Source organism: Rhizobium sp. CC1099 (genome assembly GCF_029714385.1).
Classification (GTDB): domain Bacteria; phylum Pseudomonadota; class Alphaproteobacteria; order Rhizobiales; family Rhizobiaceae; genus Rhizobium.
On the sequence record NZ_CP121641.1, the window covers coordinates 3,278,880 to 3,335,805 of the forward strand.

53 protein-coding genes (2 of these 53 only partly in view) are annotated in these 56,926 nt (G+C 60.2%); 21 read left to right on the forward strand and 32 right to left on the reverse strand.

Annotation, left to right across the window (positions count from 1 at the left end; translation table 11 throughout):
• From QA644_RS16455 to QA644_RS16470, 4 genes are all read left to right on the forward strand, one after another.
• A protein-coding gene (locus QA644_RS16455; RefSeq protein ID WP_283069573.1) for a tetratricopeptide repeat protein crosses the window boundary here: on the forward strand, window positions 1-786 show its 3' portion. The gene continues 84 nt to the left of window position 1, outside the view; the window shows 786 of its 870 coding nt (coding positions 85-870); the start codon falls outside the window, past its left edge; the stop codon is at window positions 784-786.
• A gap of 27 nt (window positions 787-813) precedes the next feature.
• Complete coding sequence (locus QA644_RS16460) at window positions 814-1,878, forward strand: FAD-binding oxidoreductase (protein ID WP_283069575.1); 1,065 nt, start codon at window positions 814-816, stop codon at window positions 1,876-1,878.
• 218 nt (window positions 1,879-2,096) lie between these two features.
• Window positions 2,097-3,755: a sensor histidine kinase gene (locus tag QA644_RS16465; RefSeq protein WP_074070434.1), complete on the forward strand. Its 1,659-nt coding sequence runs from the start codon at window positions 2,097-2,099 to the stop codon at window positions 3,753-3,755.
• Window positions 3,756-3,816: 61 nt separating this feature from the next.
• Window positions 3,817-4,299, forward strand: coding sequence for a DUF992 domain-containing protein (locus tag QA644_RS16470; protein ID WP_074069691.1), 483 nt, complete (start codon window positions 3,817-3,819; stop codon window positions 4,297-4,299).
• A gap of 99 nt (window positions 4,300-4,398) precedes the next feature.
• On the opposite strand, the gene QA644_RS16475 is transcribed toward QA644_RS16470, so the two are convergent.
• The 6 genes from QA644_RS16475 to QA644_RS16500 all read right to left on the reverse strand — a co-directional run bounded on the left by QA644_RS16475 (window position 4,399) and on the right by QA644_RS16500 (window position 10,991).
• Complete coding sequence (locus QA644_RS16475) at window positions 4,399-5,793, reverse strand: NAD(P)(+) transhydrogenase (Re/Si-specific) subunit beta (protein WP_283069578.1); 1,395 nt, start codon at window positions 5,791-5,793, stop codon at window positions 4,399-4,401.
• Window positions 5,794-5,803: 10 nt separating this feature from the next.
• Window positions 5,804-6,202: a proton-translocating transhydrogenase family protein gene (locus QA644_RS16480; protein WP_022715897.1), complete on the reverse strand. Its 399-nt coding sequence runs from the start codon at window positions 6,200-6,202 to the stop codon at window positions 5,804-5,806.
• A complete protein-coding gene (locus QA644_RS16485; RefSeq protein WP_074069693.1) occupies window positions 6,192-7,349 on the reverse strand; it encodes a Re/Si-specific NAD(P)(+) transhydrogenase subunit alpha in 1,158 nt (385 codons plus the stop codon). The genes QA644_RS16480 and QA644_RS16485 overlap by 11 nt, the downstream gene beginning before the upstream one ends.
• A 99-nt stretch (window positions 7,350-7,448) precedes the next feature.
• The gene (locus QA644_RS16490; RefSeq protein WP_283069582.1) at window positions 7,449-7,673 is read right to left on the reverse strand and encodes an aa3-type cytochrome c oxidase subunit IV; all 225 of its coding nucleotides are present in this window, start codon (window positions 7,671-7,673) and stop codon (window positions 7,449-7,451) included.
• A 118-nt stretch (window positions 7,674-7,791) separates the two neighbouring features.
• Window positions 7,792-8,544: a hypothetical protein gene (locus QA644_RS16495; RefSeq protein WP_239596906.1), complete on the reverse strand. Its 753-nt coding sequence runs from the start codon at window positions 8,542-8,544 to the stop codon at window positions 7,792-7,794.
• 143 nt (window positions 8,545-8,687) lie between these two features.
• Window positions 8,688-10,991: an EAL domain-containing protein gene (locus QA644_RS16500; RefSeq protein ID WP_283069584.1), complete on the reverse strand. Its 2,304-nt coding sequence runs from the start codon at window positions 10,989-10,991 to the stop codon at window positions 8,688-8,690.
• A 320-nt stretch (window positions 10,992-11,311) separates the two neighbouring features.
• Here QA644_RS16500 and QA644_RS16505 point away from each other — a divergent pair, with 320 nt between their 5' ends.
• Window positions 11,312-11,851, forward strand: coding sequence for a TRAP transporter small permease subunit (locus QA644_RS16505; protein WP_074069696.1), 540 nt, complete (start codon window positions 11,312-11,314; stop codon window positions 11,849-11,851).
• A 21-nt stretch (window positions 11,852-11,872) separates the two neighbouring features.
• Window positions 11,873-13,435: a TRAP transporter large permease subunit gene (locus tag QA644_RS16510; protein WP_074069697.1), complete on the forward strand. Its 1,563-nt coding sequence runs from the start codon at window positions 11,873-11,875 to the stop codon at window positions 13,433-13,435.
• A gap of 80 nt (window positions 13,436-13,515) precedes the next feature.
• Here QA644_RS16510 and QA644_RS16515 read toward each other — a convergent pair whose 3' ends face one another.
• Complete coding sequence (locus QA644_RS16515) at window positions 13,516-14,622, reverse strand: TRAP transporter substrate-binding protein (protein ID WP_283069587.1); 1,107 nt, start codon at window positions 14,620-14,622, stop codon at window positions 13,516-13,518.
• A 293-nt stretch (window positions 14,623-14,915) separates the two neighbouring features.
• Here QA644_RS16515 and QA644_RS16520 point away from each other — a divergent pair, with 293 nt between their 5' ends.
• Together QA644_RS16520 and QA644_RS16525 are read left to right on the forward strand one after the other, a co-directional pair.
• Complete coding sequence (locus tag QA644_RS16520; protein WP_283069588.1) at window positions 14,916-15,689, forward strand: gamma-glutamyl-gamma-aminobutyrate hydrolase family protein; 774 nt, start codon at window positions 14,916-14,918, stop codon at window positions 15,687-15,689.
• A 37-nt stretch (window positions 15,690-15,726) separates the two neighbouring features.
• On the forward strand, window positions 15,727-16,239 hold the full coding sequence (locus tag QA644_RS16525) for a GNAT family N-acetyltransferase (RefSeq protein WP_283069589.1): 513 nt from the start codon (window positions 15,727-15,729) through the stop codon (window positions 16,237-16,239).
• A 5-nt stretch (window positions 16,240-16,244) separates the two neighbouring features.
• On the opposite strand, the gene QA644_RS16530 is transcribed toward QA644_RS16525, so the two are convergent.
• The 3 genes from QA644_RS16530 to QA644_RS16540 form a co-directional block, all read right to left on the reverse strand.
• Window positions 16,245-17,201 (reverse strand): 2-hydroxyacid dehydrogenase, encoded by a 957-nt coding sequence (locus QA644_RS16530; RefSeq protein WP_283069590.1) that lies wholly within the window; start codon window positions 17,199-17,201, stop codon window positions 16,245-16,247.
• 16 nt (window positions 17,202-17,217) lie between these two features.
• Entirely contained in the window at window positions 17,218-18,240 is a 1,023-nt protein-coding gene (locus tag QA644_RS16535) for a LacI family DNA-binding transcriptional regulator (RefSeq protein WP_022715909.1), read from the reverse strand.
• Window positions 18,241-18,362: 122 nt separating this feature from the next.
• Window positions 18,363-18,875: a MarR family winged helix-turn-helix transcriptional regulator gene (locus tag QA644_RS16540; protein WP_194728216.1), complete on the reverse strand. Its 513-nt coding sequence runs from the start codon at window positions 18,873-18,875 to the stop codon at window positions 18,363-18,365.
• 87 nt (window positions 18,876-18,962) lie between these two features.
• On the opposite strand from QA644_RS16540, the gene QA644_RS16545 reads away from it, so the two are divergent.
• The 3 genes from QA644_RS16545 to QA644_RS16555 all read left to right on the forward strand — a co-directional run bounded on the left by QA644_RS16545 (window position 18,963) and on the right by QA644_RS16555 (window position 21,970).
• The gene (locus QA644_RS16545; RefSeq protein ID WP_194728217.1) at window positions 18,963-19,754 is read left to right on the forward strand and encodes a creatininase family protein; all 792 of its coding nucleotides are present in this window, start codon (window positions 18,963-18,965) and stop codon (window positions 19,752-19,754) included.
• Window positions 19,755-19,877: 123 nt separating this feature from the next.
• Window positions 19,878-20,981, forward strand: a complete 1,104-nt coding sequence (locus QA644_RS16550; RefSeq protein ID WP_239596891.1) for a GTP-binding protein — start codon at window positions 19,878-19,880, stop codon at window positions 20,979-20,981.
• Window positions 20,981-21,970 (forward strand): WD40 repeat domain-containing protein, encoded by a 990-nt coding sequence (locus QA644_RS16555; RefSeq protein WP_283069595.1) that lies wholly within the window; start codon window positions 20,981-20,983, stop codon window positions 21,968-21,970. The genes QA644_RS16550 and QA644_RS16555 overlap by 1 nt, the downstream gene beginning before the upstream one ends.
• Window positions 21,971-22,023: 53 nt before the next feature.
• Here QA644_RS16555 and QA644_RS16560 read toward each other — a convergent pair whose 3' ends face one another.
• Window positions 22,024-23,034: a serine hydrolase gene (locus QA644_RS16560; RefSeq protein ID WP_283072407.1), complete on the reverse strand. Its 1,011-nt coding sequence runs from the start codon at window positions 23,032-23,034 to the stop codon at window positions 22,024-22,026.
• Between the two features lie 151 nt (window positions 23,035-23,185).
• Between QA644_RS16560 and QA644_RS16565 the strand changes: the two genes are divergently transcribed.
• Entirely contained in the window at window positions 23,186-24,142 is a 957-nt protein-coding gene (locus QA644_RS16565) for an NAD(P)-dependent oxidoreductase (RefSeq protein WP_283069597.1), read from the forward strand.
• A gap of 40 nt (window positions 24,143-24,182) precedes the next feature.
• On the opposite strand, the gene QA644_RS16570 is transcribed toward QA644_RS16565, so the two are convergent.
• Window positions 24,183-24,773: an N-acetyltransferase gene (locus QA644_RS16570; protein WP_194728219.1), complete on the reverse strand. Its 591-nt coding sequence runs from the start codon at window positions 24,771-24,773 to the stop codon at window positions 24,183-24,185.
• A gap of 88 nt (window positions 24,774-24,861) precedes the next feature.
• The gene (odc2, locus tag QA644_RS16575; RefSeq protein ID WP_028739747.1) at window positions 24,862-25,995 is read right to left on the reverse strand and encodes an ornithine/lysine decarboxylase; all 1,134 of its coding nucleotides are present in this window, start codon (window positions 25,993-25,995) and stop codon (window positions 24,862-24,864) included.
• A 524-nt stretch (window positions 25,996-26,519) separates the two neighbouring features.
• On the opposite strand from odc2, the gene QA644_RS16580 reads away from it, so the two are divergent.
• The 3 genes from QA644_RS16580 (at window position 26,520) to QA644_RS16590 (ending at window position 29,223) form a co-directional block, all read left to right on the forward strand.
• Window positions 26,520-27,413, forward strand: a complete 894-nt coding sequence (locus QA644_RS16580) for a LysR family transcriptional regulator (protein ID WP_283069599.1) — start codon at window positions 26,520-26,522, stop codon at window positions 27,411-27,413.
• A gap of 101 nt (window positions 27,414-27,514) precedes the next feature.
• On the forward strand, window positions 27,515-28,156 hold the full coding sequence (locus tag QA644_RS16585) for a DUF1007 family protein (RefSeq protein WP_194728221.1): 642 nt from the start codon (window positions 27,515-27,517) through the stop codon (window positions 28,154-28,156).
• A 53-nt stretch (window positions 28,157-28,209) separates the two neighbouring features.
• The gene (locus tag QA644_RS16590) at window positions 28,210-29,223 is read left to right on the forward strand and encodes a nickel/cobalt transporter (RefSeq protein WP_246763344.1); all 1,014 of its coding nucleotides are present in this window, start codon (window positions 28,210-28,212) and stop codon (window positions 29,221-29,223) included.
• A 4-nt stretch (window positions 29,224-29,227) separates the two neighbouring features.
• On the opposite strand, the gene QA644_RS16595 is transcribed toward QA644_RS16590, so the two are convergent.
• The 4 genes from QA644_RS16595 to QA644_RS16610 all read right to left on the reverse strand — a co-directional run bounded on the left by QA644_RS16595 (window position 29,228) and on the right by QA644_RS16610 (window position 31,648).
• Window positions 29,228-29,434 (reverse strand): hypothetical protein, encoded by a 207-nt coding sequence (locus QA644_RS16595; RefSeq protein WP_194728223.1) that lies wholly within the window; start codon window positions 29,432-29,434, stop codon window positions 29,228-29,230.
• The gene (locus tag QA644_RS16600) at window positions 29,431-30,123 is read right to left on the reverse strand and encodes a GNAT family protein (protein WP_283069602.1); all 693 of its coding nucleotides are present in this window, start codon (window positions 30,121-30,123) and stop codon (window positions 29,431-29,433) included. The genes QA644_RS16595 and QA644_RS16600 overlap by 4 nt, the downstream gene beginning before the upstream one ends.
• 64 nt (window positions 30,124-30,187) lie before the next feature.
• Window positions 30,188-30,907, reverse strand: coding sequence for a tellurite resistance TerB family protein (locus QA644_RS16605; protein ID WP_239596888.1), 720 nt, complete (start codon window positions 30,905-30,907; stop codon window positions 30,188-30,190).
• A gap of 102 nt (window positions 30,908-31,009) precedes the next feature.
• Complete coding sequence (locus QA644_RS16610) at window positions 31,010-31,648, reverse strand: 2-dehydro-3-deoxy-phosphogluconate aldolase (RefSeq protein WP_074069709.1); 639 nt, start codon at window positions 31,646-31,648, stop codon at window positions 31,010-31,012.
• Window positions 31,649-31,799: 151 nt separating this feature from the next.
• Between QA644_RS16610 and QA644_RS16615 the strand changes: the two genes are divergently transcribed.
• The 3 genes from QA644_RS16615 (at window position 31,800) to QA644_RS16625 (ending at window position 34,184) form a co-directional block, all read left to right on the forward strand.
• The gene (locus tag QA644_RS16615) at window positions 31,800-32,288 is read left to right on the forward strand and encodes a CYTH domain-containing protein (RefSeq protein WP_039846143.1); all 489 of its coding nucleotides are present in this window, start codon (window positions 31,800-31,802) and stop codon (window positions 32,286-32,288) included.
• Complete coding sequence (locus tag QA644_RS16620) at window positions 32,266-33,174, forward strand: CHAD domain-containing protein (RefSeq protein ID WP_283069603.1); 909 nt, start codon at window positions 32,266-32,268, stop codon at window positions 33,172-33,174. Before QA644_RS16615 ends, QA644_RS16620 begins: the two co-directional genes overlap by 23 nt.
• Before the next feature lie 80 nt (window positions 33,175-33,254).
• A complete protein-coding gene (locus tag QA644_RS16625) occupies window positions 33,255-34,184 on the forward strand; it encodes a rhodanese-related sulfurtransferase (protein ID WP_194728227.1) in 930 nt (309 codons plus the stop codon).
• A gap of 2 nt (window positions 34,185-34,186) precedes the next feature.
• Here QA644_RS16625 and QA644_RS16630 read toward each other — a convergent pair whose 3' ends face one another.
• The 10 genes from QA644_RS16630 to QA644_RS16675 all read right to left on the reverse strand — a co-directional run bounded on the left by QA644_RS16630 (window position 34,187) and on the right by QA644_RS16675 (window position 47,500).
• Window positions 34,187-36,394 (reverse strand): EAL domain-containing protein, encoded by a 2,208-nt coding sequence (locus QA644_RS16630; RefSeq protein WP_283069605.1) that lies wholly within the window; start codon window positions 36,392-36,394, stop codon window positions 34,187-34,189.
• A gap of 171 nt (window positions 36,395-36,565) precedes the next feature.
• Entirely contained in the window at window positions 36,566-37,342 is a 777-nt protein-coding gene (locus QA644_RS16635; protein ID WP_194728229.1) for a MetQ/NlpA family ABC transporter substrate-binding protein, read from the reverse strand.
• Between the two features lie 34 nt (window positions 37,343-37,376).
• Window positions 37,377-38,042 carry a methionine ABC transporter permease gene (locus QA644_RS16640; RefSeq protein ID WP_283069606.1) on the reverse strand — a complete coding sequence of 222 codons (666 nt, stop codon included), beginning with the start codon at window positions 38,040-38,042 and terminating at the stop codon, window positions 37,377-37,379.
• Window positions 38,032-39,105, reverse strand: a complete 1,074-nt coding sequence (locus QA644_RS16645; protein ID WP_283069608.1) for a methionine ABC transporter ATP-binding protein — start codon at window positions 39,103-39,105, stop codon at window positions 38,032-38,034. The genes QA644_RS16640 and QA644_RS16645 overlap by 11 nt, the downstream gene beginning before the upstream one ends.
• Before the next feature lie 451 nt (window positions 39,106-39,556).
• A complete protein-coding gene (locus QA644_RS16650) occupies window positions 39,557-40,930 on the reverse strand; it encodes a GH1 family beta-glucosidase (RefSeq protein ID WP_283069610.1) in 1,374 nt (457 codons plus the stop codon).
• Between the two features lie 295 nt (window positions 40,931-41,225).
• Window positions 41,226-42,413 carry a Gfo/Idh/MocA family oxidoreductase gene (locus QA644_RS16655; RefSeq protein WP_283069611.1) on the reverse strand — a complete coding sequence of 396 codons (1,188 nt, stop codon included), beginning with the start codon at window positions 42,411-42,413 and terminating at the stop codon, window positions 41,226-41,228.
• 165 nt (window positions 42,414-42,578) lie between these two features.
• Window positions 42,579-43,631, reverse strand: a complete 1,053-nt coding sequence (locus tag QA644_RS16660; protein WP_194728234.1) for a sugar phosphate isomerase/epimerase — start codon at window positions 43,629-43,631, stop codon at window positions 42,579-42,581.
• A 241-nt stretch (window positions 43,632-43,872) separates the two neighbouring features.
• A complete protein-coding gene (locus tag QA644_RS16665; protein ID WP_194728235.1) occupies window positions 43,873-44,823 on the reverse strand; it encodes a substrate-binding domain-containing protein in 951 nt (316 codons plus the stop codon).
• A 68-nt stretch (window positions 44,824-44,891) separates the two neighbouring features.
• On the reverse strand, window positions 44,892-45,902 hold the full coding sequence (locus QA644_RS16670; RefSeq protein ID WP_074069720.1) for an ABC transporter permease: 1,011 nt from the start codon (window positions 45,900-45,902) through the stop codon (window positions 44,892-44,894).
• A gap of 74 nt (window positions 45,903-45,976) precedes the next feature.
• The gene (locus QA644_RS16675; RefSeq protein WP_283069612.1) at window positions 45,977-47,500 is read right to left on the reverse strand and encodes a sugar ABC transporter ATP-binding protein; all 1,524 of its coding nucleotides are present in this window, start codon (window positions 47,498-47,500) and stop codon (window positions 45,977-45,979) included.
• Between the two features lie 168 nt (window positions 47,501-47,668).
• On the opposite strand from QA644_RS16675, the gene QA644_RS16680 reads away from it, so the two are divergent.
• Window positions 47,669-48,700, forward strand: coding sequence for a LacI family DNA-binding transcriptional regulator (locus QA644_RS16680; RefSeq protein WP_074069722.1), 1,032 nt, complete (start codon window positions 47,669-47,671; stop codon window positions 48,698-48,700).
• 46 nt (window positions 48,701-48,746) lie between these two features.
• Here the strand turns inward: QA644_RS16680 and xylA are convergent, their stop codons facing one another.
• From xylA to QA644_RS16705, 5 genes are all read right to left on the reverse strand, one after another.
• Entirely contained in the window at window positions 48,747-50,057 is a 1,311-nt protein-coding gene (gene xylA, locus QA644_RS16685) for a xylose isomerase (RefSeq protein WP_283069613.1), read from the reverse strand.
• 159 nt (window positions 50,058-50,216) lie between these two features.
• On the reverse strand, window positions 50,217-51,671 hold the full coding sequence (gene xylB, locus QA644_RS16690; RefSeq protein ID WP_283069614.1) for a xylulokinase: 1,455 nt from the start codon (window positions 51,669-51,671) through the stop codon (window positions 50,217-50,219).
• Between the two features lie 16 nt (window positions 51,672-51,687).
• Window positions 51,688-52,713 (reverse strand): LacI family DNA-binding transcriptional regulator, encoded by a 1,026-nt coding sequence (locus QA644_RS16695; protein ID WP_039846159.1) that lies wholly within the window; start codon window positions 52,711-52,713, stop codon window positions 51,688-51,690.
• 131 nt (window positions 52,714-52,844) lie between these two features.
• On the reverse strand, window positions 52,845-54,434 hold the full coding sequence (locus QA644_RS16700; protein WP_283069616.1) for a DHA2 family efflux MFS transporter permease subunit: 1,590 nt from the start codon (window positions 54,432-54,434) through the stop codon (window positions 52,845-52,847).
• A 21-nt stretch (window positions 54,435-54,455) separates the two neighbouring features.
• Window positions 54,456-55,670, reverse strand: coding sequence for an HlyD family secretion protein (locus QA644_RS16705; RefSeq protein WP_194728239.1), 1,215 nt, complete (start codon window positions 55,668-55,670; stop codon window positions 54,456-54,458).
• A gap of 149 nt (window positions 55,671-55,819) precedes the next feature.
• Here QA644_RS16705 and QA644_RS16710 point away from each other — a divergent pair, with 149 nt between their 5' ends.
• The gene (locus QA644_RS16710; RefSeq protein ID WP_239596858.1) at window positions 55,820-56,494 is read left to right on the forward strand and encodes a TetR/AcrR family transcriptional regulator; all 675 of its coding nucleotides are present in this window, start codon (window positions 55,820-55,822) and stop codon (window positions 56,492-56,494) included.
• A gap of 103 nt (window positions 56,495-56,597) precedes the next feature.
• Window positions 56,598-56,926: the beginning of a GyrI-like domain-containing protein gene (locus tag QA644_RS16715; RefSeq protein WP_239596856.1), read on the forward strand. Its footprint extends 511 nt past the window's final position; the window shows 329 of its 840 coding nt (coding positions 1-329); its start codon is at window positions 56,598-56,600; its stop codon lies beyond the right edge, outside the window.

Here is a 56,926-nt window from a genome sequence, read left to right on the forward strand (position 1 = left end):
ATCGGCCTTGCCGGTTGCCAGACCGACAACACCTCCGATGCTGTGATCCACCTCGACAAGGCTCAGGGTTCCGAAGAGAACATTGCCTCGCTGACCTCGGTGATCAATTCCAATCCGCGTGATCCGGAAGCATATAACGTCCGAGGCTCGGCCTATGGCCGTGCCGGTCAGTTCAAGGCCGCGCTGAACGACTTCAATACCGCCCTGCAGATCAATCCGCGCTTCTTCCAGGCCTATGCCAACCGCGCGCTCGTCTATCGCAACATGGGCCAGCAGCAACAGGCGATCGCCGACTACAACGCCGCGCTGCAGATCAACCCGAGCTACGACGTCGCCTATATCGGCCGCGGCAACGTCTATCGCCAGGCCAGCCAGGACGATGCGGCATTCAACGATTTCGCCCGCGCAATCCAGCTCGGCACGACGGATGGCCGCGCTTATCACAATCGCGGCCTGATTTTCCAGAAGCGCAATCAGCAGGACAAAGCGATCGACGATTTCTCGAAGGCGATCTCGCTGTCACCGAATTCGCCCGAGCCCTATAACGGCCGCGGCATTTCCTATTTCGCGCTGAATGACGACGACAATGCCTTCGCCGACTTCAACCATGCGATCGAGCTCAACGGCAACATCGCCGAATCCTGGGCCAATCAGGCGCTCGTCTATGAGCGCCGCGGCGACAAGGAGAAGGCGGCCCGCTCCTATCGCCACGCGATCGGCCTGGACCCGAAATACCAGCCGGCCCGCGACGGCCTGGCCCGCGTCGGCGCTGCAACCAGCGGCTGATATCTGCAGATCACGGAGAAAACAGCGATGGCGGCGAAACGGCATGTGATCGTCGTCGGCGCCGGTATCATAGGCGCCTCGATCGCCTGGCATTTGGCGAAGGCCGGTGCTGCTGTGACGGTCATCGCCGAAGAAACCGGCGGCGTCGCAACGCCCAATTCCTTCGCCTGGATCAATGCCAGCTGGGGAAACCCCGAATTCTACTTTCATTTCCGGCGCCGCTCGATGGCGGAGTGGAAGCGGCTCGCTGCGGAGCTTCCGGGCCTGCCGCTTTCCTGGTGCGGCGGCATCTGCTGGGACCTGCCCCGCAATCAACTCGAAGCTTACGCGAAGGAGCACGGCGGCTGGGGCTACGGCATCAACCGCATCGAGCGCAGTGAGATCTCCCGCCGCGAACCCTATCTCAGTAATGCACCCGATTTCGCCCTCGCTGTCGCTGAGGAAGGCGCAGTCGAGCCGGTCGCAGCCGCGCGCATGATGCTGGCGGATGCCGAAGCGCGAGGCGCGAAATTCATCGGCGCTGCCGTTCGCAGCCTCATCCGTAGCGGAGATCACATTGCCGGCGTCGTGACGTCGCAAGGTCTGATCGATGCGGATCATGTCGTCCTCGCTTGCGGCGCAGGATCCGTTCCCATAGCCGCGTCAGCCGGGATCACGCTGCCGATTGACGCGCCGCCCGGCCTGATCGTCCACTCCCGCCCGTTCGAGAAACGGCTGAACGGCCTGGTGATTGCGACGGAACTGCATATGCGCCAGACGACCGAAGGGCGCATCATCGCGGGCAGCGACTTCGGCGGCAGCGATCCGGGCGAAGACCGCCAGGCGACCGCGGCCGCTCTCTTTGCAAAGGTCAAAGCCAGCCTTTTGGAAAGCGACGCGCTGACAATGGATTTCCTCACTGTTGGATATCGCACGACGCCGCGAGACGGCTTCCCGATCATCGGCAATTGCGGCATCGGCGGCCTTTACATCGCCGTTATGCATTCCGGCGTGACGCTTGCTCCGTTGGTCGGCGCGCTGGCGGCAAACGAGATTCTGTCAGGCGCAACTGACGCAAGCCTCCGATCATTTCGGCTTCCCCGGTTCGCCTGACGGCACAATTGTATGACCATTACAATTCTTCCGTCAGCATGGTTTAGTGTGTTGCAACCACTTTCCCCTGCCCCTAACATGTCCTTGCTTCGATAGCAGGCTATCGGGAATCCGAACGCGTTGAGGGCACTGACGGCGATGCAGTTTTTTGCTTTCGTAACTGTTTGCGAAAATCCGGCCGGGCCATTCGCCCTCGAAAGCCTGCAAAGATTATGCCCATGAGTCTGCGCACGCGGCTGTTTCCCAAGGCTTCGATCGGCACCTATCTGGTTGCCATGGCGGTCTCGATCGCCGTGCCGATCTTTGCTTTCGTCACACTCCTGCTTCTGCAGCTCGAGGACAATCAGCGGACGACGCTGCGGCGCGAGACGGCGCAAGACGCGCTGACCCTGTCTCGCTCTATTGACCGGCAGTTGCAGGACATGGCGACGACACTTCGTCTGCTCTCGACCTCGCCCGAACTCGAGAACAACGACTTCGCCTCGTTTCATGAGCGGACCGAAACGGCCCTGCGCGGCGATACACTCTACGTGATCGCCGTCGACCGAAGCGGTCAGCAGCTACTGAACACGCGCCGTGATTTCGGCACGCCGCTCAGCAAGACAGCCAATATCCCGGCGATGGAATCGGCCATCGAGTCCGGCCGTATCGAAGCATCCGACGTCTTCAAGGGAGCGACAAGCGGCGAGTGGGTCTACAATGTCACGATGCCGCTGGATGCAGGTCAAGTCGCGGCCCTGATCGTAACCCAGAACGCCAAGGACCTCGCCAGACTTGTCACGACCGAAGGGCTTGCGTCGGGTTGGTCGGCTGCGGTGATCGATCAGGGCGGCCATGTGGTGGCTTCGAGCGGCATGGCAAGCATTGCCCCCGGAACGCCGTTCGACACGCGCATCCTGCCGTCGCTTATCGCTTCGCGCGGCGTCTTCGAGGACGAGGATATTCTGCCGAATCAACTCCTCGGTTATGCCCAAATTCCCGGCTGGTCCTGGAAAACGGTGGTCTGGGGACCGGTTGCCACGGCGCAGGCATCGATCCTCACGACATGGCGTTTCCTGATCGTCGGCGGCATCGCATTGCTTCTGGTCGCCGTGCTCGCGGCCTATGCCGTGGCGCGGCAGGTGCGCACTACGATCCGCGATATCGCCGACATGGCAAGCAGCATGGGCGAAGGCCAAATCGTGGCGCCGATCGATACCAGCGTCATCGAGGCAAACCAGGTCGCCGTTGCTCTGTCCAATGCCTCGTTCGATCGCAGCCAGACGGAAGACCGTCTGCATTTCATTATGCATGAGCTCGTGCATCGAACGAAGAACCTGCTCACGCTGGCCCAGGCAATGATGCGCCAACTCGCCAAACAGGCCGACAGCGTCGAAGGCTTCCAGTCGGCCGTTTCCGATCGCCTCGACGGGCTCGTCCGTTCGATCGAGCTTTTGACAAGCGAGCAATGGTCCGGTGCCTCGCTCCGCCGGGTCATCGACATTCACCTGGAGGCCTTTCCGCAGGCGGCAGAACAGCTTGAGATTTCCGGAGAGGATTTTGTGGTCAAGCCGGAGGCGGTCCAGAACCTCGGCCTGACGCTGCATGAACTGGCTACCAATTCGGTGAAATACGGTGCGCTTTCAGTGCCGCAGGGCCGCGTCTCCTTCTCCTGGGCGAATATCCAGGTCGAGGATCAGTCCGAGGCAATGCTCCGTTTTATTTGGGAGGAACGGAACGGTCCCGAAGTCGCTACTCCGTCCCGCTCCGGCTTTGGAACCACTGTCATCAAGACGCATGCTGCAGCAGCCTTCCGCGGATCGGTGCAGGTAGACTACCTGCCGCAGGGCCTGATCTGGACCCTGACAGCACCGCGTAGCGCGCTGGAGCGCGAATAACGGCCGGAACAATCAAAAGGATCAATTCGTTTCCGATAGGTCATCCGAAAGGAGAACGGCCATGTTCAAGCACATGATGATCGCAGCAACGGCAGCGGCGGCAGCAGTCTTTGCAAGCCCGGCAGGCGCTGCGAACTATATCAGCCTCGGCCGTCTGGTCTGCGGATCGGAAGGCGGTCAGGGGCTGATTATCACTTCGCAGAAGAATCTGATCTGCACCTACACGCCTGCCGGAGGCGGCCCGAAAGCCGTCTATGCCGGCAAGATCGAGAAATTTGGCCTGGATATCGGCGAGACCGGCAAAAGCGTTATGATCTGGCAGGTTCTTGCCAAGACCGGCACAAACATTCCGGAATTTGCACTGGCCGGTGAATACTACGGGATCGGCGCCGATGCCAGCCTGGGCGCAGGTGCCGGTGCCAAGGTGATCGCCGGTGGCACCAACAAGGCTTTCATGCTGCAACCGCTGAATGTGCAGGCCCAGGAGGGCCTCAATCTCGCAATCGGCGTGGAGAAAATGACGCTGGCGCCCGCTGCTACCTGACAAAGGTCGGCAGAGATGGAAAAAGGCTCGCTTAGGCGGGCCTTTTTCTTCGGCTGGCATCGCTTGAAATAAAAGCCCGGCTCGAAGCCGGGCCTTGGCTCAGTGGCCGATCGCTTTGTTGATCTCCTCGGTGACCTTCTTTGCATCGCCGAGCAGCATCATCGTGCCATCCTTGTAGAACAGCGTATTGTCGATGCCCGCATAGCCGGAGCCGAGCGAACGCTTGACGAAGAGGCAGGTCTTGGCCTTGTCGACATCGAGGATCGGCATGCCGTAGATCGGCGAGGTCTTGTCATCGCGCGCCGCTGGATTGGTGACGTCGTTGGCACCGATGACATAAGCGACATCGGCTTGGCCGAAGTCGGAGTTGATGTCTTCGAGTTCGAAGACCTCGTCATAAGGCACGTTCGCTTCGGCCAGCAGCACGTTCATGTGGCCGGGCATGCGGCCGGCGACCGGATGAATTGCGTATTTGACCTCGACGCCGGCCTTCTTGAGATTGTCGGCCAGCTCGCGAAGCGCGTGCTGCGCCTGGGCAACCGCCATGCCGTAGCCCGGCACGATAATGACCTTGGAAGCGTTCGCCATCAGATAGGCGGCATCCTCTGCCGAGCCGAGCTTGACGGTCTTATCGGAATTGTCCGCAGCCCCTGCAGAGGTCTCGCCACCGAAGCCGCCGAGAATGACGGATATGAACGAGCGGTTCATGCCCTTGCACATGATGTAGGACAGGATCGCACCCGAAGAGCCGACCAGCGCACCGGTGATGATCAGAGCGAGATTGCCGAGCGTGAAACCGATACCGGCTGCCGCCCACCCCGAATAGGAGTTCAGCATGGAGACGACGACCGGCATGTCGGCGCCCCCGATCGGCACGATCAGCAGCACGCCGAGCACCAGCGAAAGCGCCACGACCGCCCAGAAATCGAAATGGCTTTCGGTTGCCGCGAGCCCGATGATGAAGAAGACGATCAGCACCAAAAGCGCGATGTTGATGATATGCCGGAAGGCAAGCAGGATCGGCTTGCCGGACATGCGCCCGTCAAGCTTCAAAAAAGCGATGATCGAGCCGGTAAAGGTAAGCGCCCCGATCGCGGCGCCGATCGCCATCTCGATACGCGCCTCGCCATGGATCGAGCCGATATCGCCGATGCCGAAGGAGGCCGGTGTATAAAGCGCGGAGGCAGCAACCAGCACGGCGGCCAGGCCGACCAACGAGTGGAAGCCCGCCACCAGCTGCGGCATCGAGGTCATCGGGATGACGCGGGCGATATAGGCGCCCGCCCCGCCGCCGATCGCCAGTCCGAGCACGATCAGCACGAAGCCGGCAAAAGAAGGCGTTGCCAGCACCAGCGTCGTGAGGATCGCCATCCCCATGCCGATCATGCCGTAGAGATTGCCCTTGCGGCTGGTGGCCGGATGGGAGAGGCCGCGCAGTGCCAGGATGAAAAGCACGCCGGAGACGAGGTAGAGGAAAGCTGCGATATTGGTCATTCGTCCGGCCTCACTTGTCCTTCTTGCGGTACATCGCCAGCATGCGCTGCGTGACGAGGAAACCGCCGAAGATGTTGACCGAGACGAGAACGAGCGCGACGAAGCCGAAACCGGTCGCAAGCCCGCTTGCCGAAATGCCGACTGCAAGCAGCGCGCCGACGACGATGACTGAAGAGATGGCGTTGGTGACGGCCATCAGCGGCGTATGCAGCGCCGGCGTCACCGACCAGACGACGTAATAACCGACGAAGATCGCCAAAACGAAGATCGCGAACTGGAAAATGAAGGGATCGATCGCCCCGCCCGTTGCCGCACTTGCCGCTTCCGGTGCCTGCGCGGCCGCCGCCACGACTGCGTTGACCGCCTGGTCAAGCTGCTCCAGCGCCTTGTCCATTGCTTCACTGGCCATCAGCTATCCCCTTCTTCGTCCCGGCGAATGCCGGATGCACGACATCGCCTGCATAGGTCAGCATGGTCGCTTTGATGAGTTCGTCGTCGAGGTTGAGGACGACGCTCTTCGTCTCCTTGTTGAGCATGGTCTCGAGGAAGGTGACGAGGTTCTTGGCATAGAGCGCCGAAGCGCTGGCGGCCACCCGGCCCGGCAGGTTGGCGAAACCGATCACCTTGACGTCTTCGACATCGACGACCTCGTCTGCAACCACGCCCTCGATATTGCCGCCACGCTCGACCGCAAGATCGACGGCAACGGCGCCGGGCTTCATCGAAGCCAGCATCTGGCGCGATACGAGCTTCGGCGCAGGGCGTCCGGGGATCAGTGCCGTGGTGATGACGATGTCCTGCTTGGCGATATGCTCGGCAACGAGGGCTGCCTGCTTCGCCTGGTATTCCTTGGACATTTCCTTGGCGTAGCCGCCCGCCGTCTCCGCTGCCTTGAACTCCTCGTCTTCAACGGCGATGAACTTGGCGCCGAGTGAGGCGACCTGTTCCTTGGCGGCGGGGCGAACGTCGGTGGCCGAGACCGCAGCGCCGAGGCGGCGCGCCGTCGCAATCGCCTGGAGGCCTGCCACGCCTGCACCCATCACGAAGACCTTGGCGGCCGGAACGGTGCCGGCGGCCGTCATCATCATCGGCAGGGCGCGATCATAGACAGACGCCGCTTCAATGACGGCCTGATAGCCGGCGAGATTTGCCTGTGAGGAAAGAACATCCATGGACTGCGCGCGCGTAATGCGCGGCATCAGTTCCATCGCGAAGGCTGAAAGCCCTGCCTTCGCCATCGCGGCAATCGCCTCATCGTTTCCGTAGGGATCCATGATCGCGATGACGACCGCGCCGCTCTTGTAGCCGGCAATCTCCGCCTCCGTCGGGCGGCGCACTTTCAGCACCACATCCGCGGTTGCCGCATCGCCAGCCGAGCCGATCCGCGCCCCTGCAGCCTCAAATTCGCTGTCCGGTATGCGCGATAAAACCCCAGCACCTGCCTCGACCACGATGTCGAAGCCGAGGTTCCCCATCTTCTTTACAGTTTCGGCAGACGCCGCAACGCGTGTCTCGGAACCGTTCGATTCTTTTGTAATGAAAACGATATTGCCCAACTGCCCCCTCCTCCGGGTCAGCCAAACCACCGCGGGCTCACCGCTCAGGCCAAGCACCTATTCGAAAATTTCGGAAATGCCGCTCCTCGCCTGCTGCAGTCAGCGCAGCAGGACGATGCCGGCAACGAAGATGACGAGAAAAACTAGGAGGCCGCCGAGAAAGCCGCTGCTGGTGAAAAAACCGGCCGACATGCCAAGCAGCAGGGCGATGAGGAACATCGCGCCGTATTTCGCAGCCGAAATGAACAGATTGTAGGTTTGTTCATGTTCTTTGTAGTCCATCGGCGCGCCGACTTCGACGGGTCCGTTGTGTTCTTCGGCCATGAAATTTCGTCTCCCTGAATGCCATGATCCCATTCAGGGCTTACACAAAGCCTGGGAAAAGCGCAATGCATGAGAATGCCGCAGCCGGTACGCTTTGCGGCATTTCATGAGCGCGGCCTCAGAGCGGCAGATCGGTGCCGAACTGGCCTTCCGGCACGAAGCGAGCGGTCGGGATGATGGTGAGCGATGGCAGCCTGCTGTCGGGGCCGCGGGAAAACATCATGCGCTGTTCGCTGGCGCTGGAAATAAAGAAGGGATAGCGCGTCAGAAGCTTTCGACCAACCTCGATCACATTCGTCGCCATCAGCGTCATGTCGATTCCGTAATTCTTCGCCAGCCGGCCGGGCACGATGGTATCTGCATAGAAGACCCGCTTGTAGAAAGCGGCATGCGGGGGCCGGCAAAACTGAAGAACGCGGTCGGCACGGAAATGCGCCGCCGCAACGATGCTTGGTCTCAGCGTCAGGTAGGGAATCCACGACAGGTCGGCGGTCAGTTCCGGATCGGCCGCAAAGCGCGCTGGATCGATCAAGGTCAGCCCTGCATCCAGAAGCGAATCGATCGCCTCAGGAAAGGCGCCGGCGGACTGGCTGACGCGATGGTCCGGCGTTACATAGTGAAGTCGGACCGTGCTGACCAGTTCGCCGTAATAGTAGAGACCGAAGACATAAGCATGGCTATCGAAATCGGTATCGTCCAACAGCCCTTTTGGGGCGAGCGCCAGCACATCATGGGCCTTGTAGGCCTTCCAGCGCAACCGTTCGACATCCTCCATGTCCTCGCTGCTTTCGATGCGGCGATATTCGACATTGTCCAGAATTTCGAGAAGCTTTCTTGAAAAGTCACTTGTATTCAAAGGGATTGACGCCATTGATGTTCCCGCCGTTAACGGGCCATTAATCATATCTGGGCGCGCAAAGAGCAAGAAGTATCAAAAGTTTCGGACGTATTTGAATTATTAAGGTTAACAGACCCGGATAACTGGGCTCTTGTTTCGATGGCGGCAATCCGGGCTCAGGCGACCTTGCTGCGGCGGCGCTGGGTGGCGCGACGGCTGAGTGCTTGCGAAAGGATGCCGATCTCCTTTGAGGGCACCGGCGCAGAGAAGACATAGCCCTGCACGAGATCCGCGCTGCGATGCTTGTTGAGCAATGCCAGTTGCTCAACAGTTTCCACACCCTCGATGACGATCTTGAGCCCGAGCTCGCGGGCGAGATTGACAGTACCGCACAAAAGCTTCAGACGGCGCGTGTCTTCCGCGATATTGCGAACGAAGGAGCGATCGATCTTGACGATATCGAGCGGCAACGTGTCGAGATAGCTAAGGCTGGAGAAGCCCGTGCCGAAGTCATCGATCGCTATGGTGATGCCGTGGGAGCGCAATTCCGCGAGGATGGCGCGCACCGCCGCAGGCTCGTCGATGAGACAACTTTCTGTAATTTCCAGATGCAGCCGCGACGCCTTGAGGCCGGATGTTGAAAGCGCTTCCGAAACGACGGTGAGGATATCGTTGTCACGCAGGTCGCGTGCCGAGAGATTGACCGATATCGCGATGTGGTCGGGCCAGGTCATGCATTCGCTGCAGGCCTTGAAAAGGATGAACCGCGTGATGTCCGATATGATGCCCATCTCTTCGGCGAGGCGGATGAAAACGTCCGGCGGAATGGCGCCTTTTTCCGGGTGGACCCAGCGCGCCAGCGCCTCGGCGCATTCGATGCGTGTCCCATCGGCTTTGAACATCGGTTGAAACGCGACGCTAAGCGCGCCCGCAGCCACCGCTTCGCGCAAGTCCGCTTTCAGCTTCTGCTGCTCGATGTAGCGGCCATCCATTTCGTGTTCGAAGCCGGTGATGCCGCCGCGCAGTCGTGACTTGCTTTCAAAGAGGGCGAGGTCCGCTTTGATGCTCCACTCCTCCATTGCAAATGCATTGCTTTCGAGGATCGCGTAGCCGGCGCTGAGCGACACCAGGAAGGTGACCTCGTCCACTTCATAATTGCCCTGAATGTCGGCATGCATCCGGCGGATTTCGGCATCGAGCGCTTCGTTGTTCTTGGCATGCGGGAAGAAGATGACAAACTGGTCGCCCATGAGGCGGCCGACGATGGCATTGCCTGCTTCGTCCTTGATCCGCGCCGCGATCGCGCAGAGCAGGTGATCGCCGGTGATGTGGCCGCGCATGTCGTTAACGTGCTTGAACTCGTCGATGTCGAGGACCATGAAACCAAGCGGCCCACGCCTTTTCGGGTGGCGCTCGATATATTCCTTTACGAGATGACCGAAATATTCTCGGTTCGGCAGGCCGGTCAGAGCATCGAAGCGGACCATATGCAGGATCTTCTGCTCCGCCTTCACGCGGCTCGACACATCCTCGAAGATCAGAACGGCGCCGCCGTCGGCACGACGCTTCGCGGAAAATTCCAGCGATAGGCTTTCAGGAAAATGGATCAGGGTGCGCGATAGGCCTTCCTCGGCAACCTGTGTCAGCTGCCGCAGGATCAATTCCGGTTGCGAGGCATCCATGAAGCTATAGCGCGCGCCGTAACGCAGGACGGCACCGAGGTCGCGATCCTTCAACCGGTCCGGATCGCCGATCTTGAGAAGCTCGCAGGCTTTCCGGTTGATCACCTGGATACGGTTCGACGGATCGACCATCACGAGACCGTGCGGCATATTGTTGAGCGCAGTATCGAAACGATCGGCAATCAGCGAGATCTGCCTGTGAGCGATGACGTTCTCATAAAGGAACTCGCGCACGCCGTTCGCCATCGCCCGCGTCGTCAGCCAGAAAGGAATAAGGAAGATGGAGAGGATGCCGCGATAGAAATCCAACGCCATCAGGCTGCAGACGATCATCGGCAGGCAGCAGGAGAAAGTCTGCAGGTCAACTGCCAGCCGCGAGCCGTAGTTGCGGCCGACGACGGAAACCATGGTCGCCATGGTGACGGAAATGCAGGCAAGCTCCGCGAAGGAATCATGCACGACGAAGATGGCATAGCCGCTGCCGATGCCGAGGATGGCTGTAGTGCAGGCCGCACCGGCAACGAGAACACGCTCCCAGCGCTCGATGCCGGCGCGCGACAGTTTCTCTTTTTCCACGCGATCGAACCGCCGGAAGGTGATCATGCGGACGCAAAAGACCAGGAGGGCGGCAGCCGACAGCAGCACATAGATGGAAGAATGTGTTTTGGCTGCAACCGCCAGGAAAGTTGCCACATGCACGATGACGCCGGCGAGCAGCGTCATGCGGTTCCCCGAAAGAGAACTCACAAACGACAGATACACATCGATAGGGACCCTGTTCGGGTTATGTGGTTTCATCCATACTTTCCCTGTGCGCCGGGATGATACGGGGAACCTTTTAAAAATTGATTGCCTTGACCCTATCTGTTTGGTTGTTTTTTCTAAAACCCAAGAGAGAATTTCAAGATTAATGGCGAATTTCACAGCTATGAAGTGAAGTTCATGGAAAAATGATCCGCGCTTAAGTTGCCGGTTGTACAGCCAGCATCTAAACCGCCGCATTCTATGTCTACGACTAAAATCCTATACGGCCGTTTATTCTTTCAATTTCGGAAACCGTAGTTTACACAAATTTCAAAAGTGAGAACTTGCCGCAAAGGCAGAGTAAGGGGAAAGGCATGCCGGCGTTTCTAAGCGTCAGCCGGCTGATCGACAGCGTCAGCCAATTCATAGGGAAAATCGCGGATTACATGGTGCTTGCGTGCTGCTTCATCAGCGCCGGCAATGCAATCGTCCGCTATCTGTTCAATTACAGCTCGAACGGTTGGCTGGAGATTCAATGGTATCTCTTTGCCTACGTCGTCGTGCTCGGGGCGGCTCATACGCTGCGCAACAATGAGCACGTGCGCGTCGACCTAATCTACGGATCGGTTTCCGACAGGGCCAGAATCTGGATCGATATCATCGGTTTGATCGTCTTCCTGATCCCGGCCTGCTCCTTCCTGGCTTTCCTGTGCTGGCCCTATTTCGTGATCGCCTTCCAGCAGGGCGAGATATCCGCCAATGCCGGAGGGCTCATCCGCTGGCCGGTCAAGCTTATTCTTTTCGCAGGTTTCGCACTCCTGGCACTGCAGGGCATTTCGGAACTCATCAAGAGGATCGCCGCGGTGCGCGGCTACATCCAGCTCGAAACGAAATACGAAAAGCCCCTGCAATAAAGCTCTCCGGGAGGAACGGACTTGTTTGACTTCGGTATCATTCCGCCGGCGATGTTTCTGGGCATGGTCATCTTCATGCTCTACGGCTTTCCGGTCGCCTTTTCGCTCGCGTCCGTCGGCCTTTTCTTCGGGGTCATCGGCATAGCAACCGGCCATTTCAGCGAGGCCTTCCTGCAGGCCCTGCCCCTTCGCGTGTTCGGCATCGTTTCCAACGACCTGCTGCTCGCCATACCCTTCTTCACCTTCATGGGCGCCATTCTGGAAAGGTGTGGCCTTGCGGAGGATCTTCTCGAGGGAACCGGCAAGCTCTTCGGCGCCGTTCCTGGCGGTCTCGCCTACGCCGTCATCCTCGTCGGCGCTGTTCTCGGCGCCATCACCGGCACCGTCGCGGCATCGGTCATCACCATGGGCGTGATCTCGCTGCCGATCATGCTGCGCTACGGCTACAATCCGCGGCTGGCGACCGGCGTCATCGCCGCGTCGGGCACGATCACCCAGGTCATCCCGCCCTCCCTCGTGCTCGTCGTTCTCGCCGACCAGCTCGGCAGATCAGTCGGTGACATGTATCTCGGCGCCATCGGCCCTTCGATCCTGCAGGTCGCGATCTTCCTTGGCTTCATCCTGTTCCTGTCCATCTTCCGGCCAGGCTTGATGCCGCCGCTGCCGAAGGAGGTGCGCGGCGAGTTCAACTGGGCACTGCTGATGAAGGTGCTGGCCGGCATGGTGCCTTCCATTATCCTCATCTTCCTCGTGCTCGGCACGATCTTCATGGGGCTTGCGACGCCAACGGAAGCCGGCGCCCTCGGCGTCGTGGGCGCGATCGTGCTTGCAGCGCTCCACCGCCGCCTGACCTGGCCGCTGGTCCGCGAAGCCATGACATCGACGATGCATATCACCTCGATGGTGGTGATGATCCTGATCGGCTCGACTTGCTTTAGCCTCGTCTTTCAGGGCATGGATGGTTCGCGTTGGATCGAGCACATGCTGTCCGGCATCCCGGGCGGTCCGGTCGGCTTCCTGATCTTCGTCAACCTCTTCATCTTCGTCCTCGCCTTCTTCCTCGATTTCTTCGAAATCGCCTTCATCGTCATTCCGATGCTGGCACCCGTCGCTTCGGCGCTCGGTATTGATCTGATCTGGTTTGGCGTGCTTATCTGCGTGAACATGCAGACGAGCTTCATGCACCCGCCCTTCGGCTTCGCGCTGTTCTATCTGCGCTCCATTGCCAGCCGTGACGTGAAGACACGAGATATCTACATGGGCGCGATCCCATGGGTCGTCATGCAGCTCATCCTCGTCGCGATCGTGATCTTCTGGCCGCAATCCGTGACCTACTGGCTGAACAAGGGTCCGGCCGTGGACCTCAACACGATCAAGATCGAAATACCCGGCTTCGGCGGCAATCAGCTCTCGCTGCCGCCCGCGCCTGGCGGTGGCGGCAGTACACCACAGATCCCGGGTCTCACCCTGCCGCCACTGAACGGTCTGCCCGGTCAGCAGCCAGCCCCTGCGACGCCCGCGCCGGCCAATCCGGCACAACCAGCACCGCCACCCGATCTCAGCCAACCTCCAAAGATCAATTGAATGCAAATGAAGAAGCCCCGGATTTCCATCCGGGGCTTCTGTCGGCGATGCGATGAACGCGCAGACGGGTTCCAAGCCGCCTAGAGCTTGCCCGATCGCTGCTGGATCATCATGAATGTGTCAAACGTATATTCCGAGAGCTGCATCCAGAGGTAAGCATCGCGCTTGAATGCGGTCTGGTCGTCATAGATCTTCTTGAAAGATGGGTTCGAAGCCGAGAGCTCGCCATAGAGACCGGTTGAAGCCTGGAACGCGGCTTCCAGAATTTCCTGGCTGAAGGGACGCAGTGTTGCACCTTCGGCGACGAGCTGCTTCAGCGCTGAAGGGTTCTTCATATCGTATTTCGCCATCATCCTGGCATTGGAATAGGTGCAGGCGTCGGCGAGGATCGTCTGGTAGTGCTTCGGCAGGCTGTTCCACTTTTCGAGATTGAAGAAAGCGTGGATCGCCGGACCGCCTTCCCAGAAGCCCGGATAGTAGTAGTACTTGGCGACTTTGTGCAGGCCGAGCTTCAAGTCGTCATAGGGACCGACCCACTCGGACGCGTCGATCGTGCCCTTTTCGAGCGCCGGATAGATGTCACCGCCGGCAATCTGCTGCGGGATGACGCCGAGCTTTTCCATGACGCGCCCGGCAAGACCGGCGATACGCATCTTGACGCCCTTGAGGTCGTCCAGCGTATTGATTTCCTTGCGGAACCAGCCACCCATCTGGACGCCGGTATTGCCGGCCGGAAGACCGAACATGCCCTGCGTGGCATAAAACTCGTTCATCAGGTTGATGCCATTGCCCTCGAAGAACCAGGCGTTGGTGAGACGGGCGTTGAGGCCGAAGGGAATGGCCGTGCCGATTGCATAGGTCGGATCCTTGCCGACGAAATAGTACGAGCAGGTGTGGCAGCATTCAACGGTACCCGAGCTGACGGCGTCGGCCGCCTGCAGGCCGGGCACGATTTCGCCGGCTGCGAAAGGCTGGATCTTGAAGGCACCGTCGGTCGCGTCGGCGACGTGCTTGGCGATATCTTCCGCACCGCCAAAGATCGTGTCCAGGCTCTTCGGGAACGAAGAGGTCATGCGCCACGAAATTTTCGGATTCTCCTGCGCGATCGCCGGCGCGGCGAGTGCGCTTGCCGCAACGGCACCTGCCCCCGCAGTTCCGGCCTTCTTAATAAACGAACGACGATCCATCAAAAACCTCCCGTATAGATGGCATGCGCGGACAATTTCATCTCTACCCGCAGCAATGGAGGCGAGCTAAGCATGCGGCCGCGTGTGTTTCAAGCTTTAGTCGATCAGACTTTGGCATCACGGCAGCAATTTGGCGAATGACGTGTTTCCATCGAAAATCAGCAGTTTAGCAAGGTCTCTATGCTTGAATGGCGCAGATCGCCGCAATTTGGCCCGCCATTGCGTCGAGAAGTTGACTTTGAGGCCGATCTCGGTTTTCACAATAGAAAAATCGAGAGCGTTCCGGACCAAAAATGATGAAGCCGATCGTCGCCGTTCCTGCCGATACCCGCACCCTCGATGGCGCCGACTGGCATGCCGTCCAGCATCAATATGTACGCGCGGCGCTGAACGCTGCGGGCGTCATGGCCTTCATCATTCCTGCCTTCGAAAAAGGTTATGACACGGACGCAATCCTTGACCGAGTGGATGGACTGCTGGTTTCGGGCTCGGCGAGCAACGTCCATCCATCGCTCTACGCTGCCGAGGCTCGCGAGAGCGATGGCCCCTTCGACCCCGCGCGTGACGCAACGGCCATACCCCTCATCCGCCGTGCAATCGATCGAGCCATCCCGCTGCTGGCGATCTGCCGCGGCATACAGGAGCTAAACGTCGCGCTCGGCGGTTCCCTTGCCAGTGAAATCCACGAGCAGGAGGGCATCTGGGACCACAGGAAGCCAGCCGATGTCGATCGCGACGGAATGTATGCTATCCGCCAGAGCGTTTTCGTCAAGGAAGGCTCCTGCATCGCCCGCATCATCGGTCCAGGCGAAGTCCTGGTGAACTCGCTGCACCGTCAGGCAATCGCCAAGACGGCGCCTCGCCTACAGGTGGAGGCGATCGCCGAAGACGGGACGATCGAAGCCGTTTCCGTCATCGACGCCAAAGCCTTTGCCGTCGGCGTGCAGTGGCATCCGGAATACTGGGCCGAAACCGACAAGCCCTCGAACCAGATCTTTGCGGCCTTCGGGGATGCGGCAAGGGAATATGCGGCGACTAAGAATGTCTCCATGAAGGTTAAGGCCTAGGCGCTCCGGTTGCACGACAGAACGACAGGTATCGACAGTGGCTCACGGCGGGCAGATCAATATACGGCTCCTCGGCCCCGAGGATATTGAGGCTTTTCGGCAAATCCGCTTGGAGGCGCTGCAGACCGAGCCCGCGGCCTATGCGAGCACCGCCGCCGATTGGGAGAGCCTAACAAACGATGAATGGCGTCACCGCCTCACGAACAATGCAGTGTTCGTCGCATTCCACCGAGAAAAACCGGTTGGCATGATGGGCTTGATGCGGCAGCAATCGAGCAAGATGGCCCACCGTGCCACGATTATTATGGTTTACGTGCATAAGAGCTTTCGCGGTTTGGGCGCCGCTTCGGCGCTACTGGAACGACTGACCGGGCACGCTCGAGAGGTCGGCATCAGACAGCTGGAGCTGGCCGTAAGCGCGCAGAACCCGCCCGCGATCCGCTTCTACGAGCGCGAGGGCTTCAGCCAAGTCGGGCGAATTCCGGGCGGAATTATTCACGACGGCGAGGAAATCGATGATGTCGTTATGGCGCGGCGCATCGTTGACTGAGCCCCTTACCTTGCCGAAGGCGTCTCCGGCACCGCGGTTAGCGGCCTGCCCTTCTCAAACCATTCGATCAGATTGCCGGCAACAAGATCGGCCATCGCGTTGCGCGTCGGGATCGAGGCGGAGGCGACGTGCGGCAGCAGCACCGCATTCGGCAAGCTGAAGAGTTCCGCCGGGACCACCGGCTCGCCGTAGAAGACATCAAGGCCCGCAGCGCCGAGTGCGCCGCTCTTCAGCGCCCAAACGAGCGCTGCTTCATCCACCGTCCAGCCTCGGCCGACATTGATCAGAATGCCGTCAGGGCCGAGTGCAGAAAGGATCTCCGCATCGATCGTCTTGTGGGTGTGAGGCGTCTTCGGAACGATCGCAATCAACGTATCGACAGCGCCGGCGAGGCCTTTCAGGGTCGGGTGATAATCATAGGCGATATCTGGATGGATCGTGCGTGTGTGATAGCTGATTTTCACCTTGAACGGTTCGAGGCGCTTGGCGATCTCTTGGCCGATGCGGCCGAGGCCGTAGAGACCGACATGCCGTCCTTTTAAGGAAAAGCGCGATAATGGATAGGCCGAACCCGTCGTCCAGTGGCCCTCACGCAGCCAGTTCTCCGCCCGCGGCAGTTCGCGGACGGTGTTGAGCAGCAGGCCGATCGCGGTATCGGCGACCTCGTCGTTCAACACATCCGGCGTGTTGGTGACGACCAGTCCTTTTTCCGCAGCATGCTTGACGTCCACGGCGTCATAGCCGACGCCGAAGCTCGCGATCACCTCAAGGCTCGGCAGCTGATCCATCCACCTGCCGGGAAACGCGCCGCTGACGGCCGCGCCGCGAATGCGGTTTGCGGTTTCGGCGTCGAGTTCCAACGTCTCGCTATTTTCGACGGCGACAACTTCGAAACGGTCCTTCAAGGTCGCAAGAACACGCTCGTGTATCTTCCCGGGAACGAGAATGGCGATGCGGGACATGGCTTTTCCTCTTGTCTTACTGGCGGGGTCTGTAAGGGCTTGTCGACTGGCGGATGCGCATCTCGGGTTTGATCAGGTGGATGCCGTCCGGCTCGTGACTGCCGGCCAAGCGATCGAGAAGCGCCCGGGCGGCAAGGCGGCCGACTTCGGCCTGCCCATTCCAGACCGTCGTCAGCGCCGGTGTCGAGAGCGAGGCTTCCTCGAGATCGTCATAGCCGGTAACCGAGATGTCCTTGCCTGGCACAAGACCGGCACGGGCAATGCCGTTCATGAGCCCGATGGCAACGAGATCGTTCCAGCAGACGGCGGCCGACGGCTTTTGCGGCAGCGACAGGAAATGCACAGCCGCCTCGAACCCGCCCTGCATCGAGCGCGGACCGGGAATGCGCAGGTTGGGATCGACTTCGATCTCAGCCTTGCGCAGCGCATTGACATAGCCCTGATAGCGGTCGCGGCCGGTCGAGGTCTGATCCGTTCCCCCGATCATGGCGATTGAGCGGTGGCCGAGCCCGATCAGGTGATTGGTGGCAAGCGAAATGCCGTAGCTGTCGTCACCGCGATAGGTCGGCAGGTCCATCCCCTCCATCGAGCGCGCGACAAGGATCGCCGGCATGCCGTTGGCCTCGGCAAGCTGCATATCCTCCGGCGGCGTGCCGATTGCGGGCGACATGATGACGCCATCGCCGCCGAGCTGCAGCAGCGTCTCGATGAAGGTGCGCTGCTTCTCGACCGAATCGTAGTGGTTGGACAGGATGAAGGTATGACGGCTGCGATCGAGCTCGCTCTCGATCGCCTTCAGGATTTCCCCGTAGAACGGGTTCATGATGTCGTGCACGACGACGCCGACGATGCCCGAGCGAGACGTACGCAGACTTGCGGCCCGGCGGTTGTAGATATAGCCGAGCGCGCGCGCCTGTTCCTTGATCTTTTCCCGCGTATTGCCCGCAACGAGCGGGCTGTCGCGTAAGGCTAGCGATACCGTTGCCGTTGAAATGCCGAGTGTTTCGGCAATTGTCGAAAGTTTGATCTTTTGAGCCACGCATCCTCCCCAGGCAACGCGCGAGATGGTGGAGCGCATCGCGGAACCGGAAAAAGAGCGCCCCTTAAAATGTTTAATTAAAAGATTAAACGCGGAGAGGCAAACCGAATTTTAATCGACCGTCAAATTTCGTCGGGTTCTTCGAACGGCACTGCTTCTGCCTGGAGATTGTTGTCGATCGCCTTTAGAAGGCGCACGAGGTTGCGGATTTCTTTCTCCGAAAAATCAAGCGTAGCCGTCCGATCGCAGGCCGACGCCGCCATCTCGATCGCCTTCACGCTGCCGCGCCCGAGTTCGGTGAGGTAGACCTTCGTCAGCCGCGCATCTTCCGCATCCGGCTTGCGCTCCAGGAAGCCCTGGGCTTCCATGCGGCCGATGGTGCGAGTCATCGTTGGCGCCTTGACGCCGAGTTTCTGAGCAAGGCCGCCTGCCGTCATCCCGTCGGTTTCGGCAAGCGAAAGAATGACGCCGTCCTGGCCGGCGTAAAGGCCGCTTTCAAGCAGACTACGGGAGAGGACCGTGCGCATCGACCGCGCAGCCTGCGTCAAAGCCGGCGAAAGATCGGCAAGCGTATATTCGGTCTGGTCCTTTTTCTTGGACTTGTTTTTCTTGCCGTCTTTGTGCTTCTTCCCCATCGCCATCCCTTTGATCTTTAAGCCGTGACAACGCTGCGTTATGACATTGCGCAGGTTCACGTCATAAACAAGGGGCATTGAAACCGGATGACAGCGCCTGCCCGGAACTTCGCAGACAACGATGCCGCACTTTCGGCCGAAGATCGCCGGAACTGGATCGCGGTTCTGCCGCTCGGCGCGCATGAGCAGCACGGCCCGCACCTGCCCTTCGAAACCGATACGCTGATTGCCGAAGGCATCGTCGAAAGGCTAAAGGCTGCCCTCCCCTCAACATTGCCGGTCACTTTCCTGCCCACAGAACCGGTCGGCTACTCGATCGAACACATGGATGTCGTAGGTACGAAGACGCTGACCTACAGCGAAGCGATCCACCGCTGGCTCGCAATTGCCGGAATGCTGCGCGATCTCGGCTGCCGCAAACTGGTGATGTTGAACGCTCACGGCGGAAATTCACCGCTGATGACAATCGTCGCAACCGAAGCGCGGGTGAAGTTCAACATGCTGGCCGTTGCGACCAGCTGGACACGTTTCGGCGTGCCGGAAGAGGTGATTTCAGCTGAAAACAAGGCGATCGACATCCACGGCGGCGATATCGAAACCTCGGTCATGCTGGCGCTGCATCCCGGTAGGGTCGCCATGTCCAAGGCTGAGAACTTCGCTTCAAGGCAGCTGGAATTTGCCAGCCGCTTCAAGCATCTACGGGCCTACGGGCCGCACGCCTTCGGCTGGAAGATGCTCGATCTGAACGTCAAAGGCGCGGCCGGAAACGCCGCTGCCGCAACGGTCGAGAAAGGCGAAGCGCTGGTCGGCCATGCGGTTAAGGGGCTGATGGAGCTGCTGCAGGATGTGGATGCGTTTGACACATCCGAACTCAAATAGAGCGATCCGAAAACAATGTGATCTTATAACATTATAAAACCTTTGAACTGACGCGTCCAAATCCTTATATGGAACCGTCCGTTTAAAGCCCCCTTGGCGGCAAGCCCATTCTTCGAGGTTCTCATGACCGACGCAATTTCGACTCAGCAGAAACCCATCCCCGTCACCGTGCTCACCGGCTATCTCGGCGCCGGCAAGACGACGCTGCTTAACCGCATCCTGTCCGAAAACCACGGCAAGAAATACGCGGTCATCGTCAACGAATTCGGCGAGATCGGCATCGACAACGACCTGATTGTCGAGTCGGACGAGGAAATCTACGAGATGAACAACGGCTGCGTCTGCTGTACCGTGCGCGGCGACCTGATCCGCGTCGTCGAGGGCCTGATGCGCCGCCCCGGACGCTTCGACGGCATCATCGTCGAGACGACCGGACTTGCCGATCCGGTGCCGGTCGCCCAGACCTTCTTCATGGATGACGACGTGCGCGCCAAGACGGAGCTCGACGCCGTCGTCGCCCTTGTCGATGCCAAGCACCTGCCGCTGCGCCTGAAGGACAGCCGCGAGGCCGAAGACCAGATTGCCTTTGCCGACGTCGTCCTCATCAACAAGACTGATCTCGTCTCGCCGGAAGAACTGGCGCAGATCGAGGATATCGTCCGGGCCATCAACCCGTCGGCTCGCGTCTACAAGACGAGCCGCTCCGGCGTCGATCTCGCCCGCGTGCTGGATCAGGGCGCTTTCAACCTTGAACGCGCGCTGGAAAACGACCCGCACTTCCTGGAGCAGGATCACGACGATCACGTCTGTGGCCCGGATTGCGATCACGACCACCATCACCATGCGCATGATCACGATCATGATCACCACCACCATGATCACGACCATGGCCATCATCACCACGGCGCGGTGTCGCCGATCCACGACGTGACGGTGCAGTCGGTGTCGCTCCGCGGCGGCGAGATGAACCCCGAGCGCTTCTTCCCCTGGATCCAGAAGATCACCCAGACGCAGGGTCCGAACATCCTGCGCCTTAAAGGCATCATCGCCTTCAAGGACGATGCCGAGCGTTATGTCGTCCAGGGCGTGCATATGATCGTCGAGGGCGACCACCAGCGTCCTTGGAAGGATGGCGAGAAACATGAGACGCGGCTCGTCTTCATCGGCCGCGAACTCGACCGCGAAAAGCTCGAAGCCTCCTTCAAGGCATGCGAGGCCGCGGCCTGATGCCAACAGTTGCCCCGCTTGATCTCGACGGCCACATTCTGGCCGTCGAATTTTTAGGTGATGTCCCCTTCTTCGCGAATGCCGCCGGCACGCTTCACCGGCTGGATGGCGGCGAGAAGGTTTGCGAAGCCCATCAGGGCATGCTCACCTGCATCCGCGATCCCTATAGCGAAAGCCTGATTTCCGGCGGCGAAGATGGCAAGGTGTTGCGCATTGCGGCCGACGCCGGCGTCAGCGAGATCGCTAACGTGCCGCGCAAATGGATTTCGCAGGTGGCGGCCGGCCCGCAGTGTGCCGTCGCCTATGCCTATGGAAAGAGCGCCTTTGTTCGTCTTTCGAATGGCGACACAAAGGAAATCACAGAGGAGCGGACGGTCGAAGGCCTTGCCTTTGCACCGAAAGGCATGCGCATCGCTGCAGCGCGCTACAACGGAGTATCGCTGCACTGGGTTGGCATGAATGCAAAGCCGGTCGATCTGGAATGGAAGGGCGCGCATACGGGTGTCACATTCTCGCCCGACGGCAATTTCCTCGTGACCACCATGCAGGAAAACGCCCTGCACGGCTGGAAGCTTGACGCCAAGCCGGGGGCTGAGGCGCGTCACATGCGCATGACCGGTTATCCGGCCAAGGTGAAGTCGCTCTCCTGGTCCGCCAAGGGCAAGTGGCTCGCCTCGTCTGGCGCGCCAGCAGCGATCGTCTGGCCCTTCCAGGGCAAGGACGGTCCGATGGGCAAGGCGCCGCTGGAGCTCGGCACGCGCGCCAACATCATGGCGACCGCGGTCAGGTTCCATCCGGCTGAGGACATCCTTGCAATCGGTTTCATCGACGGCATGATCCTTGCCGTGCGGATTGCAGACAGTAAAGAGGCGCTGATCCGCCGCCCCGGAAAGGGCGCTATCACCGCGATGAGCTGGAGCAAGAACGGCAAGCTGCTCGCCTTCGCCTCGGAAGCAGGCGACTGCGGCGTCGTCGATATCTCGGCCTGACCGCTCAAACTCTTCCGATGGTGATGGCTGAGTGCCTTCGCCATCCCTTCCGGTCAGGATGTCCGGGCATTTTCGACAATCTCGCCCAGCACGCCGTGCAAGGCATCGCGATAGCCGTTGCGGGCCGATGGCCCGCTTTCCTGCGAGGTCATCACCACGGTCAGATTGAGCGACGGCACGATGTAGAGCATCTGCCCACCGTAGCCCCATGCGAAATGCACGTCCTCGCCGCCGAGATTGCGCTCAAACCATCCGTAGCCATAGGCATCGCCCGAGAAGCGCGAGTTGGTGCGCGGCTGCCAGGACGCGGCAATCCACTCGGCGGGAACGACTTGTCGCCCCTCCCGCGTCTTGCCGCCGTTGCGATAGAGCTCGCCAAAAGCAAGCAACGAGCGGGCGCTCATGGCCATCTGGTTTCCGCCGAGATAGATGCCCTGTGGATCGCGCTCCCAGGCGCCGATCCGAAAGCCTTCGACTGGCCCGAGCCATTCCCGTGCCAAGGCAAGGGTTGTCTTACCACTCGCCTTCGTCAGGATTGCAGACAGGAGATGTGTCGAGGCGGTCGAGTACAGCATTCGGCCCCCGGGCTCATCGTCGAAGGGTTGCGAGAGTGCAAAACGCACCCAGTTTCGGCTTGCAACCCAGCGTCCGTAGTTCGGTCCCGACATACGGCCCAACCCCGCCTGCATGGACAGCAGGTTTCCGATGGTGATCTCGTTCAGCCGCGGATCGGGTGATTGCGGCAGATCCGCCTTCAGGAGCGGGGCAATCTTCTGATCCGGTCCTTCGAGCACACCCTTCCTGACGGCGATGCCGACAAGGGCGGAGATGATCGCTTTCGAGGCGGACTTGATATTGGTCGATTCCGACGCTGTATGCCCGCGATAGCCGCGCTCGGCAACAATCTTTCCGTCACGTGAAATGATGATGGTTTTCAGCGATTTCAGTTCCTCGCGGGAAGCGAAGTTGTCGAGCAGCGACGCAAGGCGATCGTTTTCCTGCTGGGCAGAGACCGGCGCGGCGGAAAGGAGAAGGGCAAACCATATGAGGAAGGCTCTGGTCATCGCCATGAGCTAGCGCAATCCCACGCAGAATTCATCCGCCCGAAGTGCCGATTCACGCGGACGTGAAAGTTTATGATCCTGCTTGCCCTATCGACCGGCCGCCCAACATACTGGCCGGACCAGCTCAACACACGGCAGGAGCGTAAAAACGATGGCACGCGTAATCGTGATCGGAGCAACTGGCCATGTCGGCACATATCTCGTCCCGCGTCTTGTCGAGGCGGGGCATGACGTCGTTGCAATCAGCCGCGGCAAAGCGGACCCCTACTGTCGCCACGCAACATGGCAGAGCGTCGAACGGCAGCAGATGGATCGGGCGCCGATGGAGGAGGAAGGCAGCTTCGGCCCCGCCGTCCGCGCACTTAGGCCCGATATCGTCATCGACATGATCTGTTTCACGTTGGAGAGCGCTCGCCATCTGGCGGGAGTGTTGGATGGCCATGTCGGCCATTTTCTGCACACCGGCACCATCTGGACGCACGGCCATTCCATTTCGGTTCCGACGCGCGAGGATGCGCCGAAAACGCCCTTTGGAGAGTATGGCGTGCAGAAGAAGGCAATCGAGGACTATCTTCTAGGCGAGGCACGACGGCGGGCCTTTCCCGCAACCCTCATCCATCCCGGCCATATCGTTGGACCGGGCTGGCCTCCACTCAACCCCGCCGGACATTTCAACATTTCCGTCTTTTCGACGATTGCGCGCGGCGAGACGCTGAGATTGCCGAATCTCGGTTTGGAGACCGTTCATCATGTTCACGCTGACGATGTGGCAGGCATGTTCATGGCAGCGATCAGCAATTGGCAAGCGTCAACCGGAGAAAGCTTCCACGCGGTTTCCGACCAGGCACTGACGTTGAGAGGATATGCCGAAGCGATGTTTCGCTGGTTCGGTCATGAGCCGAAGCTCGAGTTTTTCCCCTATGACGAATGGTCGAAAATGGAAAGCGCCGAGGACGCAAAGGCGACGTGGGAGCACATCGCCCGGAGCCCGAATTGCTCAATGGACAAGGCAAGGCGTCTGCTGGGGTTCACGCCGCGCCACAGCTCCCTCCAGGCTGTGCAGGAGTCGGTCCAGTGGCTTGTCGCGCAAGGGCGCATAAGGGCTTAAAAGAAAAAGCCCCTCCCGTTTCAGGGAGAGGCTTGACCCGTCAGGCGGCCTTCCGGAGCGGCGCCTTGGCCAGCATGCGCCCCGAGGGAACAATCATGCCGGCTGCGCCGTCAAGCCAGCCTTCCGTCAACTCCAGCGCCAGGAAGCGCGAGCGTTCGAACGGGCCGGGCATGACGAGATGGCAAGCCTTCTCGGCAAAGAAGCCGAAGCGCTCGTAATAGGCAGCATCTCCGACGAGCAGGATCGCGCCATGTCCGCGGTTCTTGGCCTCGAGAATCGCCGCACGCATCAGCGCCGAACCGACACCCTTGCCCTCAAAGGTCGGATCGACGGCCAAAGGGCCGAGCAGCAACGCATTGATCGACGTGCCGTCGGTGTTGACGCCAGCCTCGATGTTCCAGAGGCGGACGGTGCCGATGACATGGCCGTCGCGGTCGCGCGCGACAAGTGCCAAGCCTTCTGCCGGGATGCGGCCGCGCCGGATCTTCTCCGACGACTTCTTGCGGCGGTTCGGACCCATGGCGCGATCGAGCAGGTTCTCGCGCGGTACGACATCCGACGGATTCTCGGAATCGATGGTGAAGACGGAGGGCGCAAAGAATGCGCGGACAGAATCAAGAACAGCGGCCATCTTGGCCTCCCGAACTCAAAACCGTTTCAGACGGTGTCGAAAGGAAATTGTGAAGGTGCCGCCCCGATTGGCTACGGGGCCGGCTGGATCAGATGACGTAGGCCTTCAGCGGCTCAAAGCCATTAAAAGCAACCGCCGAATAGGTCGTCGTATAGGCACCGGTGCCTTCGATCAGAACCTCGTCGCCGATGGTGAGGCTCACCGGCAGCGGGTAGAGGTTCTTCTCGTAGAGCACGTCGGCCGAATCGCAGGTCGGGCCGGCGATGACGCAAGGCTCCATCTTGTCGCCGTCGCGTTCGGTGCGAATCGGGTAGCGGATGGCCTCATCCATCGTTTCGGCGAGACCGCCGAACTTGCCGATGTCGAGGAATACCCAGCGGGCCGTGTCGTTGTCCGACTTCTTCGAGACAAGCACCACTTCAGCCTTGATGACGCCGGCATTGCCGACCATACCGCGGCCCGGCTCGATGATCGTCTTCGGGATCTGGTTGCCGAAGTGATCGCGCAGGCTCTGGTAGATCGAACGGCCATAAGCCTCGGCCGACGGAACGTCACGAAGGTATTTCGTCGGGAAGCCGCCCCCCATGTTGACCATCTGCAGATGGATGCCCTGCTTGGCAAGCTGCACGAAAACGCGCTTGGCATCGGCAAGAGCCGAATCCCAGGCATCGACCTTGGTCATCTGCGAACCGACATGGAACGAGACGCCATAGGATTCGAGGCCGAGCTGATGGGCATAGACAAGAACATCGACAGCCATTTGCGGGACGCAGCCGAACTTGCGCGATAGCGGCCATTCGGCGCCTTCGCCATCCGTGAGCACGCGGCAGAACACGCGGGCGCCGGGAGCGGCGCGCGAGATCTTCTCGACTTCCTCGTGGCTGTCGACCGCAAAGAGGCTGACGCCGAGCGCACAGGCGCGGGCGACGTCGCGCTCCTTCTTGATCGTATTGCCGTAGGAGATGCGTGCAGCGGTCGCACCGGCATCCAGTGCCATTTCGATTTCAGCGACAGACGCGCAATCGAAATTGGAGCCGAGCGAAGCCAGCAGCTTCAGCACTTCCGGAGCCGGGTTTGCCTTGACAGCATAGTAGATCGCGCTGTCCGGCATCGCATGACGGAAGGCGTTGAAATTGTCGCGCACGACGTCGAGGTCGACCACGAGGCAGGGACCGTCGGGACGTCGGGTTGCGAGAAAGTCGCGGATGCGCTGGGTGGTCATATCGATTCCCTCTTCCAATTCCAGAGCTCCGGCAAAAACCGGAGGACAAAGGGCATACGAATGCTCGCATTGGAACCAGCCGGTGGAGACCCCGGAACCATAGCAAGCGCTCGATGCGCAAATATTGAACCAACGCCACGACAGCGGCATAGTTCGGCTTTGTCTGCCATGGATTGGAGGGAAAATCCCAACCGCACTTCCGGCAATGAAGGTGTGCCTCTTCAGTAACCCCGGCTGATGGAAAGCCGGAAGACACCAGAAAGGCCCGCACCGTCGTTGCTTAGGCGTCCTCGCATTTCCCGGTTGGCCGGAATAGCGACTGGAGGGGTTAGTTCCAGGTACCTTACCGATGACCTCACCTAATCGAGGGTCGGCGGACACCCATGGGCACGTGCGACTTTGGGCTGAGGACGAGATAAGAATATTCGCAGTCATAATCAAGAATTTTTTTGCCCTTCGCTCAAAAAATAAATTGAACAACTGCGCGCAATTTGTTCAATCTTTCGCAACAACGGGAGATGGCCATGGACACACTGACGCGCATTCGCGCCTTCATCGATGTCGTTGAAGCGGAAGGTTTTTCTGCCGCGGCGCGGCGCACCGGCCGCTCCAAGGCGCTGCTTTCCAAATATGTGCGCGAGCTGGAAGACGAGTTGGGCGCCCTGCTGCTCAATCGCACCACCCGGCAGTTTTCGATGACCGAGGCCGGGCATACTTATTACCGCACCGCCTCCGACATTCTGAAGGAGATCGACAACCTCGCCGATCTGGTCCGCGAGAACAACGCGCAACTCAAAGGCCGGCTGAAGATCTCGGTGCCGCGCACCTTTGTCGATGCCGATGTCGGTCAGTCGTTGATCGATTTTGCCAAGGAGAACCCGGACCTGCAGCTGGAAATCGCCGCAGACGACCGGTTCGTCGATCTGATCGAAGAAGGTTTCGACCTGGCGATCCGCGTCACGAAGCTAGAAGATTCGGGAATGATCGCGCGAAAGATCTCGGATTTCCGCGTCCACGTCTGCGCCACGCCGGAGTTTCTCGAGCGCTATCCGAACCTCGAACATCCGACGGACATTTCCAACGTTCCCTTCATCGTGGATACGAACTCGCGCACGCAGGCAAGCGTCCGTTTCTACAATCCGGACAGCACGTCCTTCGCCGTCGCGGTTTCCGGACCGATCGAGGTGAACAGCCCGCATGCGACATTGCGCGCGGCTCTTTCCGGCATCGGCATTGCGGTCATCCCGGACTTCATCGCTCGTAAGCCGATCGAGGACGGCCGGCTCGTGACGCTGTTCAACGACTACATACCGACCGATCGCGGGATTTATGCCGTTTATCCGCATCGGCGCTACCTGCCGGCAAAGGTCCGCGTCTTCGTGGATTACCTCCATGCTTGGTTCAAGAAGCAGGCTTGAAGCCGGCCTGATTCACTTTGCCACCTTGAGGCAGGTCCCAATTCCGTCCCATTCTCCGGCAAGAAGACACCAACCGATTTGGGCAGAGCGGTAACAGACACATGAAGAAATCCACTTACCTGATGGCCGCGCTGATCTTACTTGCGCCGGCCGCAGCCATGGCACACCCGCATATTTTCGTGGAAGCTCGGCTCGAAGTCGTGGCAGCGCCCGACGGGAGCGTTCAGGAGTTGCGAAACGTCTGGCGTTTCGACGAGGTGTTCTCCTCCTCCGTCGTCATGGATTTCGACAAGAACACCGATCTGAAGCTGGAGCCGAACGAGCTCGCCGAAGTCGGCAAGACTGTCCGCGAGTCGCTCTCGGACTACGACTACTACATGAATCTGACAATCGACGGGAAGAACGTGACCGTGCAGAAGCCGGACATCATTCACGTCGACTACAAGGAAGGTCAGCTTCTGATGTTCTTCGCGGTAAAGCCCGCGGAGAAGATGCCGCTGAAGGGCAAACTCACCTTCGGCGTCTACGACCCCACGCTCTACACCTCGATCGACTTCCCGACGGACAAGGAGCTGGCAACAGTCGGGGACGGCTTCAAGAACTGCAAGCATGATGTGCTGCGGCCGGACGCCGATCAGGTGATTTCTCAAAACAAGCAGTCGCTGACCGACGCCTTCTTCAACGATCCGACCGGCACCGACATGTCCAAGCTCTTTGCCACCAGGCTGGAGGTTTCATGCTGAAACGGAGCGCTTTGCTGTTCGTTCCAACGGCCGCATTCGCGGTGCTGGCGCTCATGAACGTGGCGCATGCGCAATCGCCGCTCGGGATTGGAACTGCGGAGCCGAGTTTCCAGCCGACAGGTGGGCCGCTGGCGCCGCTGCTTGCCTACATCAATTACGAACAGCAGGCCTTCTACCGCGCGCTGACGGATGCCCTGAAGGCAATGCGTGAAGACCCGTGGCAGCTTGCGTCGCTGATCGGCCTTTCCTTCGCCTATGGCGTCTTCCATGCGGCCGGTCCTGGGCATGGCAAGGCAGTGATCTCCTCCTACATGATCGCCAACGAAATCGAGCTGAAGCGCGGCGTAGTGATCTCCTTCATCTCAGCCTTCATTCAGGGTGCAGTGGCAGTGGCGCTCGTCGGCGGTGCCTGGCTCATCCTGCGTGGCAGCGGCATAACGCTGACGCAGGCGACGAATGCGATGGAGATCACAAGCTTCGTCATGGTCATCGCCTTCGGTGGCTGGCTGCTTTTTCGCAAATTGCGTTCGATGATCAACGGCCTGCCAAAGCGTGAAGTCGTGGAGACCTCTGCCGGTCCGGTCAGCATGATGCTCGACTGGAAGGACAATGAAAGCCGCAGGGAAGCCTATGCCTTCGGCGAGAAGCAGGCACGCAAGGCGGGACATAACTTCATCGCCGGCATGGCCTGCGAAACCTGCGGCCGCTCTCATGCGCCGGACCCGTCGCTGCTCGGCGGCGACAAATTCAGTATCCGGGAAGCCTGGTCTGCGATCGTTGCCGTCGGCCTTCGCCCCTGCTCCGGCGCGCTGCTCGTCATGACCTTTTCGCTGCTGAACGGCCTTTATCTCGGCGGCATTCTTTCTGTGCTCGCCATGTCGCTTGGCACGGCCATCACGGTCGCCATCCTCGCGATCCTTGCCGTCGCCGCCAAGGGCACCGCCGTCCGCATCTCCGGCCGTGGCTCAGCGAGATCGATCTGGATTGGCAACGCGATCGAAATCCTGGGCGCCGTCCTGGTGATTTGCATGGGCGTGCTGCTGCTCGGCGCCTCGCTTCAGGGGTAGGCTCTTATTTCCCCCTGCCTCGCTGATAGTGCGCCCTCAGCCAGAATATCGCGAAGAAGCCGAGCAGCAGCGCCGCGCCGGCAATGACCGCAAGCGCGGGAGAATAGCTGCCGATCCAAAGAACGAGCGTCGGCAGGAAATAGATGACCAGTCCCGCGCAAATGAGGATGGTCGCGGCGGCGATCGCCTGAGAACGGCTTTCGGGGCTCATGCGAGCCTTTCCTTTTCAAGATCGGAACGGATATCCTGCAGGCGCCGGCGCTGCTTGCCTTGGGCATCGAAGTTCTCCGGCGAAAGCCAGGTCTCGAAAGCCTCGCTGATCAGCGGCCACTCGCTGTCGATCATCGAGAACCAAGCCGTGTCGCGGTTGCGGCGCTTGGCGATCATATGCTGACGAAAAACACCTTCGAACTTGAAGCCGTAGCGCGCGGCCGTCGTCTTGCTGGCCTCGTTGTTGTTGTCGCACTTCCATTCGTAGCGGCGGTACCCGAGGTCTTCGAAGACATGCTTGGCCATCAGGTAATGCGCTTCGGTGGAAAGCGGCGAACGCTTCATATCCGGCCCGTGCGCCACGCCGCCGATTTCGACGACGCCGTTGGCCGGGTCGGCACGCATATAATTGGCCATGCCGACGATCCTGCCGGTGGAGGTATCGCGGAAGATGTGGGTGAGCCAGCCAGACTTGGCATAGGCGTTCTCAAGCCACTTGGCGAAATCGTCGATGCCGGCAAAATCGTCCTGCGCGAAGTAGAGAAGCAGCGGGTTGATGCCCATGCCGCCGAGGCCGTCCCAGAGCGCCTGAAGGTGCTCCGCGCGAACATAGGGCTCGACCGTCACGTAGCGCCCTTTCAGTGTCACATAATCAGGTGCCGGCACCTTGAAATTCGATAGATCGCGCATGCTCACTCCTCTCGTCGGAAGAGTGGATAGGCCAGCCGCCCTGGAAAGGCAACCAGCCTGCATGTCACCGTGACAAGGAAACCTTGGCGGAGGAAACCGTTGCTTCGATGTGGTCCACAAGCGCATCGGCAAGGCCAAGACGGCCGGCAAGAAGATCGAGATAGCCGCGTTCGGCCCGCGAGTCCGGCTCGATCGTCAGGCGCGAAGCCGTATAGAGCTCGACCTTCTGTTCCTCCGTAGTGGCGGCGGCGACCAGCGCGTCGAGATCGGTCGGCGAGGCAAGCTCGTGCTCGATGAAGGACGCGGCTTCGCCGCTGACGTCGGCGGCCTTTATCTTGTCCATGACATGCGCTCGCTCGGCGTCGTCGATATGCCCGTCGGCTTTGGCCGCCGCGATCATGGCGCGGATCAGCACGAGGGCAAATTCGTTGCTGCCAGCAGGCGAAGCCGGACCGAAACCTGAATCGGCGGGTGCCGGCAGAAGAACCGGCGTCGAGGGCGGAGGGGCATCCGAAGGCGTGGCAGGTGCCTGGCCCGCCTGGTAATTCTTGTAGGCCTGGTATCCGAGGCCGGCGATAGCTGCGAGCCCGCCGATTGCCAGCGCGTTGCCGGCAATATTGCGGCCCGTCTTCGTTCCGAGAAACACAGTCGCCAGCGCTCCGGCCTTCCACGGATTATCCTTGGCCAACTGGACGGCATCGCCGGCCCGGTTGCGGACACTTCCGCCGACGCCCGGTATTTGCGATCCCAGGAACTGGTCAAGAAGCTTCTTCGCGTCGAACATCCTTCATCGTCTCCCTGTTGAGGCAGACCTGAAGATAGGAAGCGGATCGACAAATACAAATGCCGGCAAAGCCGCCGGCATCCTGAAGCGATCAGGAAAATGTCAGGCCTTCAGCGCAGCCGCTTCCGAGGCGAGCTTGGTGATGCCGTCCCAATCGCCCGCAGCGACGAGTTCCTTCGGCGCCACCCAGGATCCGCCAACGCAGATGACGTTCGGCAGCGACAGGTAATCATTGGCGTTTTTAAGCGAAATGCCGCCAGTCGGGCAGAAAACGGTGCCGGCGAGCGGCGAGGAAAGCGCCTTGAGATATGCGGCACCGCCCGCCTGTTCGGCCGGGAAGAATTTCAACACCTGGTAGCCTTCTTCGCGAAGCGCCATGACTTCGCTTGCCGTAGCAGCGCCCGGCAGCAGCGGAACCGGCGATGCCGAAGCGGCGTCGAGCAGTTCCTGCGTGGCCCCCGGGCTGACGACGAACTTCGAGCCGGCAGCAATGGCCGCATCCCACTGCTGGGCATTCAGGATCGTGCCTGCGCCGACTTCCGCACCTTCGACCTCCTGCGCAACGGCACGGACCGTATCGAGTGCTGCAGGCGTGCGCATGGTGATCTCGATCGCCTTCAGGCCGCCGGCGACCAGCGCACGCGCCAGCGAAACGCCGGACTTCACGTCATCGACGATCAGCACCGGAACAACTGGCTGGAGTTTGAGGATGGAAAGGAGCTTTTCTGTCTTCTCGCCCATGGCCGCACGGTTCCTTAAACGATTGAATTGGGCTCCCGAATACCTCTCTGGACCCTCTTTGTCGAGACAAAACAGATGCGGCAAGAAGATGGGTATCCCTCCCTGGAGTTTTACGTTACGGTACCGCGATCGTCACAAAAGGTTCACTGAAATGGCGAAAGAGATCGAGCGGAAATTTCTGGTACGCAACGACGGCTGGCGCGCGAAGGCCGAGACGAAATCGATCCTCAGACAAGGTTACATCGCCTCGATGGACGACCGGTCCGTGCGTGTGCGCATCCTTGATGGAAAGCGCGCGCGGCTGACGATCAAGATCGGCCGCAGTACCGTGACCCGCGACGAGTTCGAATACGAAATCCCCGTTTCTGACGCCGAAGAATTGATGCAGAGCACCATTGGCCTGGTGATCGAAAAGACGCGTTACCGCGTTCCGCATGACAACTTCGTCTGGGAAGTCGATGTCTTTGCCGGTGCGCATCGCGGTCTAGTGATCGCTGAGGTGGAGATGAAGTCCGAAAATGACGATCCCTCCCGCCCCGCCTGGCTTGGCCGCGAAGTGACCGGCGATTTCCGCTATTCCAACCAAGCGCTCGCGACCGAATTCGAGTACGATCAGGATGCCCTTTCGCATACGGCCTGATTTCGATTTCACCGATGAGTTCCGAAGAGTGGCAACGGAACAGCTTGAACGTGCCATTGCCGTTCTCGAGGAGCGGCCGGACGGCGCGCATGAGGCGGTCCATGATTTTCGCAAGAACGTGAAGCGGCTGCGCTCTCTTTACCGGCTCGTGGCGAAAGAGGTGCCGAACTTTCAGAAGCGACAAAATGCCAGGCTGCGCGACACCGCAAAATCGCTTTCATCGATCCGGGACGCAGCAGCCCTGATCGGCACTGCCGAATATTTGCAAAAAGGCGCCCGCGGCGACGTAGAGAGCGAAGCGCTCAGCCGCGTCGTCACCATTTTGCAAGCACGGCGTGACTGGATGGCGGAGGCCGAAAGCGGCCTTGAACAGAAGCTTCACGACACGGCCATCTCGCTAAAGGACGCGATCGCCGCAGTCGATAAGGTTTCTTTCAAGAACAACCCGCGTAGAAACGCCCGCATGCTTGCTAAAAGCTGGCAGCGAACTTTGCGAAGAGGGCGGACAGCGCTCGATGCATGCCACGATACGGCAGCGGTCGAGGATTTTCATGAATTGCGCAAGCGGATCTATGACTACCGGCTCTATCACACGCTGCTGCGCAATCTGTGGCCCGCCGCGATGAAGGCGAAGCAAGATGCAGTCAAGGATCTCGCAGAACGGCTCGGCCACGTCAACGATCTCTCGGTGCTTTCGCAACTGGTCGAGGCCGAGCCGCAGCTCTTTACGCGCAATGAAGATCTCGCCCACCTGCTCGATACCATCATCTTCCGCCAGCAGGAAGAGCGGCAAAGCGCGCTCGCCGACGCCGGCCGCGTCTTTGCCGACAAACCGCAACGCGAGGCCAACCGGATTGAAGCACTCTGGCAGTTGAGCCGGAACTGAATTCGACAAGTGTCGACCCTTAGCTGCGGCCGCAATGGCAACGCTTGCGCGAAAACGCTGCAGACTGTATTTCAGCGCGCATGACCGACAGCATCAATCACACCAGCCCGTTCCTCGTGGCGGCGCTTTATCATTTTGTTTCCGTGCCGCGCTTCGAAAGCCTGTGCGCGCCGCTGCAGACGCTTTGCGAAAAAAACGGCGTGAAGGGAACGCTGCTCCTGGCGCATGAGGGTATCAACGGGACGATCGCCGGGCCGGATGCTGGCATCGAAATGGTGCTCGCCTACCTGCGGGCGCAGCCGGAATTCACCGCCCTGGAGCACAAGGAAAGCCGCGCATCCAAAATGCCTTTCCTGCGCATGAAGGTGAAACTCAAAAAAGAGATCGTCACGATGGGCGTCGAGAATATCGACCCCAACAAGGTGGTTGGGACTTATGTGATGCCGCAGGATTGGAACGCCTTGATATCCGATCCCGACACCATCGTCATCGACACGCGCAACGACTACGAAACGGCGATCGGCACCTTCCGTGGCGCCGTCGATCCGAAAACCAAGACCTTCCGCGAGTTTCCGGAATGGGTGCGCCAGAACACCGGCCTGCACAACAAGCCGAAGATCGCCATGTACTGCACCGGTGGTATCCGCTGCGAAAAGGCGACGGCTTTCATGAAGGAGCAGGGTTTTGAGGAGGTCTACCACCTCAAGGGCGGCATCTTGAAATATCTGGAGGAAGTTCCGCGAGAGGAAAGTCTGTGGGATGGCGCCTGTTTCGTCTTCGACGAGCGGGTGTCGGTCGAGCACGGACTGAAGGAAGGCGAGCACAAGCTCTGCCATGCCTGCCGCAATCCGATCACCGCAGAAGAGATCACGTCGCCGCTTTACGAGGAAGGCGTTTCCTGCAGCAGCTGCTACCACACGCGCACTGAAGACGACCGGCTGCGCTATCGCCAGCGGCAACTGCAGATCGCGCTTGCCAAGAAACGCGGCCAGAAGCACATCGGGACTTAGGTTCAGGCAGCGGTTATCTGGCGCGGCATCGCGTCCAGGGCACGGCGTGCTTCAAGCATTTCGGTGATCCTGTCTGCCGGCACCGGCTTGCTGAAGAAATAACCCTGCAGGCAATCGCAACCAAAGAGACGAACGGCGAGCGCCTGCTCTTCTGTCTCGATACCCTCGGCCGTCACCGGAATATCCAGTGAGCGGGCAAGCGCGACGGTTGCCTGCAACATCTCGCGCTGGCTGTCGCTTTCGGTCACGCCCTCGACCAGCGAACGGTCGATCTTGATGCGGTCGAAACCGAATTGGCGGAGATAGCCGATCGACGAAAAGCCCGAGCCGAAATCATCGAGCGCGATCTTGACGCCGAGCGTCTTCAGCCGCTCGATCGATTGCCGGGTTCGCTGCGGATTCTGGATCATGTATCCTTCGGTGATCTCCAGCGTTACACGCTCGGCCTCGATCTCCGTCTGTTTCAGGACATAGCGAACATAGTCGGTAAAGGCCGGATTCCGGAACTGGCCGGGGGAAACGTTTACGGCAACGCGCAGCTCCGGCCATTGCTTGGCGGTCTCGCAGGCCTTGCGCAGCACAAAGAGACCGAGCGCCTCGATAAGCCCGCTGGTTTCGGCGATCGGAATGAATACTTCCGGCGATACAGGTCCGTGGCCGGGACGATTCCAGCGCACCAGCGCTTCGACGCCGTTCATCTCATGTGTAGAGGCATCGATCAGCGGCTGATAGGCAAGCGTCAGATCGCCGCTTTCGATCGCAACGCGCAGATCCAGTTCAAGCGCATTGCGCTCCTCGCGGTCGGCATCCATCGCGGGATCGTAAAGCGTCATGCGGGCCCGGCCCGCTTCCTTGGCCTTGTACATCGCAAGATCGGCACGGCGGACCAATTCTTCGCGACCGATCGTCCCGCCAGCAGCCATCGCGATGCCAATGCTGGCGCCGATGACGACGACGCGCCGGCCGATCTCCAGCGGCTCCGCCAGGAAATCCAGAATCTGTTCCGAAAGCTGCAGGGCATCGGCGTTGCCACCTTCAGACAGGAAAGCAATCGCGAATTCGTCGCCGCCAATGCGCGCCAGAACCGCGCCCTTTGGGATCAGCACCTTGAGGCCGGCAGCCACCGCGCGGATCAACTGATCACCGGTGCCATGCCCGTAGCTATCGTTGACTTCCTTAAAACCGTCGAGGTCGAGATAGAGAAGCAGTACGTTCTTACCGGTCTGCCTCGCCTTAGCAACGACGTCATCGACAGCAATCCCAAGGCCTTCACGGTTCGACAGCCCGCTGAGGCGATCGCGGAGCGCATCCTCGCGGGCATTGTTTTCCTCCGCCTTGAGCCGGCGTCCGGCGAGCCAGCCTATGACGAGCAGGCCGGCGAAGAACAGCCCGACGAGACCGAGTGCCTTCACAACCGTCGGGCGCACCTGTGCATAGCTGATGTCGCCCGGCGAACGCGAAATCCATACGAGTTTGCCGAGCGCCTTGCCGGCGGCATCATCGATCGCCACGGAATATTGCGCGTCGTAAGCAGCTGGCACCAGCTTCAATCCCTGGATAACGTAGGTCTCCCCGAGGCTCCTGATCGTCTCGTCGTTCAGATGGCGGGCAAAAATCAGATAGCGGCGCTGCCCCGCAGGTGCATTCAGCGTGCCGGATTTTTCGCGCACGAGCGCAACGCCGACTGCCGCGATGCCGCTCTTGGTGCCGACGAAACCCACGGCTTCCGGTGATTCAAGCCCGGCGGCCTTCACTTTGTCGAACAACGTCCAGAACGATGGCGCAAAGAAATCGCCAAGCGCGCCCTCCATCGGCTGGCCGTCGCGATAGACCATCAGCGGTTTCTTGTCGTCATCTATGACGATCGCTACGTCGAAAAGCGCGCTGTTGGAGGACATTTCGCCGTAGTTGCTGATCGTCCATGCCATGCCATCGGGGGCATAGACATTGACGGCCGCATCGTCCCAGGCGGCATAGTCGTTCAGCGTCGCGCCGAGTTGCGCTTCGAATGTCTTGAGCGCCCCGGCCGTGGTTTCACGCGAACGTTCGTCGTCGAGAATATTGGCGTTATCGGTGACGCGCGACAGCGCCGTCAGCACCATGACGGTAACGACCGCGACCATAACCGCAAAGGAAAAAAGCACACCCGTAACAGTCGCGTGGCGGCCGATCCCCGAAGCCTGATTTTTTTGCCTAAAGAACGCAGGCATACATTACTCCCCGATAACGGGGGACTTTGCCAGTCAAGGCTTCAAAAACGGTTAAAGCGAACGGTACAAGGCTTCATCCGGGTGATTTTTCTCCATGAAAATCACTGGGCATTGAAATACCCTCCCCGCGGAACGGGAAGGGCTTGATTTCATAACGGTTTTGGCCGCCGCTTACCAGCCTGCGATGACCGAGCCCTTGAAAGTATCGGCGATGAACTGCTTCACGGCATCGCTGTGATAGGCTTCGACCAGCGTCTTCACCCAAGGCTGATCCTTGTCCTTCTCGTTGACCGCCAGAATATTGACATAGGGCGCTTTTTCGCCTTCGCGGGCAATCGGATCCTTCGAGGGATCAAGGCCGGCTTCCAACGCGTAGTTGGTGTTGATAACAGCGGCATCTACATCGTCCAGCGAACGCGGCAGCTGGGCGGCATCGAGTTCGGCGAACTTCAGATTCTTGGCATTTTCCGTGACATCGGCAGGTCCGACCTTCAGGCTCGCGCCATCCTTCAGCTTGATCAGTCCCTTATCGGCGAGGATAAGCAGAGCACGGCCGCCATTGGTCGGGTCGTTGGGGATCGCCACGGTAGCACCATCAGCGAGTTCGTCCAGGCTCTTCACCTTCTTGGAATAGACGCCCATCGGGAAGTTGACTGTATAGGCGACGTCAATGATCCTGAAGCCGCGATCGGCGACCTGGTTGTCGAGATAGGGCTTGTGCTGGAACGAGTTGGCGTTCAACTCGCCATCGGCAAGCGCCTGGTTCGGCACGACATAGTCGGAAAATTCCAGAATCTCGATGTCGAGGCCCTTGGGCGCTGCAACTTCCTTCACCTTCTCCATGATCTGTGCATGCGGACCGGGCGTCACGCCAATCTTGATGGTTTCGGCCGCGGCAGCAGTCGCAAAGGCCGCTGCGAAGGCGGCTGCGAGGATGATTTTCTTCATCGGTTTTCTCTCCTTGGGTTATAGGGCAATTCGATCAATTCTTGCGGGATCGCTTGTCGAAGCGGCGGGCAAGCGCATCGCCGACGCTCTGCACGGCCTGGACGAGCAGTATCAGGACGATGACGACGACCAGCATCACATCCGGCATGAAGCGCTGGTAGCCATAGCGGATGCCGAGATCGCCGAGCCCACCGCCGCCCACGGCGCCGACCATCGCCGAATAGCCAATGAGGCTGACCAGCGTCATCGTGAGCGCCAGTGTCAGCGCCGGACGCGCTTCGGCAAGAAGTACCTTGCGCACGATCTGCATCGGGGTCGCGCCCATGGCGCGGGCGGCTTCGATGAGGCCCTTGTCGACGTCGCGAATGGCGGCTTCGACGAGTCGCGCGAAGAACGGAATGGTTGCGATCGTCAACGGTACGATCGCTGCCTTGGTGCCGATCGACGTGCCGGTGACGAGGCGCGTGAAAGGGATGATCGCAACGACGAGGATGATGAAAGGTGTCGAGCGCGTCGCGTTGACGATCAGTCCAACGACGCGATTTGCGGAAGGCGCCGGAAAGAGCTCGCCGCGGCCGCTAGTCGCCAGGAACACGCCGATCGGCAACCCGATCAGCGAGCCGATGAAGCCGGCGATCGCCACCATGCGCAGCGTATCGAGCGTTGCCTTGCCGATGAGAAGCAGAAGATCAGGAGACATAGCCGAGCACCTCCGCAACGAGACCGTTCGCCTTGAAGAATTCATCCGCTTTCGCGGAAGTCGCATCATCCGCTGCATAGGCGATGATAAGCGAGCCGTAGGGTTCGCCGCCGATCTCGTCGACCGTTCCGGCGATGATGTTGATATCCGAACCCAACGTCTGGATAAGCTGCGAGATCAGCGGCTGTTCCGCAGTGCGCCCGAAGAACGTGATGCGCACGGCAACGCGACCGCCCTGTGTCTTGTGCGGCCGCAGGCCGGCTGCGAGCGCTGCCGGAAGCTTCGAGCCCGGCAAACCGGAAAGCAATGCGCGCGTCGTCGGATGTTGCGGCCGGGTGAAGACATCGAAGGTGCGGCCGCGCTCGACGATGATACCCTTGTCGATCACCGCAACGTCGCTGGTCACGGCTTTGACGACCTCCATCTCGTGGGTAATCAGAAGCACCGTAAGCCCCAACTCTGCATTGATGCGCTTCACGAGCTCGAGGATCGACTGGGTTGTCTCTGGATCGAGCGCGGAGGTCGCTTCATCGGAAAGCAAAAGCTTCGGCTGCGTGGCGAGCGCGCGGGCAATGCCGACGCGCTGTTTCTGGCCACCGGAAAGCTCTGCCGGATAGCGGTCTCGTTTGTCGGAAAGCCCGACGAGATCGAGCAGCGGCTCGACGCGCGTGCGAATGGCGTCCCTGTCGAAACCGGCGATTTCCAGGGGCAGCGCCACATTGCCGAAGGCGGTGCGCGAGGACAAAAGGTTGAAATGCTGGAAGATCATGCCGACCGAACGGCGGAGCGCACGCAGGCCAGCCTCGTCCAGATCGGGAACGTTGACGCCATCGACGATGACCTTGCCGCTCGTTGGACGTTCCAAGCCGTTGACAAGACGGATCAGCGTCGACTTGCCGGCGCCGGAACGCCCGATGATGCCAGTAATGGAGCCGCGTGCGACGGCGAAATCGACCGCATCAAGTGCGGTAAACGATTTGCTCTCGGCGCCGAAGCGTTTCGATACGTCTTCGAAGAGGACGGTATTTGCGGCATTGGCCGCGCTTGAAGAGTCGGAATGCATGGATGCTCTCGATGTTCAAAAAAGTCCGCAATCGCTGAATGGCTGGGGACGCGGCGCGTCTGATCAGGCCGGCATTCGGCAACGCATTCGGAACAGAGAGGCAGTCTTTATCATCGCACAACCGGAAGATTCAATTTGATCGGCGCATGGCTGCCATGCGCAGGGATGTAATGCTTTATGGCGGAGTTCCAGTCGCGATTGACAGAGAGATTTTTTCTTTGAATCGGTCAGCGCGGCAAAAAACCACCCATTGTGCAATTGTCTGGTTCACGAAACGCGCGCCGCTTGCTTCTTCTCCCCAGCGGGGAGAAGTGCCCAAGCGTCAGCGAGGCGATGGGGGTGAGCGACGAAAGGAGCGAACGACCGAACAACGGACAGCAAGGAGGTCGGGTCTCCCATACGGTCCCCTCATCCGGCCTTTCGGGCCTTCTCATCAAGAGGCGGAGGGTATTCAACCCGCTTTGTGATTGCCCGCCGGAAACTGGCTTGCCAGTTGCCGGTACCACTTGCCGCTCTTCTTCACGGTGCGGACCTGGGTGTCGTAATCGACATGCACGAGGCCGAAACGCATCTTGTAGCCTTCCGCCCATTCGAAGTTGTCCATCAGGCTCCAGGCGAAGTAACCGCGCATCGGGTAACCGTCCTTGATGAGGTCGGCAACGACCGCCAAGTGATCGCTGTAATAATCGAGGCGCGGCTGGTCATCGACCTCGCCGTTGACCACATCCATGTTGTAGCAGGCGCCGTTTTCGGTGATGTAGCATTCCGGCAGTTCATAGCGACGATAGAGATCTTCGACGACGTGCTTGAGGCCGGGCGCATAAACCTCCCAGCCGATATCTGTCTTCACGTCGCTGGCACGCGGCGCTTCGGCCGTCCAGGGGAAATCGCCGTTCTTCGCCGGGTCGTCGGCAACACGCAGCGGCGTGTAGTAGTTGAGACCCCACCAATCGAGCTTCTGGCTGATGATCTTCATGTCTCCATCTTCGATGATGGGCATGCGGTCGCCGAGCGCTTCCACGAACTCGCTCGGATACTCGCCCTTGAAGACCGGATCGAAAAAAGCGCCGTTGTGGAACTGATGCGCGCGTTCGCCGGCTGCAGTATCCGCCTTGCTCTGCGATCCCGGAATGACGGGCATCGCATTCAGCACCAGGCCGGCTGGTACCTTCGGCGCCTCGGCGCGGATCGCCTCGACGCCAAGTCCGTGCGCAAGGTTCATGTAGTGCATGGCGTGAAGCGCTGCCTGCATGTTGCGCTCGCCCGGCGCATGGATGCCGTAGAGATGGCTGAGCCAGACGATGCACCATGGTTCGTTGAAGGTCGCGACGCTGTCGAGCCGGTCGCCGAGACGCGCCATGACGGTCTTTGCGTAGCGCTGAAAGGCGTAGGCCGTGGAGCGCGCCGTCCAGCCGCCGTCGCCTGCCAACAGCAGCGGCAGGTCCCAATGATAAAGCGTCGCGAAGGTCTTGATGCCACGCGCCTTGCAACCGTCGACGAGGCGGTCGTAGAAATCGAGGCCGGCTTCATTCACAGGCCCGGTACCATCCGGAATGATGCGCGGCCAGGCGATCGAGAAGCGATAGGCCTCGACACCCATGTCCTTGATCAGGTCAAGGTCCTGTTCGAGCCGGTTATAATGATCGCAGGCAACATCGCCATTATGGCGGTTATAGACACGACCCGGCATGTTGCAGAAGGCATCCCAGATCGACGCCTTGCGCCCATCCGCTTTACTGGCACCTTCGATCTGGAAGGCAGCCGTCGCGACGCCAAAGGTGAAATCGCCCGGAAAGCGGGCGGCGAGTGTCTTAGCCTCGATCATCTGAAAACCCCGTCTGGTACTGGACTGGTCGTTCGAGCGGCGGTTTAACCAAAGGAACCGCCGTTGTACAGAGTGGAAATGTCAATCCTGCAACGTTGCAGACGGATAGCGGACCTAACGGGTATAGCCAGACTGGGCGCCGCCCCTCACGCTAACTTCTCCCCGCAAACGGGGCGAGGGAACGTCTCTCACGCAAGCGCACGTTCTAATGAAGCGATGCGACACATACCCTTCTCCCCGCTCGCGGGGAGAAGGTGGCGTCAGCCGGATGAGGGGCTCGCCCAAGACCTGGTTATCAGACCTTGACCCAAGCCCCATTCCGCTTCGACGAAGCAACGCAGGCCTCGACAAATGCAACGCCCTTCACGCCGTCATCGACGGTCGGATAGACCACGGCCTTGGCGACCGCTTTGCCTTTCTTGTGCGCATTGATCGCATGCGCCGCTTCCGTGTAGATCGTCGCGAAGGCTTCGAGGTAGCCTTCCGGATGGCCGGACGGAATGCGTGAGACGCGGGCAGCGGCGGCACCGGAACCCGCGCCGTTGCGGGTAATCAGCCGCTTCGGCTCGCCGAACGGCGTGTACCAGAGATAGTTGGGGTCAGCCTGCACCCACTCGAAGCCGCCCTTGGTGCCGTAGACGCGGATCTTCAGCCCATTCTCATGGCCGGGAGCCACCTGGCTGCACCAGAGCATGCCCTTGGCCGGCTTCTCCTTGCCTTTTGCCTTGAAGCGCAGAAGCACGTGAGCGTTATCGTCCAGGCGACGGCCTTCAACGAAACTATCGAGATCAGCCGCGAGACTATCGAGCTCGAGGCCGGTGATGAAGGAGGCAAGGTTATAGGCATGCGTGCCGATATCGCCGGTCGAACCACCTGCGCCCGACTGCGCCGGGTCGGTGCGCCAGACAGCCTGCTTGGCACCGCTCTGCTCGACAGGCTCTGTCAGCCAGTCCTGTGGATATTCGGCCTGCACGATGCGGATATCGCCGAGTTCGCCATTGGCAATCATCTCGCGCGCCTGACGGACCATCGGATAGCCGGTGTAATTGTGCGTCAGGATGAACAGCGCGCCGCTCTCGTCGGCGACCTTCTTCAGTCTTTTGGCATCGGCAAGATTGGATGTCAGCGGCTTATCGCAGATGACGTGGATGCCCCGGCGCAGAAATTCCTTGGCGGCATCGTAGTGAACATGGTTCGGCGTGACGATCGAGACCGCCTCGATGCCGTTCTTAAGCTTCGCCTCACGGATCGCCATCTCCCGATAGCTCGCGTAGGTGCGCGACGGGTGGAGGCCGAGATCGCGGCCCGATGCGATCGCCTTTTCCGGCGTCGACGACAGCGCACCTGCGATGAGCTCGTATTGATCGTCGATGCGAGCCGCTATGCGATGCACGGCGCCGATGAAAGCACCCGCTCCGCCGCCGACCATGCCGAGGCGGATGCGCGGCTCGCGCGCCTGTTCCGTTGATCCTTCAATTGCCATAGGTTCCTCCAAAGAAATGATTGTTTGCCGACGGTGCCGCGGTAGCCGGATGAGGGGGTGCGGCGGACGTAGTCTTTCGCTGTGTGCTCAAGACGTCGCTCCGCTGCGCCCCCTCATCTGTCCTTCGGACATCTTCTTCCCGCAGGGAGAAGAAAGGAGCAAGGCTCAGAGCCCGAGCATGCGGCGGTTCGCCGCCTGATCCGTACCGCTGCCGGCAAAATCGTCGAAGGCCTTCTCCGTGACGCGGATGATGTGTGCTTTGACGAACTCAGCACCCTCACGCGCACCGTCTTCCGGATGCTTCAGCGCGCATTCCCATTCGACAACGGCCCAGCCGTCGAAATTGTTGGCCGTCATTTTCGAGAAGACGGCGCCGAAATCCACCTGGCCGTCGCCGAGCGAGCGGAAGCGGCCAGCGCGATCGACCCAGCCCTGATATCCGCCATAGACGCCCTGACGCCCGGTTGGATTGAACTCCGCATCCTTGACGTGGAACATCTTGATGCGATCCTTGTAGATGTCGATGTTGTCGAGATAGTCGAGGCACTGCAGGACATAGTGCGATGGATCGTAGAGCATGTTGGCGCGCGGATGGTTGCCGACCCGCTCCAGGAACATCTCGTAGGTGACGCCATCATGCAAATCCTCGCCGGGATGGATTTCATAGCAGACGTCGACGCCGCACGAGTCGGCATGGTCGAGGATCGGCTTCCAGCGGCGGGCAAGCTCGTCAAAGGCCGTTTCGACAAGACCGGCCGGACGCTGCGGCCACGGGTAGATGAAGGGCCAGGCAAGCGCACCTGAAAAGGTCGCATGTGCCTTGATGCCGAGGTGCTTGGAGGCCGTCAGCGCCATCTTCACCTGCTCGACCGCCCATTCCTGCCGCGCCTTCGCATTGCCGCGCACTTCCGGTGCGGCAAAGCCGTCAAAGGCCTCGTCATAGGCAGGATGCACGGCCACCAGCTGGCCTTGCAGGTGGGTCGAAAGCTCGGTGATCTCGATACCGTTTTCCCGCGCCTTGCCGGCGAATTCGTCGCAGTAATCCTTGGAGCTGGCAGCCTTTTTCAGATCGATCAACTGACCGGCCCAGGTCGGAACCTGCACGCCCTTGTAGCCGATATCAGCCGCCCATTTGGTGATCGCATCCCATGAATTGAAAGGCGCGGCATCGCCCGCAAACTGCCCGAGGAATAGGCCGGGCCCTTTGATCGTCCTCATATCAGAATCCTCCCTGATGATCGACCGTAAACGTTTATGATGACTTCTAGCACGCGTTTTGGCGGGAGCAAGGCGCCCACGCCCTTGCGGCAGATGCAGCTGAAAAGCCGAAAGTCTGAAGCGAACTAATCATGCCTGTCTGGAGGCCGCAAGAGGTACGTGCCGCATTCTTGACCGCAGCGCGTGCGCAAGCAAAGAAAATGCGTCCATCCTTGCGAATGGGCGCATTGCAGTCGGAAGATCAGAACGGAGAATCCGCGAAGTAGAAGTCCTTGGCGTTATCCTTGGTGATGAGCGTCGCGTCGAGGATATAGGTACCGCGCACCGGAACCTGATCGTAGAAATTTGCTGCCGTCATTTCCATCGCCGTGGCGACCATCGCCGGCGGATAGAGAACGTCGACCGGGATCAGCTTGTCGCCGTCCATGACCTTCTTGACCATGTCCTTGGAGCCGGCGCCGGCGATAACGTACTGGATGTCCGTACGCTTGGCCTGCTCGATGGCCTGCAGCACACCGACGGCCATGTCGTCGTCCTGGCACCATACGACGTCGATCTTCTGGTACTTCGTCAGATAGTCCTGCATGACCTTGAAGGCGTCGTCGCGGTTCCAGTTGCCGTACTGGCGGTCGAGAACCTTGACGTTCGAACCGGCGATCCCCTTGTCGAAGCCGTCCTGGCGCTGCTGGTCGATCGGGATCGGCAGGCCGCGGATGACGACCACCTCTGCATCCGGCGTGTTTTCCTTGATGTACTTGCCGGCGACTTCGCCGAGCGCCGGGTTGTTGCCGGCGACGTAGAGGTCGCGAACGGAATCATCGTTGTTGCTCGGCGCACGGTCGACGAGCGCCACGAACTTGCCGGCGTCCTTGATTTCCTTGATGGCGTTGACGAGCGGATCCGGATCCGACGGCAGGATGACCAGGGCATCAATGCCTTGTGTCGCAAGATCCTGCACGGCGTTTGCCTGGCTTGCGGCATCTGGCGAGGTCTTGACGATGACGTTCAGGCCCGGATGTTCGGCCATCAGCAGCTTTGCCACGCGCTCTGCATGGAAGACGACGCCGGCCGTCCAGCCATGGTCGGCTGCCGGAATGGAAACGCCGATCGTTACCTTCTTGTCCTGGGCATACGAGACGCCCGTGAGGACCGCCATGGCGGCGACGGCCAGCCCCAAAATTTTTTTACGCATTTTTCTCTCTCCCAAATAATGACTGGGCCTAGTCGATCGAGGACCGGGCGACCCATAAACCCGGCTATTCACGATTTACGCACCAGCGACCGCTGAACCAGCATGGCGATGATGATGATCGCCCCCTGGATGGCGCCGATCAGGTATTCGCTGATGAAATTCGAAAGCAGCATGATGTTGCCGACGAGTTCGAGAATGAAGGCGCCGCAGATCGTGCCCCAGACCCGGCCCGCGCCACCCTTGAGCGCCGTGCCGCCGACAACCACGGCGGTGATCGCCTGCAGTTCCCAAAGGATGCCCGTCGTCGCCGAGGTCGAGCCAAGCCGCGGCACGTAGAGAAGCACGGCGATGGCGACGCACAGGCCCTGGATGACGAAGGCGATGGTGCGCACGCGATTGACGGCGATACCGGAATAACGCGCCACATCGCTGCTGGAGCCGACCGCCACGACATGCCGCCCATAGCGGGTGCGGTAGAGGACGAAGGCTGCAACGCCGGTCACGGCAAGGATCACGGCGATCGGAACCGGCACGCCAAGGATGGAGCCGAAATAGGCCGGGCGATAGAGTGACTGCAGCTCGGGCTCGCGCAGGGTGATGGCGCCGCCCTGCGAAAGCCAGGTGGTCAAACCGCGATAAACGCCCATGGTGCCGAGCGTTGCGATGAAAGGCTCGATCTTACCAACGGTGGTGATGAGACCGTTCGCAAGGCCGCATGACGCCCCGATCACGATCGTGAGCACGATGGCAGCCGTCAGCATCAGCGCCGGATCGGCGATCGCGCCGGAATTCATGAACAGGATCATCAGGCTGGCGACGAAAGCGACCATCGACCCCACGGAAAGGTCCAAGTCACCCGCCGAAATCACGAAGGTCGCGCCCACGGCAATGATGGCAATGAAAGCGCTTCTCGTCGCAACATTGGCAAGGTTCGTGATGCCGATGAAATTCGGATTGACCAGCGCCCCGACCACGAGAAGCAACGCCAGCGCCGCGAAGGGCGCGACCGCCCGAAGATCGACATCGCGCCAGGAACGGCGCCGGCTTTCCCTTTCGCTGCTTTCCTCGCTTATACTCATGTTCAAAACCAACCTCCCGTCCCATTGTCCCTGGGAATTCCCGCGCTACGCCTCGACCGGATTATTTCGCCTGGTCAGGCAGCAATCTTTTTTTTCAATCCCGCCGCGTAGCGCATGATTTCCTGTTCGGAGATCTCATCGCCCTCCAGAATGCCGACGATCCGACCTTCGCGCATCACGGCGATACGCGTGCAAAGTCCGATCACCTCCGGCATCTCCGAAGAAACCACGATGATTGAATGACCATCGCGGGCGAGCGCCGAAATGAAATGATAGATCTGCTGCTTGGTGCCGACATCGATGCCGCGGGTCGGCTCGTCGATGATGATGATCTGCGGCTCGATCTCCATGACTTTCGCCAGTAGCAATTTCTGCTGGTTGCCGCCGGACATGCGGCCGGCAATGATATTGCCGTCCCTGACGCGGATGTCGAAGCGGCGCCGAGCCCTTGCCATCGCAGAGGCTTCGCTCGCAGCGCTCAGATAGCCGAACCGGCCATGCTTGTCCAAGGATTGCAGCGTAAGGTTGGCGACCATGCCGGAGTTGAGAAGCAGTCCCTTGGACTTGCGGTCCTTGGTCATGTAGGCCAAGCCGGCGCGATTTGCGGCATGAACGTCGTGCGGAGGCACGGACTGACCGTTGACCGTGACTTCCCCCGATGCGCGCGAGCGCAAACCCATGATCGCCTCCATAAGCTCGGTACGGCCGGATCCGATCAAGCCGGAAAAGCCGAGGATCTCCCCTCTCCGGACCTCGAAACTTGCATCGCGGACATAGTGGGTCGATACGGAATTGACGCTGAGCACGACCTCTTCGTCGACATCGGGCTCGTTCTTGGCGGGATAAAGGCTGGAGAGCTCCCGCCCGACCATCAATTGAGCGATCGATTCGCCGTCGAGGATCGAGGTAGGCGAGGTCTTCACCCATTGGCCGTCGCGCAGCACCGTCACCCGGTCGGTCAGTTCCATGACTTCGTCGAGCTTATGGGAAACGAAGACGAAGCTCGTTCCCTGGTCGCGAAGCTTGCGCACCTGCTTGAACAGGAAGTTGATCTCCTCGCGCGATAGCACCGCGGTCGGTTCATCCATGAATACGATCCGCGCATTGCGGCTGATCGCCTTGGCGATCTCCACCATCTGCTTGTCGGCGATCGACAGCGTGTTGATCTGCGCATTCACGTCGACATGCGAGCCGAGGAGATTAAGGACGCGCCGCGCCTCGGCGCGCATATACTTGCGGTCGAGCACGCCGAAACGCGTGACTTCGCGGCCGAGAAACAGGCTCTCGGTGACGGTCAAGTGTTCGGCGAGATTGAATTCTTGGTGAATGATGACGATGCCGAGCGCCTCTGCGGCACCATTGGGCGGCAGCTTCACAGGTTCGCCGTCGAGCAGGATTTCGCCGGAGCTTGGCTCTTCCAAACCGGAAAGGATCTTGACGAGGGTGGATTTGCCGGCGCCGTTTTCGCCCATCAGCGCATGGATTTCGCCGGCGCGAAGGTCGAAATTGACGCTGAAGAGCACCTGCACGCCGCTGAAAGATTTGCTAATTCGCCTTGCAGACAGCAGCGCCGCACCTTCGACGGTCTCCGGACCCATTATTCCCTCCCCACGGCTCCCGTCCGCTTTATGCGACTGTGTAAACCTTTACATTGGCGATGTAAAGGTTTACATCATTGCATACATGAGAATTTTTCAGCGTCGCCTTTGACCTTCGGGGAAGTCTGTGTAGTGTCCCGGTCAAGACGAGACCCAAGGCAGAGCGCAGTGTCGAATTCCACTCCCGCAACAATCGAAGACGTCGCCCGAATTGCCCAGGTTTCGATTGCAACGGTCTCCCGCGCGATCCATATGCCCGAGAAGGTCGCGAACTCGACACGCCTCAAGGTCAACCAGGCAATCGCCATCACCGGCTACACGACGAATGCGATGGCGCGCAGCCTGCGGCTCGGCCGCTCGAACATGATTCTCGTGGTCGCGCCCGACATCGGCGACCCGAATTTCTCCAACATCCTGGTCGGATTGGAGAATGAAGCCCGCGCGCACGGCTACGGCATTCTCATCGGCCATACACAGAACGATGCGCAGCGCGGCCTCGAATACCTGAAGTTCCTGAATTCCAATCAGGCGGCCGGGCTGATCCTCTTCACCGGCATCCTGCCCTTCGGCCACCAGACCATGACCGCGCGCCTGCCGCCCAGCGTCGGCGTCTTCGAGCCGGTCTTCAACGGCGGCATTCCCTATGTCGGCGTGGACGACATCGCGGGCGCCCGCAAGGCCGTCGACCTGCTGATTGCCGAGGGCCATCGGAAGATTGCCTTCATCGGCGATTCGCGCACCCGTCTCGCCTACAGCCGGCGGCGCATGGGGTATGAAGCCGGAATGGATGCCGCTGGCGTCAGTCCCGACCTTCGAATTGTCTTCGAAGGCGACGGCACGATCGAAAGCGGCCGGCTGGCGGTCGAACAGCTTTTTATGCGCGATACCCTGCCGACGGCCTTCATGTGCGTCAACGACCAGACCGCCATCGGTGTGATGATCGGCCTCGGCGCGCGCGGCTACGATATTCCTCGGGATTTTTCCGTGACCGGCTTCGATGACGTGCCTCAAGCCGTCTTCATGTCACCCTCGCTGACGACGATCCGCCAGCCACGCACTGCCATCGGCAAGCATGCCATGGCACTCCTGCTCGAACTCCTGTCAGACGGTCAGCCCGCCGAGACGGAAATCTTGCTCAGACCCGATCTGGTGGTCCGCAACTCGGTCTCTGCGCCCTCGCGCAACTGGACAAGGAAGTAAGAAGGACGGCGGCAGCCGAATGAAAGCTGCAGCCGTCCCGCATTGCTTAAACGTAGCGGTTGACGACGTTTTCCAGCAGTTCCTGCTTGCCGGATTTCGGCTGCGGGTTGATGTTCCTGGTTTCAACCCACTCGGCGATCTGCTCCAGCGAGTATTCGCCGCGCAAGAGCTTCTGGCCTTCGGCGGCGTTCCAGCCGGCATAGCGATCCTCGAGCGGTTTGGAGAGCGCCCTGTCCTCGATCATCTTGGCGGCCGCCTTAAGGCCGCGAGCGCAGCAATCCATGCCGCCGATATGGCCGATCAGCAGGTCTTCCGGATCGAGCGACTGGCGGCGCAACTTGGAATCGAAGTTCGTGCCGCCGGTCTTGAAGCCGCCGCCTGCTAGGACGTGGTAATAGGCCAGCGCCATTTCCGGCACGTTGTTCGGGAACTGGTCGGTATCCCAGCCGGACTGGTAATCGTTACGGTTCATGTCGATCGAGCCGAAGATGCCGAGCGCGTTGGCAAGTGCCAGCTCGTGCTCGAAGGAATGGCCGGCGAGGATCGCGTGGCCTTGCTCGATATTGACCTTCACCTCATTTTCCAGGCCATTCCTCTTCAGGAAGCCGTAGACGGTCGCGACGTCGTAGTCGTACTGGTGCTTGGTCGGCTCCTGCGGCTTTGGCTCGATGAGGATCGTGCCCTTGAAGCCGATCTTGTGCTTGTATTCGACGACGAGGTTGAGGAAGCGGCCGAGCTGATCGAGCTCGCGCTTGAGGTCGGTGTTGAGCAGCGTCTCATAGCCTTCGCGGCCACCCCAAAGCACGTAGTTTTCGCCGCCGAGCTTCTGCGTCGCATCCATGCAGGTCTTCACCGTCGCAGCCGAAAATGCAAAGACATCCGGATCCGGATTGGTCGCGGCACCCGACATGAAGCGGCGGTTCGAGAAGAGGTTCGCCGTGCCCCAAAGCAGCTTGACGCCGGTCGCAGCCTGCTTTTCGGCAAAGTAGTCGACAATCTCGTTGAGGTTCTTCGTGTTCTCGGCAAAGCTGTTGCCTTCCGGGCGAACGTCGGCGTCGTGGAAGCAATAATAAGGCGTGCCGAGCAGCTGGAAGAATTCGAAGGCGACATCGGCCTTCAGTTTCGCTGCCTTCATCGTGTCTTCGAACCAGGGACGCAGGAAGGTCTGGCCGCCGAAGGGGTCGCCACCCGGCCAGGTGAAGGTATGCCAATAGGCAACCGCAAAGCGCAGGTGGTCTTCCATGCGCTTGCCCATGACAATTTCGTCGGGCTGGTAGTGGCGGAAGGCCAGCGGATTGGTGCTGTCCGGGCCCTCATATTTCACTTTCTGGATATCGCCGAAAAATCCGGTGCTCATGGTATTGTCTCCTTGGGTTTCACTCTTGTTGGTTATGCAGCCAGGCGCCCTCACCCTACCCTCTCTTCGCTGGGGAGAGCGGGGACAAGGCGCCGCCGCAAGTACTTTTTCCCCAATGGGGAGAAGGTGCCGGCAGGCGGATGAGGGGCAGCCTCGACCTCAATGCGCCAGCGATTTGATCGCCGGATAAAGCGCCCGATAGCGCCTGTAGGCATCCTCATAGGCACCGCTCAAAGCCGCGACCGGCTCGATCGTTTTTGCCGTCTTCGGCGGCGTGCAGACTGAAACCGGCTCGGCGCCTGTCGCCGCGATCAGCCCAAGCCTCGCCGCCCCGAAGGCCGCGCCGAAATCGCCGTCGGCGGGCAGATCGACCGGAACGCCGAGCGCCGTTGCGATCGACGCCAACCAATAGCGCGAGCGCGAGCCGCCGCCGATGGCGGTGACGCGGGATATATCGGTGCCTGCCGAACGCAGCGCTTCGAGATTATCGCGGATTGCGAACGACACACCTTCGAGCACCGCCTGTGTCAGCACAACCCGACTGCTCTCATGCTCGAGGCCGATGAAGGCGCCACGGATGACGGCATCATTGTGCGGCGTGCGTTCGCCTGAAAGATAAGGAAGAAAGGTGACACCAGAGGGTGTCTTCAGCGTCTCGCCGAGTTCGTTCGTGAGATCGGCAGCGGACTGACCAGTGACGTTCGAATGCCAGTTCAACGCATCGGTGGCCGAAAGGATAACGCCCATCTGATGCCAGGTGTTGGGCAGTGCGTGGCAGAAGGCATGGACCGCACTCTCTGGCTTCGGCAGGTAGGCGGCATTCGCCGCGAAGAGAACGCCGGACGTGCCGAGCGAGACGAAGGCCGCGCCATCGCTAACCGTGCCCATGCCGCAAGCAGACGCTGCATTGTCCCCTGCCCCGCCGGCAACGACAGCGTCGCCTGCAATACCCAACTTGGCGGCGAGTTCGCCGCGCAGCTTTCCTGCCTGCGCGGTGCCTTCCACCAGCGCCGGCATCTGCTTTTCGTCGAGACCCGTCGCGGCAAGAAGCTCCGACGACCATTTGCGTTTGCCTGTATCGAGCCAGGACGTACCGGCAGAATCCGACATTTCGGAAATGTGCTCGCCCGTCAGCCAGAGCCGCAGATAGTCCTTCGGCAGCAGCACCTTGGCGACCTTGGCGAAAATTCCGGGCTCATGCTTGGCGACCCAGGCAAGTTTCGGTGCGGTAAACCCGGGAAAGACGATGTTACCCGTCAGCTTGCGGAATTTCGGGTCGGCATCCAGCGCCGCTGCCTCGACGTAAGAACGCGTATCGTTCCAGAGAATGCAGGGACGCAGCACCCTATCGTCGGCATCAAGGAGCGTCGCGCCATGCATCTGGCCGGAAAGGCCGACGCCTTTGACGGCCGCGAGCTCTTTCGGGTGTTTCGCTTTCAGGCCCGCAACAGCCTCCTCCGTTGCGCGAATCCAATGCGACGGTTCTTGTTGCGACCAGCCGGAATGCGGCCGCGAAACATCGAGCGAACCATTCGCCGAGCCGATGATCTTCTGATCGCCGTCGATGAGCATCGCCTTGACGCCCGAGGTTCCGAGATCGAGACCCAGATACATGTCATTCTCCTTGCCGTTACGGCAGATTGTCTTTCAGGAATATGTCGAGCCGGATCCGCTCCTGCGCATCGATGACGGCAAGCCCGTCGGCCTTTGCTTTGAGAACTCGGATCGCACTTCGGACCTCATGGCCGGCGTTCTGATTGAGGATCGCATCGATCGTGCCGTCGATGAGGGCTGCACGCGTATGGACGGTCAATTCATGGGCGACGACTGTCAGCGGGCGGCTTGAGGCTCTCGCCTTGAGCGCCCTGACAAGGCCACGGTTGCCGGCGCCTAGGCTGTAGACGCCAATCACCCGCTCATGCTTGGACAAGACGTCGGCGACCAGCATATGCGCCAGTTCCGGATCGTCGCGGCCTTCGAGGACCGGCAGGATGGAGAGCTTCGGAAACTCCTGCGCCATGAGCGCGGCAAAGCCTTCCAGCCGCTCGCGATGGTCGCGCACCAGCATGGAGCCGGCAAGCACCGCCACCTCGCCCTTGGCATCGCCAAGAAAGCGTCCGAGAAGACGCGCTGCGGTTCTTCCGGCGGCGATATTGTCGACACCCGCATAATGATGCCGGCGCGATCCGGTGAGGTCTGAAACCAGCGTGACGACAGGAATGCCGTCGGCCACGAGCCTGTCGACCGCAGCGACGACCTCAGGTGCGTCGGTGGCGACAAGCGCAATCCCGGCGGGACGTTCATCGGCAAGCTTTTCGAGCGCCGTAACCAGAGCGGCCGGATCGAAGGCGGCAACCTCCACTGTGCGAATACTCGTCCTCTCGGACGGCGAACGGATCATCGCTTCGCGGATCTCGGCGTGCAGCCCGTGCATGAAGGAATTGTCCGAGGCGGGCAGGATGAAAACCAGCGGATAGGTGCGGCCCTTGGCGAGGTTGGCGGCGGCAACATCGCGCACATAGCCGATCTCGCGGATTGCCGTTTCCACTTTTTCGCGCGTGATGCGGCGGACACCGGGGCGCTGGTTCAGCACGCGGTCAACGGTCGCCAGACTGACCCCCGCCGCAGCGGCGATATCATGAACTGTAGGCCTCATCGCTCCTCCTGATGAAACCATTATCGCCAAATTTGATGTACGTAAATCAAAAATTTCAAACGGCTGTCGAGCACCCATAAAGAGGCCGGCATGGTCTCCCAAGCCGGCCGTCATTTCGAACCTTCGAACGCTCAGTGGCCTCCGCTGCCACCGCCGCCGCCCTGGGGTTCCGGTTTCTTGATCATCGCGACCCCGAGGATCATGGCCATGAAAAGTACGGTCAGGATCAGGAATACGTCGCTGAAGGAGAGAATGATCGCCTGTCTGGTGGCAAGCCCGACCATCTGCTTGATCGCGGCCGAAGCACCGTCCAAGCCATAGGAGTTGAAGTTGGCAGTGAGGTTGTTCATCTGGTCGATCGCGGCCGGATTACCCCAATCCATGTTTTCCCGCAGCCGCTCGTAGTGCACGTCCTGACGGTTGGAGAGAACGGTGTTGATCACCGCAAGGCCGACTGCCCCGCCGAGGTTACGAGTGAGGTTGAACAGACCGGAGGCACCACGGATACGTGAAGGCGGCATCGTGCCGAGCGCGATGTTGTTGATCGGCACCATGCACATCATGAGCCCGAAACCGCGCAGGATCTGCGGGATGAAGAGCTCGTAGAAATCCCAGTCTTCGGTCAGGTGGGTCATGACGAAGGTGCCGGCCGCGAAGCTGGTAAAGCCGATCACCATCATCAGGCGAAGGTCCATCTTCGTCGACAGCCGGCCGGCAATCGGCGCAGTGAGGAACATCGCAAGGCCGGAGACAAACATGGTCTCGCCGATCATCAGCGAATCGTAACCGCGGATGCGCCCCAGATAGACCGGATAGATATAGGTGAGGCCGTATAGCCCGATCCCCATGACGAATGAGAACACCGAACCGAAGGAGAAATTCCTGTTGGTAAAGGCTCTGAGGTCGACGACCGGGAAGTCCACGGTGAAAGCGCGATAGAAGAAGATGATCGCGCCTGCCGCGGAAGCCACAGCACCGGCGACGATATAACTGTCGTTGAACCAGTCGTTCGAATTGCCTTCCTCCAGCACATATTCCAGCGCACCGAGGAAAACGCCCATGGAGATAAGGCCCCACCAGTCGAACTTCCTGAAGAGCGACAGTTCCGGCTTGTCGAAGTCGATGAAATTCCAGGTGATGGTGGCGACCAGGATACCGGGAATGACGTTGACGAGGAACAGCCAGTGCCACGAGAAGGCGTGGCTGAGATAACCGCCGACGGTCGGGCCTATGGTCGGCGCAAGGGTGGCGATCAGGCCGATGATAGGCGAGACGATGCTGCGCTTCGACGGCGGGAAGATGGTGAAGGCGGCCGCGAAGACGGATGGAATCATACCGCCGCCGATGAAGCCCTGGATGGCGCGGTAAACGATCATCTGGTCAATGTTCGTTGCCGTTGCGCAGAGCACGCTCGACAGCGTGAAACCAGCAGCCGAAATAGCGAAAAGATAGCGTGTCGAGATGATGCGAGCGAGCGTTCCCGACAGCGGAATCATGATGACTTCCGCAATCAGGTAGGACGTCTGCACCCAGCCGATCTCATCCGAGCCGGCGGAAAGGCCGGCTTGGATTTCCGCGAGCGATGCGGAGACGATCTGGATGTCGAGGATCGACATGAACATGCCAAGCACCATCGCAAAGAATGCGATGAGCTTGCGCGGGTCCATTCGCTCTTCGGAACCGGCGACCGGAATGGCGCCTGCTGTAGCGGTGGTAGCCATTGGCCTACTCCGGCTGGCTGATCACTTTGCTGCCTGCTCTCTACCGGGGGCCGTGCGGGTATCGACATCGACGACGACGCTCAGGCCGGCGCGCAAGCGGCCGCTGTCGAGCGCATCTTGAGGCAGCGCAATGCGGACCGGGACGCGCTGGATGATCTTGGTGAAATTGCCCGTCGCATTTTCCGGCGGCAGTAGCGAGAAGACGGAGCCGGAGGCCGGCGAAATCGACTCGACGGTGCCGACGATCGGATGGTCGTCATAAGCGTCGACATGCACGTTGACCTTCGAGCCCGGAACCAGGTGCTGGATCTGCGTTTCCTTGAAGTTGGCGTCGATGAAGAGCTGACGCACCGGAACCAGTGCCATCAGGCGCTGGCCGGGCGAAACGAGATCGCCTTCTTGAACAGAGCGGTTGCCGACGACGCCATCATAAGGTGCCTTGAGGATTGTGAAGGACAGATCGCGGGCTGCCTTGTCTCGCTGAAGCTCGAGCGTGCGAACCGAACCTTCGGCTTCCCTGCGCTGCGCCTCGAGAATGGTGACATTTGCTTCCGCCGACTTGATGTTGGCGTCACCGCCGACGAGATTGGCCTTGGCCTGGTCGAGAGCGATATTGGCAGTGTCGAGATCGGCCGTAGTGCCGACCGACTTCGCCTGGAGGTCCGCCTGGCGCTTCTGTGTGATCTCGGCGCCACGGACTGCCGCCTCGAGAGCCACCTTGGAGGCCTGGGCCTGAGCAAGCGCTGCCTTGGCTCCTTCGATCTGCGCGTCGATGCGGCTCAGCGACAGCTTCTCCGTAGCGATCTGGGCTTCGGCCTGATCGAGGGCATTTTGATAATCGCCGTTGTCGAGCGTGGCGAGCACGTCCCCGGCCTTCACCTGCTGGTTGGCGACGACATTCACCTTCGCGACATAGCCGGTGACCTTTGGCGAGATCGTTGCGATATCGCCTTCGATATAGGCGTCGTCGGTCGAGACCATGAAACGGCCGTTCGTCCACCACTCGTAGCCGTATGACGCACCGCCGGCAAGAATAGCGAGCGCCACGATCGGTAGCACCAGGCTGCGGCGCTTCTTCTTTTCAGCCGGAGCGGTCTGCGTATCGGGAGCAGTCTGAGGGGCACGCGGAGCTTCCGCAGTCGCCGGTTCGGCAGGGACAACGGCGTCCGGCACCGTCTCGTCCCTTGCGGAATCGCTGACAATGCGGGCGACATTCGATTTCTGGTTGGACGACATGAGCAAAGACCGGGTAAATCGAGTGACATTGATCGAACTGAACGGTTCGGTTCAGTTGACATAAGACCTTTTTAAAGTCATATCAAGTTATATCGAACCAGGCGGTTCGATTTTGTATGTTCGCATCTGCGAACGTGGTTAAGGAGACAATGACAGAAATCTTCAAAGATACGGTCGAAGCCCCGGCCGCAAGCGGCCGATGGGCGGCAGGAGAGGATCCGGCAAAGCGCAGGCAGATCCTTGAAGGGGCGAAGCGTGTCTTCATGAAACTCGGCTTCGATGCCGCGAGCATGAACGATGTGACGCGCGAGGCTGGTGTTTCGAAAGGAACGCTTTATGTCTACTTCGCCAACAAGGAAGAGCTTTTTACTGCGATGATGGAGACCGAGCGCGCCGCATTTGTCGCCAGCGTGCGTGCGGCTCTCAATGCCAATCCCGATCCGGACACGGCTCTTTACGATTTCGGCATGACCTTCGTCCGGCACACAACCGAAGAAAAGGTCATCAATGCCATACGCACCGTCATCGGAGTGCGCGACCGCATGCCGCACCTTTGTCAACGCTTCTTTACCGGCCCCGAAAACATCCGGACCGTCCTCACCGACTATCTGAAGGCGCAGGTCGCCGCCGGGCATTTTGTGATCGAGGATGTCGAGCTTGCCGCTCGCCAGTTCCTGGAACTGTGCGGCGGAGGCTTCTTCAAGCTGCGCCTCTTGGGCGACATGGCGGGTCCTCCCTCCGAGGAGGAGATGAGCCGCATCATCCGCGGTGCGATCCGCGTCTTCCTTGCCGCCTATGGCGTTAACCAGAACCGGCCAGCCTGAACGTCTTCGATTTCTTTCGGCGTTGCACTAAAATCCAGCAAAAGCGATCAAACCTGCTTGCCGGTTTTACTCTAATCAGGAGACCGCAACCAAGGAAGTGTGCATGAGTGCCATTGGACGGGCGATTTGGTTTATTGAAAGCCATTCCGCCAGCGATATCTCGCTGGATGATATCTCGGATGCCGCAGGTCTGTCGCGCTATCATCTGTCGCGCGTCTTCGGGCTCGTCACCGGCCACTCGATCAGCGGCTATCTCCGCGGACGTCGTCTGAGCGCCGCCGCATTGGCCCTGATCGGCAGTTCATCGAGCATCCTCGAGGTTGCCCTCGGCGCGAGTTACGGCTCGCACGAGGCTTTCACCCGTGCCTTTCGCGACCAGTTCGGCATCACGCCGGACGCGGCTCGCAAGCAGGGGCACGTCCGCAACCTCGC

Bases quoted from the DNA above. Each gene is read 5' to 3' on its own strand.
- QA644_RS16460 (WP_283069575.1), top strand. From the start codon at position 814: ATGGCGGCGAAACGGCATGTGATCGTCGTCGGCGCCGGTATCATAGGC.
- QA644_RS16465 (WP_074070434.1), top strand. From the start codon at position 2,097: ATGAGTCTGCGCACGCGGCTGTTTCCCAAGGCTTCGATCGGCACCTAT.
- QA644_RS16470 (WP_074069691.1), top strand. From the start codon at position 3,817: ATGTTCAAGCACATGATGATCGCAGCAACGGCAGCGGCGGCAGCAGTC.
- QA644_RS16475 (WP_283069578.1), bottom strand. From the start codon at position 5,793: ATGACCAATATCGCAGCTTTCCTCTACCTCGTCTCCGGCGTGCTTTTC.
- QA644_RS16480 (WP_022715897.1), bottom strand. From the start codon at position 6,202: ATGGCCAGTGAAGCAATGGACAAGGCGCTGGAGCAGCTTGACCAGGCG.
- QA644_RS16490 (WP_283069582.1), bottom strand. From the start codon at position 7,673: ATGGCCGAAGAACACAACGGACCCGTCGAAGTCGGCGCGCCGATGGAC.
- QA644_RS16495 (WP_239596906.1), bottom strand. From the start codon at position 8,544: ATGGCGTCAATCCCTTTGAATACAAGTGACTTTTCAAGAAAGCTTCTC.
- QA644_RS16500 (WP_283069584.1), bottom strand. From the start codon at position 10,991: ATGAAACCACATAACCCGAACAGGGTCCCTATCGATGTGTATCTGTCG.
- QA644_RS16505 (WP_074069696.1), top strand. From the start codon at position 11,312: ATGCCGGCGTTTCTAAGCGTCAGCCGGCTGATCGACAGCGTCAGCCAA.
- QA644_RS16515 (WP_283069587.1), bottom strand. From the start codon at position 14,622: ATGGATCGTCGTTCGTTTATTAAGAAGGCCGGAACTGCGGGGGCAGGT.
- QA644_RS16520 (WP_283069588.1), top strand. From the start codon at position 14,916: ATGATGAAGCCGATCGTCGCCGTTCCTGCCGATACCCGCACCCTCGAT.
- QA644_RS16530 (WP_283069590.1), bottom strand. From the start codon at position 17,201: ATGTCCCGCATCGCCATTCTCGTTCCCGGGAAGATACACGAGCGTGTT.
- QA644_RS16540 (WP_194728216.1), bottom strand. From the start codon at position 18,875: ATGGGGAAGAAGCACAAAGACGGCAAGAAAAACAAGTCCAAGAAAAAG.
- QA644_RS16545 (WP_194728217.1), top strand. From the start codon at position 18,963: ATGACAGCGCCTGCCCGGAACTTCGCAGACAACGATGCCGCACTTTCG.
- QA644_RS16550 (WP_239596891.1), top strand. From the start codon at position 19,878: ATGACCGACGCAATTTCGACTCAGCAGAAACCCATCCCCGTCACCGTG.
- QA644_RS16555 (WP_283069595.1), top strand. From the start codon at position 20,981: ATGCCAACAGTTGCCCCGCTTGATCTCGACGGCCACATTCTGGCCGTC.
- QA644_RS16560 (WP_283072407.1), bottom strand. From the start codon at position 23,034: ATGACCAGAGCCTTCCTCATATGGTTTGCCCTTCTCCTTTCCGCCGCG.
- QA644_RS16565 (WP_283069597.1), top strand. From the start codon at position 23,186: ATGGCACGCGTAATCGTGATCGGAGCAACTGGCCATGTCGGCACATAT.
- QA644_RS16570 (WP_194728219.1), bottom strand. From the start codon at position 24,773: ATGGCCGCTGTTCTTGATTCTGTCCGCGCATTCTTTGCGCCCTCCGTC.
- odc2 (WP_028739747.1), bottom strand. From the start codon at position 25,995: ATGACCACCCAGCGCATCCGCGACTTTCTCGCAACCCGACGTCCCGAC.
- QA644_RS16580 (WP_283069599.1), top strand. From the start codon at position 26,520: ATGGACACACTGACGCGCATTCGCGCCTTCATCGATGTCGTTGAAGCG.
- QA644_RS16585 (WP_194728221.1), top strand. From the start codon at position 27,515: ATGAAGAAATCCACTTACCTGATGGCCGCGCTGATCTTACTTGCGCCG.
- QA644_RS16590 (WP_246763344.1), top strand. From the start codon at position 28,210: ATGAACGTGGCGCATGCGCAATCGCCGCTCGGGATTGGAACTGCGGAG.
- QA644_RS16595 (WP_194728223.1), bottom strand. From the start codon at position 29,434: ATGAGCCCCGAAAGCCGTTCTCAGGCGATCGCCGCCGCGACCATCCTC.
- QA644_RS16600 (WP_283069602.1), bottom strand. From the start codon at position 30,123: ATGCGCGATCTATCGAATTTCAAGGTGCCGGCACCTGATTATGTGACA.
- QA644_RS16605 (WP_239596888.1), bottom strand. From the start codon at position 30,907: ATGTTCGACGCGAAGAAGCTTCTTGACCAGTTCCTGGGATCGCAAATA.
- QA644_RS16610 (WP_074069709.1), bottom strand. From the start codon at position 31,648: ATGGGCGAGAAGACAGAAAAGCTCCTTTCCATCCTCAAACTCCAGCCA.
- QA644_RS16615 (WP_039846143.1), top strand. From the start codon at position 31,800: ATGGCGAAAGAGATCGAGCGGAAATTTCTGGTACGCAACGACGGCTGG.
- QA644_RS16620 (WP_283069603.1), top strand. From the start codon at position 32,266: ATGCCCTTTCGCATACGGCCTGATTTCGATTTCACCGATGAGTTCCGA.
- QA644_RS16625 (WP_194728227.1), top strand. From the start codon at position 33,255: ATGACCGACAGCATCAATCACACCAGCCCGTTCCTCGTGGCGGCGCTT.
- QA644_RS16630 (WP_283069605.1), bottom strand. From the start codon at position 36,394: ATGCCTGCGTTCTTTAGGCAAAAAAATCAGGCTTCGGGGATCGGCCGC.
- QA644_RS16635 (WP_194728229.1), bottom strand. From the start codon at position 37,342: ATGAAGAAAATCATCCTCGCAGCCGCCTTCGCAGCGGCCTTTGCGACT.
- QA644_RS16640 (WP_283069606.1), bottom strand. From the start codon at position 38,042: ATGTCTCCTGATCTTCTGCTTCTCATCGGCAAGGCAACGCTCGATACG.
- QA644_RS16645 (WP_283069608.1), bottom strand. From the start codon at position 39,105: ATGCATTCCGACTCTTCAAGCGCGGCCAATGCCGCAAATACCGTCCTC.
- QA644_RS16650 (WP_283069610.1), bottom strand. From the start codon at position 40,930: ATGATCGAGGCTAAGACACTCGCCGCCCGCTTTCCGGGCGATTTCACC.
- QA644_RS16655 (WP_283069611.1), bottom strand. From the start codon at position 42,413: ATGGCAATTGAAGGATCAACGGAACAGGCGCGCGAGCCGCGCATCCGC.
- QA644_RS16660 (WP_194728234.1), bottom strand. From the start codon at position 43,631: ATGAGGACGATCAAAGGGCCCGGCCTATTCCTCGGGCAGTTTGCGGGC.
- QA644_RS16665 (WP_194728235.1), bottom strand. From the start codon at position 44,823: ATGCGTAAAAAAATTTTGGGGCTGGCCGTCGCCGCCATGGCGGTCCTC.
- QA644_RS16670 (WP_074069720.1), bottom strand. From the start codon at position 45,902: ATGAGTATAAGCGAGGAAAGCAGCGAAAGGGAAAGCCGGCGCCGTTCC.
- QA644_RS16675 (WP_283069612.1), bottom strand. From the start codon at position 47,500: ATGGGTCCGGAGACCGTCGAAGGTGCGGCGCTGCTGTCTGCAAGGCGA.
- xylA (WP_283069613.1), bottom strand. From the start codon at position 50,057: ATGAGCACCGGATTTTTCGGCGATATCCAGAAAGTGAAATATGAGGGC.
- xylB (WP_283069614.1), bottom strand. From the start codon at position 51,671: ATGTATCTGGGTCTCGATCTCGGAACCTCGGGCGTCAAGGCGATGCTC.
- QA644_RS16695 (WP_039846159.1), bottom strand. From the start codon at position 52,713: ATGAGGCCTACAGTTCATGATATCGCCGCTGCGGCGGGGGTCAGTCTG.
- QA644_RS16700 (WP_283069616.1), bottom strand. From the start codon at position 54,434: ATGGCTACCACCGCTACAGCAGGCGCCATTCCGGTCGCCGGTTCCGAA.
- QA644_RS16705 (WP_194728239.1), bottom strand. From the start codon at position 55,670: ATGTCGTCCAACCAGAAATCGAATGTCGCCCGCATTGTCAGCGATTCC.
- QA644_RS16710 (WP_239596858.1), top strand. From the start codon at position 55,820: ATGACAGAAATCTTCAAAGATACGGTCGAAGCCCCGGCCGCAAGCGGC.